Annotated in this window: 50 protein-coding genes and 3 tRNA genes (1 of these 53 running past the window's edge); 17 read left to right on the top strand and 36 right to left on the bottom strand. The window is 72.4% G+C overall.

Annotation, left to right across the window (positions count from 1 at the left end; all coding sequences use genetic code 11):
• Positions 1-747, bottom strand: partial view of a DeoR/GlpR family DNA-binding transcription regulator gene (locus tag MHO01S_RS11115; protein ID WP_061782311.1) — the 5' portion only. Its footprint begins 54 nt before the window's first position; 747 of the gene's 801 nt are visible here — the first part of the coding sequence; the start codon lies at positions 745-747; its stop codon lies beyond the left edge, outside the window.
• Positions 748-842: 95 nt separating this feature from the next.
• Between MHO01S_RS11115 and MHO01S_RS11110 the strand changes: the two genes are divergently transcribed.
• The 5 genes from MHO01S_RS11110 (at position 843) to MHO01S_RS11090 (ending at position 5,575) form a co-directional block, all read left to right on the top strand.
• Complete coding sequence (locus MHO01S_RS11110) at positions 843-1,490, top strand: bifunctional 4-hydroxy-2-oxoglutarate aldolase/2-dehydro-3-deoxy-phosphogluconate aldolase (RefSeq protein ID WP_060960385.1); 648 nt, start codon at positions 843-845, stop codon at positions 1,488-1,490.
• Between the two features lie 105 nt (positions 1,491-1,595).
• Positions 1,596-2,888: an MFS transporter gene (locus MHO01S_RS11105; protein WP_060960401.1), complete on the top strand. Its 1,293-nt coding sequence runs from the start codon at positions 1,596-1,598 to the stop codon at positions 2,886-2,888.
• 50 nt (positions 2,889-2,938) lie between these two features.
• A complete protein-coding gene (locus MHO01S_RS11100; RefSeq protein WP_060960384.1) occupies positions 2,939-3,517 on the top strand; it encodes a P-loop nucleotide/nucleoside kinase family protein in 579 nt (192 codons plus the stop codon).
• A gap of 28 nt (positions 3,518-3,545) precedes the next feature.
• A complete protein-coding gene (locus tag MHO01S_RS11095) occupies positions 3,546-4,751 on the top strand; it encodes a pyridoxal phosphate-dependent aminotransferase (protein WP_060960383.1) in 1,206 nt (401 codons plus the stop codon).
• Positions 4,752-4,804: 53 nt separating this feature from the next.
• Positions 4,805-5,575 (top strand): phosphatase PAP2 family protein, encoded by a 771-nt coding sequence (locus MHO01S_RS11090; RefSeq protein ID WP_060960382.1) that lies wholly within the window; start codon positions 4,805-4,807, stop codon positions 5,573-5,575.
• Here MHO01S_RS11090 and MHO01S_RS11085 read toward each other — a convergent pair.
• The 10 genes from MHO01S_RS11085 to MHO01S_RS11040 form a co-directional block, all read right to left on the bottom strand.
• Complete coding sequence (locus MHO01S_RS11085) at positions 5,572-6,708, bottom strand: UDP-N-acetylmuramate dehydrogenase (RefSeq protein WP_060960381.1); 1,137 nt, start codon at positions 6,706-6,708, stop codon at positions 5,572-5,574. The two genes, MHO01S_RS11090 and MHO01S_RS11085, sit on opposite strands and share 4 nt — an antisense overlap.
• On the bottom strand, positions 6,708-7,121 hold the full coding sequence (locus MHO01S_RS11080; RefSeq protein WP_060960380.1) for a MaoC/PaaZ C-terminal domain-containing protein: 414 nt from the start codon (positions 7,119-7,121) through the stop codon (positions 6,708-6,710). Before MHO01S_RS11080 ends, MHO01S_RS11085 begins: the two co-directional genes overlap by 1 nt.
• Positions 7,118-7,567: a MaoC family dehydratase N-terminal domain-containing protein gene (locus MHO01S_RS11075; protein ID WP_060960379.1), complete on the bottom strand. Its 450-nt coding sequence runs from the start codon at positions 7,565-7,567 to the stop codon at positions 7,118-7,120. The genes MHO01S_RS11080 and MHO01S_RS11075 overlap by 4 nt, the downstream gene beginning before the upstream one ends.
• A gap of 92 nt (positions 7,568-7,659) precedes the next feature.
• Complete coding sequence (locus MHO01S_RS11070; protein WP_082734225.1) at positions 7,660-8,469, bottom strand: sulfite exporter TauE/SafE family protein; 810 nt, start codon at positions 8,467-8,469, stop codon at positions 7,660-7,662.
• Positions 8,466-10,490: an ABC transporter ATP-binding protein gene (locus MHO01S_RS11065; protein WP_060960378.1), complete on the bottom strand. Its 2,025-nt coding sequence runs from the start codon at positions 10,488-10,490 to the stop codon at positions 8,466-8,468. Before MHO01S_RS11065 ends, MHO01S_RS11070 begins: the two co-directional genes overlap by 4 nt.
• Entirely contained in the window at positions 10,487-12,214 is a 1,728-nt protein-coding gene (locus MHO01S_RS11060) for an ABC transporter ATP-binding protein (protein WP_060960399.1), read from the bottom strand. The genes MHO01S_RS11065 and MHO01S_RS11060 overlap by 4 nt, the downstream gene beginning before the upstream one ends.
• Positions 12,215-12,367: 153 nt before the next feature.
• Positions 12,368-12,441, bottom strand: a tRNA-Met gene (locus MHO01S_RS11055).
• Positions 12,442-12,476: 35 nt separating this feature from the next.
• A tRNA-Thr gene (locus MHO01S_RS11050) sits at positions 12,477-12,548 on the bottom strand.
• A gap of 62 nt (positions 12,549-12,610) precedes the next feature.
• The gene (locus MHO01S_RS11045) at positions 12,611-13,909 is read right to left on the bottom strand and encodes a M23 family metallopeptidase (RefSeq protein ID WP_255266089.1); all 1,299 of its coding nucleotides are present in this window, start codon (positions 13,907-13,909) and stop codon (positions 12,611-12,613) included.
• A gap of 247 nt (positions 13,910-14,156) precedes the next feature.
• Entirely contained in the window at positions 14,157-14,972 is an 816-nt protein-coding gene (locus MHO01S_RS11040) for an inositol monophosphatase family protein (protein ID WP_061782309.1), read from the bottom strand.
• A 31-nt stretch (positions 14,973-15,003) separates the two neighbouring features.
• On the opposite strand from MHO01S_RS11040, the gene MHO01S_RS11035 reads away from it, so the two are divergent.
• Entirely contained in the window at positions 15,004-16,566 is a 1,563-nt protein-coding gene (locus tag MHO01S_RS11035; RefSeq protein WP_061782308.1) for a phytoene desaturase family protein, read from the top strand.
• A 36-nt stretch (positions 16,567-16,602) separates the two neighbouring features.
• On the opposite strand, the gene MHO01S_RS11030 is transcribed toward MHO01S_RS11035, so the two are convergent.
• From MHO01S_RS11030 to MHO01S_RS11020, 3 genes are all read right to left on the bottom strand, one after another.
• Positions 16,603-17,610, bottom strand: a complete 1,008-nt coding sequence (locus MHO01S_RS11030; protein WP_060960398.1) for a hypothetical protein — start codon at positions 17,608-17,610, stop codon at positions 16,603-16,605.
• 133 nt (positions 17,611-17,743) lie between these two features.
• Positions 17,744-17,825 (bottom strand) — tRNA-Tyr (locus MHO01S_RS11025).
• 99 nt (positions 17,826-17,924) lie between these two features.
• Positions 17,925-18,410, bottom strand: a complete 486-nt coding sequence (locus tag MHO01S_RS11020; protein ID WP_060960374.1) for an FBP domain-containing protein — start codon at positions 18,408-18,410, stop codon at positions 17,925-17,927.
• A gap of 82 nt (positions 18,411-18,492) precedes the next feature.
• Here MHO01S_RS11020 and MHO01S_RS11015 point away from each other — a divergent pair, with 82 nt between their 5' ends.
• On the top strand, positions 18,493-18,981 hold the full coding sequence (locus MHO01S_RS11015) for a YajQ family cyclic di-GMP-binding protein (protein ID WP_060960373.1): 489 nt from the start codon (positions 18,493-18,495) through the stop codon (positions 18,979-18,981).
• A 17-nt stretch (positions 18,982-18,998) separates the two neighbouring features.
• Here MHO01S_RS11015 and MHO01S_RS11010 read toward each other — a convergent pair whose 3' ends face one another.
• From MHO01S_RS11010 to MHO01S_RS10975, 8 genes are all read right to left on the bottom strand, one after another.
• Entirely contained in the window at positions 18,999-19,874 is an 876-nt protein-coding gene (locus MHO01S_RS11010) for a DUF1295 domain-containing protein (protein WP_060960372.1), read from the bottom strand.
• 58 nt (positions 19,875-19,932) lie between these two features.
• Positions 19,933-21,693 (bottom strand): AMP-dependent synthetase/ligase, encoded by a 1,761-nt coding sequence (locus MHO01S_RS11005; RefSeq protein WP_061782307.1) that lies wholly within the window; start codon positions 21,691-21,693, stop codon positions 19,933-19,935.
• A gap of 211 nt (positions 21,694-21,904) precedes the next feature.
• Complete coding sequence (locus MHO01S_RS11000; RefSeq protein ID WP_060960370.1) at positions 21,905-22,864, bottom strand: alpha/beta hydrolase; 960 nt, start codon at positions 22,862-22,864, stop codon at positions 21,905-21,907.
• A gap of 133 nt (positions 22,865-22,997) precedes the next feature.
• Positions 22,998-23,696 carry a type IV toxin-antitoxin system AbiEi family antitoxin domain-containing protein gene (locus MHO01S_RS10995; protein ID WP_060960369.1) on the bottom strand — a complete coding sequence of 233 codons (699 nt, stop codon included), beginning with the start codon at positions 23,694-23,696 and terminating at the stop codon, positions 22,998-23,000.
• Positions 23,697-23,892: 196 nt separating this feature from the next.
• On the bottom strand, positions 23,893-25,266 hold the full coding sequence (locus tag MHO01S_RS10990; RefSeq protein WP_060960368.1) for an FAD-dependent oxidoreductase: 1,374 nt from the start codon (positions 25,264-25,266) through the stop codon (positions 23,893-23,895).
• Positions 25,267-25,330: 64 nt separating this feature from the next.
• Positions 25,331-26,392 (bottom strand): polyprenyl synthetase family protein, encoded by a 1,062-nt coding sequence (locus MHO01S_RS10985; RefSeq protein ID WP_082734227.1) that lies wholly within the window; start codon positions 26,390-26,392, stop codon positions 25,331-25,333.
• A 44-nt stretch (positions 26,393-26,436) separates the two neighbouring features.
• The gene (locus MHO01S_RS10980; RefSeq protein ID WP_060960366.1) at positions 26,437-27,150 is read right to left on the bottom strand and encodes a demethylmenaquinone methyltransferase; all 714 of its coding nucleotides are present in this window, start codon (positions 27,148-27,150) and stop codon (positions 26,437-26,439) included.
• Positions 27,151-27,159: 9 nt separating this feature from the next.
• Positions 27,160-27,747 (bottom strand): DUF402 domain-containing protein, encoded by a 588-nt coding sequence (locus MHO01S_RS10975; protein ID WP_061782306.1) that lies wholly within the window; start codon positions 27,745-27,747, stop codon positions 27,160-27,162.
• Between the two features lie 67 nt (positions 27,748-27,814).
• On the opposite strand from MHO01S_RS10975, the gene MHO01S_RS10970 reads away from it, so the two are divergent.
• Positions 27,815-29,077 (top strand): isochorismate synthase, encoded by a 1,263-nt coding sequence (locus MHO01S_RS10970; protein WP_061782305.1) that lies wholly within the window; start codon positions 27,815-27,817, stop codon positions 29,075-29,077.
• 53 nt (positions 29,078-29,130) lie between these two features.
• On the opposite strand, the gene MHO01S_RS10965 is transcribed toward MHO01S_RS10970, so the two are convergent.
• From MHO01S_RS10965 to MHO01S_RS10955, 3 genes are read right to left on the bottom strand one after another with little or no spacing between them, the layout of a single operon-like run.
• Positions 29,131-29,994, bottom strand: coding sequence for a polyphosphate kinase 2 family protein (locus MHO01S_RS10965; RefSeq protein ID WP_060960363.1), 864 nt, complete (start codon positions 29,992-29,994; stop codon positions 29,131-29,133).
• 39 nt (positions 29,995-30,033) lie between these two features.
• The gene (gene menD / locus MHO01S_RS10960) at positions 30,034-31,839 is read right to left on the bottom strand and encodes a 2-succinyl-5-enolpyruvyl-6-hydroxy-3-cyclohexene-1-carboxylic-acid synthase (RefSeq protein WP_061782304.1); all 1,806 of its coding nucleotides are present in this window, start codon (positions 31,837-31,839) and stop codon (positions 30,034-30,036) included.
• A 1-nt stretch (position 31,840) separates the two neighbouring features.
• Entirely contained in the window at positions 31,841-32,254 is a 414-nt protein-coding gene (locus MHO01S_RS10955) for a PLD nuclease N-terminal domain-containing protein (protein ID WP_061782303.1), read from the bottom strand.
• Between the two features lie 84 nt (positions 32,255-32,338).
• Between MHO01S_RS10955 and MHO01S_RS10950 the strand changes: the two genes are divergently transcribed.
• Positions 32,339-32,617, top strand: a complete 279-nt coding sequence (locus MHO01S_RS10950) for a DUF4229 domain-containing protein (RefSeq protein ID WP_060960361.1) — start codon at positions 32,339-32,341, stop codon at positions 32,615-32,617.
• Positions 32,618-32,643: 26 nt separating this feature from the next.
• Here MHO01S_RS10950 and MHO01S_RS10945 read toward each other — a convergent pair whose 3' ends face one another.
• Genes MHO01S_RS10945 through MHO01S_RS10935 form a run of 3 tightly spaced genes read right to left on the bottom strand, consistent with a single transcriptional unit; the run spans position 32,644 to position 35,771 of the window.
• Complete coding sequence (locus MHO01S_RS10945; RefSeq protein WP_061782302.1) at positions 32,644-33,630, bottom strand: 1,4-dihydroxy-2-naphthoate polyprenyltransferase; 987 nt, start codon at positions 33,628-33,630, stop codon at positions 32,644-32,646.
• Positions 33,631-33,686: 56 nt separating this feature from the next.
• A complete protein-coding gene (locus tag MHO01S_RS10940) occupies positions 33,687-34,838 on the bottom strand; it encodes an AMP-binding protein (protein WP_061782301.1) in 1,152 nt (383 codons plus the stop codon).
• Positions 34,839-34,859: 21 nt separating this feature from the next.
• The gene (locus tag MHO01S_RS10935; RefSeq protein WP_061782300.1) at positions 34,860-35,771 is read right to left on the bottom strand and encodes a 1,4-dihydroxy-2-naphthoyl-CoA synthase; all 912 of its coding nucleotides are present in this window, start codon (positions 35,769-35,771) and stop codon (positions 34,860-34,862) included.
• Positions 35,772-35,862: 91 nt separating this feature from the next.
• Here MHO01S_RS10935 and MHO01S_RS10930 point away from each other — a divergent pair, with 91 nt between their 5' ends.
• The 5 genes from MHO01S_RS10930 to MHO01S_RS10910 all read left to right on the top strand — a co-directional run bounded on the left by MHO01S_RS10930 (position 35,863) and on the right by MHO01S_RS10910 (position 41,308).
• Positions 35,863-36,411, top strand: a complete 549-nt coding sequence (locus MHO01S_RS10930; protein WP_061782299.1) for a hypothetical protein — start codon at positions 35,863-35,865, stop codon at positions 36,409-36,411.
• Positions 36,412-36,439: 28 nt separating this feature from the next.
• On the top strand, positions 36,440-39,388 hold the full coding sequence (locus tag MHO01S_RS10925; protein WP_061782298.1) for an ATP-binding cassette domain-containing protein: 2,949 nt from the start codon (positions 36,440-36,442) through the stop codon (positions 39,386-39,388).
• A complete protein-coding gene (locus tag MHO01S_RS10920; protein WP_061782297.1) occupies positions 39,385-40,422 on the top strand; it encodes a GNAT family N-acetyltransferase in 1,038 nt (345 codons plus the stop codon). The genes MHO01S_RS10925 and MHO01S_RS10920 overlap by 4 nt, the downstream gene beginning before the upstream one ends.
• Positions 40,422-40,826: a VOC family protein gene (locus MHO01S_RS10915; protein ID WP_061782296.1), complete on the top strand. Its 405-nt coding sequence runs from the start codon at positions 40,422-40,424 to the stop codon at positions 40,824-40,826. The genes MHO01S_RS10920 and MHO01S_RS10915 overlap by 1 nt, the downstream gene beginning before the upstream one ends.
• A 77-nt stretch (positions 40,827-40,903) precedes the next feature.
• On the top strand, positions 40,904-41,308 hold the full coding sequence (locus MHO01S_RS10910) for a hypothetical protein (RefSeq protein WP_061782295.1): 405 nt from the start codon (positions 40,904-40,906) through the stop codon (positions 41,306-41,308).
• A 176-nt stretch (positions 41,309-41,484) separates the two neighbouring features.
• On the opposite strand, the gene MHO01S_RS10905 is transcribed toward MHO01S_RS10910, so the two are convergent.
• Positions 41,485-45,222, bottom strand: coding sequence for a methionine synthase (locus MHO01S_RS10905; protein WP_061782294.1), 3,738 nt, complete (start codon positions 45,220-45,222; stop codon positions 41,485-41,487).
• An 88-nt stretch (positions 45,223-45,310) separates the two neighbouring features.
• Here MHO01S_RS10905 and MHO01S_RS10900 point away from each other — a divergent pair, with 88 nt between their 5' ends.
• Positions 45,311-46,288, top strand: a complete 978-nt coding sequence (locus MHO01S_RS10900) for an o-succinylbenzoate synthase (protein WP_061782293.1) — start codon at positions 45,311-45,313, stop codon at positions 46,286-46,288.
• Positions 46,289-46,325: 37 nt separating this feature from the next.
• Here MHO01S_RS10900 and MHO01S_RS10895 read toward each other — a convergent pair whose 3' ends face one another.
• Entirely contained in the window at positions 46,326-46,994 is a 669-nt protein-coding gene (locus tag MHO01S_RS10895; RefSeq protein ID WP_060958878.1) for a TetR/AcrR family transcriptional regulator, read from the bottom strand.
• A 170-nt stretch (positions 46,995-47,164) separates the two neighbouring features.
• Between MHO01S_RS10895 and MHO01S_RS10890 the strand changes: the two genes are divergently transcribed.
• Complete coding sequence (locus MHO01S_RS10890; protein WP_061782292.1) at positions 47,165-50,038, top strand: MMPL family transporter; 2,874 nt, start codon at positions 47,165-47,167, stop codon at positions 50,036-50,038.
• Positions 50,035-52,008 carry a YhgE/Pip family protein gene (locus MHO01S_RS10885; RefSeq protein WP_061782291.1) on the top strand — a complete coding sequence of 658 codons (1,974 nt, stop codon included), beginning with the start codon at positions 50,035-50,037 and terminating at the stop codon, positions 52,006-52,008. Before MHO01S_RS10890 ends, MHO01S_RS10885 begins: the two co-directional genes overlap by 4 nt.
• 46 nt (positions 52,009-52,054) lie before the next feature.
• On the opposite strand, the gene ccsB is transcribed toward MHO01S_RS10885, so the two are convergent.
• Genes ccsB through MHO01S_RS10855 form a run of 6 tightly spaced genes read right to left on the bottom strand, consistent with a single transcriptional unit; the run spans position 52,055 to position 57,566 of the window.
• Positions 52,055-53,125, bottom strand: a complete 1,071-nt coding sequence (gene ccsB, locus MHO01S_RS10880; RefSeq protein WP_060961076.1) for a c-type cytochrome biogenesis protein CcsB — start codon at positions 53,123-53,125, stop codon at positions 52,055-52,057.
• A gap of 5 nt (positions 53,126-53,130) precedes the next feature.
• Entirely contained in the window at positions 53,131-54,885 is a 1,755-nt protein-coding gene (gene resB, locus MHO01S_RS10875; RefSeq protein ID WP_061782290.1) for a cytochrome c biogenesis protein ResB, read from the bottom strand.
• Positions 54,866-55,615: a cytochrome c biogenesis CcdA family protein gene (locus tag MHO01S_RS10870; protein ID WP_082808075.1), complete on the bottom strand. Its 750-nt coding sequence runs from the start codon at positions 55,613-55,615 to the stop codon at positions 54,866-54,868. The genes resB and MHO01S_RS10870 overlap by 20 nt, the downstream gene beginning before the upstream one ends.
• Positions 55,612-56,223, bottom strand: coding sequence for a TlpA family protein disulfide reductase (locus MHO01S_RS10865; RefSeq protein ID WP_060961074.1), 612 nt, complete (start codon positions 56,221-56,223; stop codon positions 55,612-55,614). The genes MHO01S_RS10870 and MHO01S_RS10865 overlap by 4 nt, the downstream gene beginning before the upstream one ends.
• Positions 56,220-56,849 carry a histidine phosphatase family protein gene (locus tag MHO01S_RS10860; RefSeq protein ID WP_060961073.1) on the bottom strand — a complete coding sequence of 210 codons (630 nt, stop codon included), beginning with the start codon at positions 56,847-56,849 and terminating at the stop codon, positions 56,220-56,222. Before MHO01S_RS10860 ends, MHO01S_RS10865 begins: the two co-directional genes overlap by 4 nt.
• Before the next feature lie 60 nt (positions 56,850-56,909).
• A complete protein-coding gene (locus tag MHO01S_RS10855) occupies positions 56,910-57,566 on the bottom strand; it encodes a DedA family protein (protein WP_060961072.1) in 657 nt (218 codons plus the stop codon).
• Positions 57,567-57,671 lie beyond the last annotated feature (105 nt).

The following is a 57,671-nucleotide window of genomic DNA, read 5'->3' as shown; positions in this document are numbered from 1 at the left end:
CGCGGCCGCCACCTCGTCGAGCTCGTCATCGGTGACGACGACGTCGAAGGCATCCAGCGGCGCGACCTTGAAGCGCTCGCTCGCACCGTACTTGGTGCTGTCCGCGACGAGCACGCACACCGAGGCGGCGTCGAGCACGGCGCGCTTGAGGGTGACCTTGTCCAGCTCCGGGGTCGTGACGCCGTGGGTCGTGTCCCACGCGCCCGTGCTGAGGAAGGCGACGTCGACGGCGAGCGCGCCGAGGGTCGCGGCGGCCAGCGGGCCCGTCGCGGATCCGCTGGCGGCGTCGACGGTGCCGCCGGTGTGGATGGTCTGGATCGAGGGGTAGTCGCGCAGCGTCGCGATGGCGAAGAAGTCGTTGGTGACGACGGTGACCCCGCTGCGCAGCGCCAGATGCGGCACGAGCGCCTCGCAGGTGGTCCCGGCATCCAGGAAGACGACGCTGTCGTCGACGACCAACGCGGCCGCCTCGCCCGCGATGGCCTTCTTGCGGGGAAGCTCGAGCACGGCGCGCGAGGTGCGCTCCCGGGGCGTCTCGGTGCCGGCGCGCTCCGTGAGGCGTACGCCGCCCTGCACCGACACGACGCGTCCCTCGGATTCGAGCACGACGATGTCGCGGCGCACCGTCATGTGCGAGACGCCGAGGAGCTCGGCGAGATGGCGGATGCTGAGGGCACCGGCGCCGCGCAGCAGCCGCAGCAGCTCGTGCTGACGCTGCTCGGGGATGAGGGGCGGATCGCTGGCCATGTCGTCTGATTCTAGGGCGGTCCCGCGACCGCCCGCGGCACGCGCACGTTCGAGATTGTTACTACATGTGAATTCTTGTGCTACCGTGTGCATCGATGTTACGCAAACATGAAGTCCTCCACGCCATCGCCGACACCGGCGCCCTGCTCATCATCCGCCTGGACTCGGCGGACGAGGCCCTCGCCGTCGCGCGGGCAGCCGTCGCCGGCGGCATCCGCGCACTCGAGGTGACGCTCTCCGTCCCGAGCGCCTTCGATGTCATCCGCACGCTGTCGCAGGAGTTCGCCGACGACGGCATCGCCGTGGGGGCGGGAACGGTCCTCGACGAGCAGGCGGCGTTCACGGCCATCACCGCCGGAGCCCGGCTGCTCGTGAGCCCCAACCTCAACCCGCAGATGATCCGCCTGGCCAACCGCTACCAGGTCGCCACGATCAGCGGCGCCTTCACGCCGACGGAGTTCGTCCAGACGATGGAGAGCGGCGCCGACATCGTCAAGCTGTTCCCCACCGAGATCGCCGGCCCCGACTACCTCCGCACGGTCCTGGCACCGCTGCCGCAGACCCCGGTGCTGCCGGCCGGCGGTGCGACGGTGCACAACGTCGGCGACTGGTTCGACGCCGGAGCCCTCGCCGTGGGCGTCGGCTCGGCCGTCACCAAGGCGGCGCGAGCCGACGGCGACTACCTGCGCGTGACCCGGGCCGCGACCGACTTCCTCGACGCGATCCGCGACGCGCGCCACTGACCCGTCCCCCGCGGGCCCTTCCCGCGCGGGCGACGCCGCCCGTCCCACCCTCCCCTTCCCGACCACGACAACCCCCGAACCGCCCACCACAAAGGAGTGCACACGATGACCGACACCCTCGCGGAGACACCGCTTCTGACCACGCAGGAGAAGAGGTCCGTCCGGATCCGCTGGTTCCTCGTCGGCTTCCTCATCCTGGGCGGTGTGGTGAACTACCTCGACCGCTCGACCCTGAGCGTCGCCAACACCACGATCGCCGGGGAGTTCGGACTCAACGCCTTCGAGATGGGCCTGCTCCTGTCGGCGTTCTCGTGGCCCTACGCGATCGCGAACCTGCCCGCGGGCTACCTGGTCGACAAGTTCGGGCCGAAGCGGATGTTCGCCTTCGCCGCGGGAGCCTGGTCGCTGGTGTCGATGGTCACCGCGGCCGCGAACTCCTTCGGCGTGCTCTACGCGCTGCGGGTCGCCCTCGGCATCACCGAGTCGCCGTTCTTCACCTCGGCCCTGAAGGTCAACGAGCGCTGGTTCAACAAGCGCGAACGCGCTCTGCCGGTCGCCCTCGTCAACACCGGCTCGCAGATCGCCAACGCCATCGCCCCGCCGCTGCTGACCTTCCTGCTGCTCACGATGAGCTGGCGCGGCATGTTCGTCATCGTCGGCGCCCTCGGGATCGTCGTCGCTCTGGTGTGGCTCCGCATCTACCGCGACCCCACGCTGAGCGAGCAGGCGCTGATCAAGGGCGCCCAGGCGCAGGAGGCGATCGCCTCGACCGCGCCGAAGGTGGGCTGGGGCCGGCTGCTCCAGCAGCGCAACACGTGGTTCATGGTGCTCGGCGCCTTCGGCATCTTCTACACCGTCTGGGTGTACCTGACGTGGCTGCCCAGCTACCTGCAGACGGCCCGCGGCTTCAGTCTGGCCCAGAGCGGCTGGCTCGCCTCCCTCCCCTTCCTCTGCGGCATCATCGGCGTCGTCTTCGGCGGCTGGCTCTCCAACCGCCTCGTCTCGCGCGGCGTCAACACGGTGCGCGCGCGCAAGATCCCCATCGTCGGCGGCGCGGTGCTCGCGGCCGCGGCGGTGCTGCCGGTGGCCTACGTGGACAACACGCCCCTCGCGATCACCCTGCTCTCGATCGGCTACTTCGCCTCGCAGGTGCCGATCGGCTGCCTGTGGACCCTGGCCTCCGATGTCGCACCCTCCAACCAGGTCGCCTCGCTCGGTGCGATCCAGAACTTCGGCGGGTTCGTCGGCGCCGCCGTGGCTCCCGTGGTGACCGGCGCGATCCTGACCGCGACGGGCGGCAACTACACGCTCGTCTTCCTCATCGGCGGGGTGCTGCTGCTGGTCGGGGCGCTGTCCTACGGTTTCTTCGTGAAGGACCGCTCCGGCCGCACCGCCTGAGCCCGCGGCGAGGGGCGGCGACGCCCCTCGCCACCGCCCTGGAGAGTCACATGACTTCGCATCTCTTCTTCGTGATCGGTCCCGCCGGCAGCGGGAAATCGACCGTCAGCACGCTCATCGCACGCCAGCTCGGTGCCGCCTACCTCGACAAGGACAGCGTCGCGACCCTGTTCACCGAGGCGCTCCTGGTGGCCCACGGCAGCGATCCCCACGAGCGCGACAACAACGCGTACTACCAGCAGGTCGTGATGGATCTGGAGTATCAGACCCTGCTGCGCCTCGCCGGCGACAACCTCCGGCTCGGGACGCCGGTGGTGCTCGACGCTCCGTTCGTGAGGTACTTCCCGCAGCCGGACTACCTCGAGCGCGCCGCGCTCGCCCACGACTGGCCCGCCGACACCCGCATCACCGTCGTGCACGTGAGCGTCGACGGCGCGCGGGTGCGCGATCGCGTCGCCGGTCGGGGCTACCAGCGCGACACCTGGAAGCTCGCCCACTGGGATGAGTTCTGGGCGAGCGCCCAGGCCGCCGAATGCCGGTGGCGCGGAGCCCACCACGCGCTCTACGACAACAGCGCGGACGGGCGCGACGACGACGCGATCCGCGCGGCCATCGCCGCCCTCGTCTGAGCGGTCGACGGACGACTACGCTTTCCCTGTGACCGAACGCGCTCCCCTGTCCCGCAAGCTGTCCGCCATCGCCGAGTCCGCGACCCTGAAGGTCGATGCGAAGGCGAAGGCGCTGCAGGCCGCCGGCCGCCCCGTGATCTCCTACGCGGCGGGCGAGCCCGACTTCGCGACGCCGGCGTTCATCGTGGATGCCGCGGCCCACGCCCTCCACGACCCCGCGAACTACCGCTACACGCCCGCGGCCGGCCTGCCGGTGCTGCGCGAGGCGATCGCCGCCAAGACCCTGCGCGACTCGGGGCTCGAGGTCGCCCCGTCCCAGGTCATCGTCACGAACGGCGGCAAGCAGGCCGTCTACCAGGCGTTCCAGGCCGTCGTGAACCCCGGTGACGAGGTGCTGCTGCCCGCGCCCTACTGGACGACCTACCCCGAGGCGATCGCGCTCGCCGACGGCATCCCCGTCGAGGTCTTCGCCGGCGCCGACCAGGACTACAAGGTGACCGTCGAGCAGCTCGAGGCCGCCCGCACCGACAAGACCACCGTGCTGGTCTTCGTCTCGCCGTCGAACCCGACCGGTTCCGTGTACACGCCCGAGGAGACGAAGGCGATCGGGGCATGGGCGCTGGAGCACGGCATCTGGGTCGTCAGCGACGAGATCTACCAGAACCTCGTCTACGAGGGCGCGCGCGCGGTGTCGATCGTGGAGGCCGTGCCGGAGCTTGCCGGACAGACGATCCTCGTCAACGGTGTGGCCAAGACCTACGCGATGACCGGGTGGCGCGTGGGCTGGATGGTGGGGCCGGCCGACGCCATCAAGCTCGCCGGCAACCTCCAGTCGCACCTCAGCTCGAACGTCAACAACATCGCGCAGCGTGCCGCGCTGGCCGCGCTGACCGGCCCGCAGACGGAGGCCGAGCAGATGCGCCAGGCGTTCGACCGCCGCCGCCGGCTCATCGTCGCGGAGCTCGCGAAGATCCCGGGCGTCACCGTGCCGAACCCGCTCGGCGCGTTCTACGTCTACCCCGACGTCACCGGGCTGCTCGGACGGGAATGGAACGGCACCCGCGTCGACACGTCGCTCGAGCTCGCCGACCTCATCCTCGAGCAGGCCGAGGTCGCCGTCGTGCCGGGCGAGGCGTTCGGCCCCTCCGGCTATCTGCGCCTGTCGTACGCGCTCGGCGACGACCAGCTGCTCGAGGGCGTCCAACGACTGCAGAAGCTCTTCGGCACGGAGTGAGCCCGAGCCGGCACTCAGAGACCTCAGAGACGAGCGGGGGACGATCGGGACTCATGCGTTCGTCGTCCCCTGTCTCCGTCTCGGCATCGCGCAGGTCGCGGCGACCGCTCAACGCCCTGCTCGCCCCCTCGGTGCACCCGGCGACCGCGCTCGTGGTGGGCCTGGCCACCGTCGTCTTCCTGATCAGCGCGGGGCTGGCGCTGCGCGCCGCCCCGATCGACGCCGACCTGTCGCGCACGCTCAACAGCTGGCACATCGCCGGGGCCGGGCAGGTGACCGCGCTGGTCTACGACCTGTTCTCACCCGTCCCCGCGATCGTGATCACGATCATCGCGACGGGACTGGTGTGGGCGGTGAGCGGGCGCATCGCCCTCGCGATCGCGTTCGCCGGAACGGTCGCCGTCACGTGGGTGCCCGCCGACATCATCAAGATCGCCGTCGCCCGCCCGCGTCCCGACGCGACCCTCCTGCCGCATCCCGTCGATCACATGCCCGTGGACCCGTCGTACCCGAGCGGTCACGTCGTCTTCGTCGCGGCCGTCGCGGTGACGGTGGTCGTCATGCTCAAGGGCTCGCGCTGGCGTCCCTTCGCGATCGTCGTCGGCGCCCTCGCGGTCGTCGTGATGGCCGCTTCGGTGTCGATCATCGGCGTGCACTACCCCACGGACGCCGTGGCCTCCGTGCTGTGGGTGCTGGGCGTCTTCCCCGCCGCCCGGCTGATCTGGGTGCGGACGATCATGCCGCTGGTGCCGTTCCTGCGCGACGCACCGCGACCGGCACCGGCGCCGGCGGTGTCCGGTCCGCAGCGACGCGGGGAGCCCTAGAGCTCCACGCCGACCAGGACGGGCTCCGGCTGCAGCAGCAGCCCGAACTCCGCCTGCACGCGGTGCTGGATGTAGCGGGCCAGCTCGGCGACTTCGCCCGCCGTCGCCCCGCCGCGGTTCGTGAGGGCCAGCGCGTGCTTGGTCGACAGGGCCGCGCGCGACCGCGGCAGGCGAAAGCCCTTCCCCAGCCCGGCGTGCTCGATGAGCCACGCCGCACTGACCTTCACGTCGGGCTGCACCGACACCGGCGGCGGCACGATGCCGTCGAACGCCGCGAGCGGGATCACCGTCACCGGGTCGACCTCCACGGCGAGAGGCCACCGGGGGCACTCGGGCGGGAGGGTGCGGGCGAAGGATGCCGACACGATCGCATTCTGGAAGAACGAGCCCGCGCTGTGGGTGTCGGGATCGGCGTCGTCGAGCACCATGCCCTTCGAGGCGCGCGTCGCGAGCACCGTCTCCCGGATCCACCGCAGCGACACCGCGGCGTCGGGCGCGAGGCGCAGCGCCTGCCGCAGCTGGCCGCCACGCACCGGGACCTCGCCGTGGCCGACATCGTGCAGCTCGAGAGTGATGGAGACGATCACGCCCGAACGGAGCGCGCCGCGGCCGTAGTGCTGTTTGAGCACCGAGGTGCGGAAGCCGAGTTCGAGATCGGCGGCGGAGACCACCTCGATCTCGCCGGTGGCCTCGTCCAGCAGCTCCACCTCGACGAGCGTCTCGACGATCTCCTGACCGTAGGCGCCGACGTTCTGGATGGGCGCGGCGCCGGCCGACCCGGGGATGCCGCTCATCGCCTCGATGCCGGCCAGTCCCGCCGCGACGGTGTACTCGACGAGATCGTCCCAGTCGTGACCGGCCTCCACGCGCAGCCGCACGCGGCCGTCGCCGGCGTCGGCCAGGCGTTCGATGCCGGAGGTGCGCACCAGCACGACGGTCCCCTCGAACGGCTCGTCGCCGGCGAGCAGGTTCGACCCTCCGCCGAGCACGAGCCACGGCTCCCCCGCGGCCCACACGTCCTGCAGCGCCGCGACGAGCTCGTCGCGGGTGCGGGCCTCGACCATCCGCTCCGGAATGCCCCCGACGCGCAGCGTGGTGAGCTGCGCGAGCGGAATGGGCGCGATCTCGCCCATCAGGGCTGCCGGCGCACGCGCACCTGCGCCTTGCCGAGCACGGTCGTGTCGGCGAAGGTCACGGTGAGATCGATGCGCGCGGTGTCGTCGTCGAGAGCACCGACCTTCGCGGTGACGACCAGGTCGGCGCCGGCGTCGGCATCCACCACGACGGGGCGCGTGAAACGCACGCCGTACTCGAGGATGCGCCCGGCGTCGCCGAGCCATTCGACGATGGTCTCGACGGCGAGGCCCATCGTGAGCATGCCGTGCGCGAGCACACCCGGCAGGCCCACCCGGGCGGCGACGTCGTCGCGGTAGTGGATGGGGTTGAGGTCTCCGGACGCACCGGCGTAGCGCACGAGAGACTCCCGCGTGAGGTGCACGGTGCGCTCGGCGACGACCACGCCGATCTCGAGGGGTGCGGATGTCATGCGACCTCGCCTCCGATCAGGAGAACGGACGTCGCGGTGACGACGTGGCTGCCGTCGACGTCGGTGATCTCGGCCTCGCTGGTGACCATCGCACCGGCGCCGAAGGGGCGGACGCCGGTGATGCTGAGCTGCGCGACCAGCTCGTCCCCGGCGACGATGGGACGCGAGTAACGGAAGCGCTGCTCCGCGTGCACCGTGCGCTCGAGCGCGATGCCGGAGTCCTCGACCGCGAGCAGCTGTTGCATCGTCAGGTCCTGGACGACCATGGCGAACGTCGGGGGCGCGACGACGTCGGCGTAGCCGAGCGCGCGCGCGGCTTCCGGCTCGTAGTGCTGCGGTGCCTCGGCGAAGACGGCGCGCGCGAACTCGCGCACCTTCTCACGGCCCACGAGATAGGACGCGGTCGGCGGGAACGCACGTCCCACCAGATCGGGGTTCACTGACACCCCTCGATCCTACCGAGGGGCTCCCGCCCTCATCCGTCCCTCACCGCCGCGATAAACACCCCGTAGCGGCCGTGCGGGACGGACGAACGCGCTCAGCGGGTGCGACGGGCCCGCACCGCGCGGATCGCCATCTGCACCGCGATGAAGGTGAGGAAGCAGGCGAAGAGGATGTTGGCGACCAACGGCGACAGCAGCGTCGCGATCCACGCGCCGAGCGCGGTCGTCGTACAGGCGGCGACGCCGACGAGGGCCGCGGCCACGAGGTCGACGTTGCGGCGCTTGACGTTGCCGATCGTCCCCGAGACGGCGGTGGGGATCATCATCAGCAGCGAGGTGCCCTTCGCGATCAGATCGCTGGTGCCGAACAGGAAGATCAGTGCGGGCACGACGATGACCCCGCCCCCGACACCCAGCAGCCCGGCCATCACGCCGGTGAACAGCCCGAGGACGGCCAGTCCGATGCCCGAGGCGACGGTGAGCTCGAGCACCGCGTCGCGGGACGGCACGACGATGAAGAGCATCACGATGACCACGGCGAGGAATCCGACGAAACCCCACCGGAGGGCGTTCTGCGGGATCCGGGCGAGCAGCCACGACCCGATCTGCGCGCCGACCACCGCTCCCGCGGCGAGGATCAGGGCCGGGATCCAGGCCACCGACCCGTGCACGGCGTAGGAGACGACGCCCACGGATGCCGTGGGAACGATCGCGGCGAGCGAGGTGCCGGCCGCGAGTCGCTGATCGAATCCGAGCAGCAGCACGAGCATCGGCACGATGACCGTGCCGCCGCCCACGCCGAACAGGCCGGAGAGCAGTCCCGCGGCGAGGCCCACGCCGACGCACGAGAGCACGAAGCGCAGGTCGCGGCGGCGCTGCGGCGCCGCCGGTACGGCCGCGCTCACGCGTCGGTTCCCGCGGTGCTCTGGTCGACGGTGGTCGCCGCCTGCTCGAACTGCGAGCGGTAGAGCCGCCAGTAGGCCCCCTCCGCGGCGATGAGCTGTTCGTGCGTACCCTGCTCGACGATGTCGCCGTGCTCCATCACGAGGATGAGGTCGGCGTCGCGGATCGTCGACAGACGGTGCGCGATCACGAAGGACGTGCGTCCTTCGCGCAGCGCCGACATCGCATGCTGCAGGAGCAGCTCGGTGCGCGTGTCGACGGAGCTCGTCGCCTCGTCGAGGATCAGCACGCTCGGCTCCGCCACGAACGCCCGCGCGATCGTGATCAGCTGCTTCTCCCCCGCCGAGACGTTCGCGGCGTCCTCGTCGAGCACGGTGTCGTAGCCGTCGGGCAGCGAGTGGACGAAGCGGTCGACCCGCGTCGCGACGGCCGCCTCGACGATCTCCAGATCGGATGCCGACTCGTTGCCGTAGCGGATGTTCTCGCGGATCGAGCCGGCGAACAGCCACGGGTCCTGCAGCACCATGCCGGTGCGGGAGCGGACGTCGTCGCGGGTGAGCGCGGAGATGTCCTGCCCGTCGAGGAGGATCCGACCGCCGTCGAGTTCGTAGAAGCGCATCAGGAGGTTGACCAGGGTGGTCTTCCCCGCGCCGGTCGGGCCGACGATCGCGACGGTCTGACCGGGTTCGACGCGGAACGACAGGTCGCGGATGAGCGGCTTGTCGGGGGTGTAGGAGAACGCGACGTTCTGGAACTCGATGACGCCGCGCCCGTCGCGCAGTTGCGGCGCGTCCTCGGCATCCGGTTCCTGCTCCTCCTGGTCGAGCAGCTCGAAGACGCGCTCGGCCGAGGCCGTGCCCGACTGGACCACAGCGGCCATGCCGCCGAGCTCCGACAGCGGCTGGGTGAACTGCTGCGAGTACTGGATGAAGGCCTGCACGTCGCCGAGCCGGAGCTGGCCGGAGGCCACCATCAGGCCACCGAGCACCGCGATGCCGACGTAGGAGAGGTTGCCGATGAACATCATCGCGGGCATCATCAGCCCGGACAGGAACTGCGCCTTGAACGCGGCCTGGTAGAGCTCCTCGTTCTCCTGCTCGAACTTCTCGCGCGAGTCCTGCTCGCGTCCGTAGACGCGCACCAGCGCGTGGCCGGAGAACGACTCCTCGACGCGGGCGTTGAGGCGTCCGACCTTGCGCCACTGGGTGGCGAACGCCTTCTGCGACTTCGGCCCGATGATGCCGAAGATCACGGCCATCAGGGGAAGGGCGACCAGGGCGACGATCGCGAGCTGCCAGGAGATGGAGAACATCATCACGAGCACACCGACGACCGTGAGCACGTTGGTGACGGCAGTCGAGAGCGACTGCTGCATCGTCTGGGTGATGTTGTCGATGTCGTTCGTGACGCGCGAGATGAGCTCGCCGCGCTGGACGCGGTCGAAGTACGACAGCGGCAGGCGGTTGATCTTGGCCTCGACCGACTCGCGCAGCCGCCACATCGTGCGCACCATGATGACGTTGATGACATAGCCCTGCAGCCAGGTCAGCACGGCGGAGACGACGTAAATGGCGAGGACCGCGACGAGCACCCACTTCAGGCGCTCGAAGTCGACACCCGTGCCGACCTGGAAGTCGTGCATCGCCGACACGATGTTGGCGATGTCGCCCTGTCCGGCCGCGCGCAGGGCGTCGACGACCTGGTCCTGGCTCGTGCCGGCCGGGAACTGGGCGGCCAGCGACGTCGAGACGACCCCTTCGAAGAGGATGTTGGTGGCCTCGCCGAGGACCTTGGGGGCGATGACCGCGAGCACGACGCCGACCGCCCCGAGGACGGAGACGAACGCGAACGCCCACTTGTAGGGGGCGAGCAGGCCGATCATCCGACCGAAGCTGCGACCGAAGTTCGCCGCCTTGCCGGGGGCGACCGAGTCCCACGACCCGGAGTTGAGCCGCGCCTGTTCGGCGAGCTCGAGTTCTTCGCGTTCCTCTTCGGAGAGGGCCGCCGTGTTCGGCGCGCTCATGCGTCCACCCCCAGCTGCGATTCGACGATCTCCCGGTAGGTGTCGTTGCCGGCGAGCAGTTCGTCGTGGGTTCCGATGCCGACCAGGCGCCCGTCGTCAAGGACCACGATGACGTCGGCATCCGCGATCGTGGAGATGCGCTGAGCGACCACGATCTTCGTCACGTCGGGCAGTTCGCGCCACAGCGCCTGCCGTAGTCGCGCGTCGGTGGTGACGTCGAGCGCCGAGAAGGAGTCGTCGAAGACGAGCACGTGCGGGCGATGCACGATCGCGCGGGCGATCGAGAGCCGCTGGCGCTGCCCACCCGACACGTTCGTGCCGCCCTGGGAGATGCGTGCCGTGAGTCCGCCCTCCATCTCGGAGACGAAGTCGCGCCCTTGGGCGATGTCGAGGGCGTCCCAGAGCTCGTCGTCGGTGGCATCCTCCCGCCCGAAGCGGAGGTTGCTGGCGACGGTGCCGGTGAACAGAAACGCACGCTGCGGAACGTAGCCGATGCCGCGCCACATCTCGTCGAGATCGGCCTCGCGGACATCGACGCCGCCGACGCGGACGGTGCCGTCGGTCACGTCGAACAGCCGCGGGATGAGCGAGACGAGCGTCGTCTTGCCGGAGCCGGTCGACCCGACGATCGCCACGGTCTGACCGGGCTCGGCCCGGAAGGAGATGTGCTCCAGCACGGGCGACTCGGCGCCGGGGTAGCTGAACGACACGTCGTCGAACTCCACGGCGCCCAGCTCGGGGAAGCGGTCGATCGGCTGGGCGGGACGGTGCAGCGCATCGATGGAGTCGAGCACCTCGCCGATGCGGTCGGCGGAGACGGCGGCGCGCGGGATCATGATCGTCATGAACGTCGCCATCAGCACGCCCATGAGGATCTGGCCGACGTACTGCATGAACGCGAACAGGGTGCCGATCTCGACGTGACCGGCATCCACCTGGATGCCGCCGAACCAGATCACGCCGACGACGGTGACGTTGAGCACGAGCATCGCGAGCGGGAACATGATCACGAAGAGCGATCCGACGCGGCGGCCGACGACCATGATGTCGGTGTTGGCCACGCGGAAGCGCGCCTCCTCGATGCGTTCGCGGACGAAGGCGCGCACGACCCGCACACCGGTCAGCTGCTCGCGCATCACCCGGTTGACGCCGTCGAGCTTGCCCTGGTACTCGCGGAACAGCGGGACCATGCGGCTGATGATGAAGCCCGCGATCACGAGCAGCGTCGGCACCGCGACGGCGATGAGCCAGCTCAGACCGACATCCTGCTGGACGGCCATGATGATGCCGCCGATCGCCAGCAGCGGCGCCGTGACGAGCATGGTCGCGCCCATCATCGCGAGCATCTGCACCTGCTGCACGTCATTGGTGTTGCGGGTGATGAGGGTGCCCGCGCCGAACGACGACACCTCGCGCTCGGAGAAGCCGCTCACCTTGTCGTAGACGTCGCGTCGGATGTCGCGGCCGGCGCTCATCGCCGCGCGCGCCGCGAAGAACGTCGCGATCACGGACGCGACGATCTGGCCCAGCGCGATGACGAGCATGAACGCGCCGCGGGACCAGATGTAGCCGGTGTCGCCCGCCGCGACGCCCTTGTCGATGATGTCGGCGTTCAGTCGCGGGAGGTAGAGGGACGCCATGGCCGAGGCGAACTGGAAGACGAGCACGCCCAGCAGCCACCACTTGTACGTCCAGAGGTAACGGACGAGGAGTTTTCCGAGCATGAGGCACTCCGTCTGCGGGGCGAGGTGGGAACGGTTCATGCTATCGCCGGGCGCCGACACGCACGCGTCCCGGATCCGCGCGGTAAGTGCGGGACAGCGTGACCCATAACGCAAAACAGCCCCGGAATTCCCGGGGCTGATCTGGGTTTTTTGTAGCGGGAGCGGGGCTTGAACCCGCGACCTCACGATTATGAGTCGTGCGCTCTCACCAACTGAGCTACCCCGCCGCGCCGCACCCACACGGCGAGATGTGGATGCTGCGAGCCCCGAGTCAGGATTGAACTGACGACCCCTTCCTTACCATGGAAGTGCTCTGCCACTGAGCTATCGGGGCGTGCCGCCCCTCGCGGGGCAACCAGAAAAGAATATCAGAGCCGAGGCGTCCGACAGAATCGGTCAACCGACGGTGTGACCGCCCTTGGTGTGCTCGGCCAGCCACGGCATCGGGTCGATGCGCGTCGTGCCGCCCAGGAGCACCTCGAGATGCAGGTGCGGCCCGGTCGCCTTACCGGTCTGGCCGACCCGGCCGATCACCTGACCGGCGGTGACCTTGTCGCCCTGCTTCACCTGCAGCGAGCCGTACTGCATGTGGCCGTAGCGGGTGGAGACGAGCTGACCGTCGATGATGTGATCGATGAGCACGGTCACGCCGTAGTCGCCGCCCGCCTCGGTCGCGATGCGCACGGTCCCGGCCGCCACGGCGTGGATCTCGGCCCCTTCGCCCGGCGTGAGGTCGACGCCGTTGTGCGGCGTGGCGAACTCCGACTCGTAGGCGAGCGATCCGAAGGCGGCCGAGATCGGCACACCGACGGGGAACGGGTACTGGATCGGCGACGTCGGGTCGTTGACCCACGTGTTGGCGAACAGGCGCACACCGGACTCGGCCGCGAGCTCCGCCATCGAGGTGACGTTGTAGCTCTCGGGACGATCGAGGGCGTTGGGCTGTTCGGCGCCCGAAGCGACGAACGCCTGGATCTGACTGCCCGATCCCGTCGTGAGCTTCTGGCTGGCCGTCACGGCGGTCGAGGTCGAGGTCGATGTGGTGGTGTCGGATGCCGAGGCGATCGCCGCGGCGGGAGTCGTCGTGCTGACCGCGAGCAGTCCCACGACGGCCATGACGCCCACGGAGAAGGATGCCGCCGCCATCCGCTTCACCACCGCCGTCGCACGGGGCCGACGCGGTGCGACGTGCGGGGCCGGCTCGGCAGCGGACACGGTGTCGTCCGTGGCGTCGACGACCGGGCGCTGGACGGGGGTCTCACCGGTGAACGAGAACAGTCGCGCGGCGAACTCGAACTCGTCGAGGTCGCAGGCATCGTCCGCGGGGGCCGTGAAGGCGGAGCCCGACGGAAGCTGCTCGGCGACGGGGATCGACTGCGCGGCGACCGGCTGGTCGTCGGCGGCGTCGACGTGGACGTCCACCTCGGCGGCGCCGTCGGCGGCGACCGACTCGAAGACGGCGCGGGCTGCGCGGCGCAGACGCCGACGCGACGCCTCGTCGGGCTGCGCGCCCACGACGGTCTCGGCCACGATCGCCGCGGCGACATCCGCCACGACGGCCTCGGCGAGCGAGGGCTCGTCGGTCAGCTCGTCGACGGGGGGCCCGGCGAGCGCGGATTCGGGCGAGACCACGTCGGGAGCGGAGGCCGCGGCCGCCTCGGCAGCCCGGCGCCGGTACTCCGCGCGGGTCAGCACACCCGACCCGTTCGGCGTCGCCGCCGCTTCGGGTCGTCGGCTTGCGCGCCGTGACGGCGCGGCGTCAGCCGTGGGGGTGTCGAGGGTCACATCACAGGCTCTCGTCAGGCCGCACGGAAGGGGGAGCTCCGGGCGGCGACGTACTACGGGCTTCGGATCACTCTGCCGTTCGGGCCGGCAAAGATAACGATCGGGTAAACACTACATGCTGCACGCTGGGAATGCCATGGACGCGCGGTGGACGTTCCTATCCGTTTCCGCCCACGCCGTCGACCTCGTCGAGCAGGTCGCGCATCCGCTCGAACAGGCCGGGCCCGGCGGCGATCGTCATGTCGGCACCGGGTGCTCCGCCGGGCCGACCGCCGACGAGGCCACCGGCTTCGGTGACGAGCAGGGCGCCCGCCGCGTGATCCCACGGCTTCAATCCGCGCTCGAAGTAGCCGTCGAGTCGCCCGGCCGCGACGTACGCGAGATCGAGCGACGCGGCTCCGGCCCGGCGAAGATCGCGCGCGAGCACCATCAGGCGCCGCACGCGCGCCAGGTCGCCGTCGTGGGTCGCCGGGTCGTATCCGAAGCCGGTGGCCAGGAGGGCCCCGGCATCCGTCACCGTCGACACGGCCAGCCGCTGCTCGCCGAGCCAGGCTCCCCCGCCGCGCACCGCATGGAACAGCTCGTCCACGACGGGGCTGTAGACCGCGGCGGCCTGCGCCTCCCACCGGCCCGGGCGGGGCTCACCGGTCACCGCCGCGATGCTGACGGCGTAGTGAGGGATGCCGTAGGCATAGTTGACGGTGCCGTCGATCGGGTCGACGATCCAGGTCACCCCGCTGGTGCCGGGCTGCGCGTCGGACTCCTCTCCGACGAAACCGTCATCGGGTCGCTCCGCGCAGAGCCGGTCGCGGATGAGCTGCTCGACCTCACGGTCGGCCTCGGTGACGATGTCGGCGAGCGTGGACTTCGTCGCCGCCACGGCGACGCCCTCGGAGCGCCGTCGCCGTGCGAGCGCACCCGCCTCCCGAGCGATCTCGACAGCGATCACGTGCAAGCGCTCGGCATCCACCATGCCTCCACCGTACGCGCACTACCGTGGGCTCATGAGCGCGCTCTACGACGTCGTGATCGTGGGCGGGGGCCACAACGCCCTCACCGCCGCCGCCTATCTCGCCCGCGCGCGCAAGCGCGTCGTCGTGCTGGAACGACAGCACGGATGGGGCGGGGCGGCGGTGTCCGAACACCCCTGGCCAGGAGTGGACGCGCGGCTTTCGCGCTACTCCTACCTCGTGAGCCTCCTGCCGCGGACGATCGTCGACGACCTCGACCTCCCGCTGGATCTGCGCCGGCGCCGCTACAGCTCGTACACACCCGGCCCCGGCGATCCGACTCGCGGTCTCCTCGTCGACAACGCGGATGCCGCGGCCACCACCGCGAGCTTCATCCGCACGACCGGCGACGTGCGGGAGGCGGAGCGCTTCTCGGAGCTCTCCGATCGCCTGCTCCCGCTCGCCGCCGCGGTGTTCCCGACCGTGACCTCACCGCTCCGGCGCGAATCCGAGCTGCGCGCGCTGCTGCCCGACGCGGGCATCTGGGGTGCCGTGACCCGACGCCCGCTCGGCGATCTCCTGCGCGAGAGCCTGCACACCGACATCGCGCGCGGCGTGGCACTGACCGACGGTCTCATCGGCACGTTCTCGTGGGCCGACGACCCCTCGCTGCGCCAGAACCGGTGCTTCCTCTATCACGTGATCGGCGGCGGCACCGGAGACTGGGACGTTCCGGTCGGCGGCATGGGGAGCGTCAGCGCGGCGCTCGAGCACGCGGCGCGGGCGGCCGGCGCCGAGCTGCGCGCCGAGGCGGAGGTGGTCGCGATCGATCCCGACGGGACCGTCACGCTCGCCTCCGGCGAGACCTTCTCCGGGCGGCTCGTGCTCAGCGGGGTCGGGCCCGCGGTGCTCGCCGATCTCCTCGGCGATCCGCGCACAGACGAGGCCGATCCGCCCGAGGGGGCTCAGCTGAAGGTGAACCTCCTCCTGTCGCGCCTGCCACGCCTGCGCGACGACGAGGTGGCCCCCGAGGCGGCGTTCGCGGGCACGTTCCACGTCAACGAGACGATGAGCCAGCTCGACGACGCCTACGCGACGGCCGCGACCGGCGGCATCCCCGACCCCCTCCCGGCCGAGATCTACTGCCACTCCCTCACCGACCCGTCGATCCTCGGCCCCCGGCTGCAGGCGTCGGGGGCGCAGACGCTCACCCTCTTCGGTCTGCAGCTGCCACACCGGCTGAGCGCGGGCGCCGATCCCGACGACTACCGCGCGAGGCTCATGGATGCCGCTCAGCGCACGCTCGACGCGGTGCTGGCCGAACCGATCGCGGACTGCATCTACACCGCCCCCGACGGCACGCCGTGCATCGAGGCGCGCACGACCGTCGACCTCGAACGGTCGCTGCGGATGACGGGCGGTGACATCTTCCACGGCCCGCTCGCGTGGCCCTGGGCGGCGGACGATGAGCCTCTGGACTCGCCCGCGCAGCGCTGGGGCGTCGCGTCCTCCCACGATCGCGTGCTGCTGTGCGGATCGGGAGCGCGCCGCGGGGGCGCCGTCAGCGGCATCGGCGGCCACAACGCCGCGATGGCCGCTCTCGAGATCCTGGGATGAAGCTCGCCGGCGGCGCGGCGCGCCGCCGGCCGACCGTCAGCTGTGCTGCTGCGGAGGAAGCGGGGGCGGCGGCGGGAAGCCCTCGTACCCCTGAGTCGACGGGCTCTCGACGGAGGGCGATGCGGAGGCCTGCGGCTGGTGCGCCGCGGGGGCGGCGGGCGCCGCGGCATCCGAGAACCAGACGCGCGCACCCGGCGACGGCTGCCCCGTGTAATAGGCGTTCCAGTCGGGAGACCCGTCGGGGAACACCGGCAGCGGGGTCAGACCGTCGGCGTGCGTCGGCCACGGCGCGGGCGACGGCGCCGTGGGGGTGAACTCCGCGGCGGGAGCGGCCGGAGCGGCCGGCTGCGGCGCGGGGGCAGCGCCGTAGGGGGCAGCGCCGTAGGGGGCAGCGCCGTAGGGCGCGGGAGCGGGCACCGACGGGCGGGGACGCTTGGGGGCGAACAGTGCGTTCATGAGCGGGATGAGCGCGGTGCCGACCGCGGCGAGGATCGCCAGCGCGACGACCACACGCCAGTACAGCGGGCGGTACGTCACGTACTCGTCGGTCATGAGAGGCAGCACCAGCATGACCATCAGGATCGCCACCAGGCCGATCGTGACGTAGGCGACGATCGACGTGAACGTGGTCTGGTGACGCAGGAATGCGTTGAGGTACAGGCGCGTGTGCAGCAGTGCGCCCTGGATGATGAGGGCGATGAGGATGAAGCGGAACACACGCTCGGCGCCGGAGCCGAAGTAGCCGGTGGTCGGCATCCAGATGAGCACCGCCCCGACCAGGAGGATCAGCACCCAGGAGATCATGCTCGTCAGCGCCAGCCACGTCGGGCGGCGCGGGGCCAGGTTCGACTCGCCGATCGCCACGCCGGCGAAGCCCGCGAGCAGGAGGATCGTCAGGAACGCCTTGCCGACGATGCCGTTCGAGTCGCCGATCAGCACCCACACGACACAGACGAGCGCCGCGGCGATGAGCGCCCCGATCGCCACCCAGATCGTCGCCCGCAGGATCTTCGTGGAGTGCGGTGAGCTCGTCGGCTCGGTCATGTCGTTCCCTTCGTCGGGCATCCATCCGTTCCCCCATCCTGACACGGGGTGCGCCGGCCGTGCAGGTATGCGGGCGAGCGGCGCGCTACCCGGGAACGCGAAAGGCCCCGCCGAAACGGGGCCTTCCTGTGGGTGGCGAGTGAGGGATTCGAACCCCCGAAGTCGAAGACGGCTGATTTACAGTCAGATCCCTTTGGCCGCTTGGGTAACTCGCCAAGTGCGCACCCGCCCGGCTTTTGCAGTCGACCGGAGGCGCGATCAACCATCTTACCCGGCCGGGCGCCTTCCGAAAAACCGGAGGGCGCATCGCCGCGTCAGACGGGTGCGACGACGCGATCGACGAAGGCCTCCACGCGGTGACGCGTGCCGTCGATCCGCCGGTCCACGCTCGCGCGCACCTCGCTCGGCGCGAGCGGCGCGGCCAGCCGGACGTTCTCGTGGCAGCCGAGATCGGCGCAGATATAGGTGCCGACGCTGTCGCCGCGGGCCCCGGCATCCCCCGCCCGTCGCGCCGTGAACAGGGCGACCTGATTGCCGGGCTGCATCGTGTGGCAGAGGTTGCACATCGCGGCGCGCGGCCGCGCTCCGGATGCCGCGCGCAGCACGATCCCGGTGGGCACACCGTCGCGCTCAACGACCAGGTACCCGCGGCCGCGGAAGTCGGGGTCGGACCAGGCGAGGAAGTCCAGGTGGTCCCAGTCGGCGAGCACGAGCGAGAGCGGCACGCCCATCCGATCGACCTCGTCGGGTGTCGCGTTGACGAGCGCGGCGCGCACCTGATCCTCCGTGAGCGGCTGCATCCGTCCAGTCTACGAACGCGTCCGCGCCCGCGGGGGCGGGCATCCGGGGTCTGCTCGCGCGGGCGCGGCTAGACTGCCACGCATGGCTGACAGCTCTTTCGACATCGTCTCCAAGATCGATCGCCAGGAGGCGGACAACGCGCTCAACCAGGCCCGCAAGGAGGTCGAGCAGCGCTACGACTTCAAGGGGACCGACGCCTCCATCGACTGGAGCGGCGAGGCGATCCTCATCAAGGCCAACAGCGAGGAGCGCGCGAAGGCCGTGCTCGACGTGTTCCAGACGAAGCTGATCAAGCGGGGCATCTCGCTCAAGTCGCTCGACTCGGGCGAGCCGCAGGCATCCGGCAAGGAGTACCGCATCACCTCCACGCTCAAGGAGGGCATCTCCTCGGAGGACGCGAAGAAGATCAGCAAGATGATCCGCGACGAGGGACCCAAGTCGGTCAAGGCGCAGATCCAGGGCGACGAGTTGCGCGTGCAGTCCAAGTCGCGCGACGACCTGCAGGAGGTGCAGCGGATGCTGAAGGCCGCCGACCTCGACGTCGACCTCCAGTTCACCAACTACAGGTAAGGGCGCCGGCCGCGCGCTCAGCCGCGGCCGAGACCCGGCACCAGCACGGGCGTGCGCCGCTTGTACTCCCGGTAGGCGGGCTCGTCGCCCCAGCGGGCGTCGGCGCGCTTCTCGAGCAGAGGGATGCCGCTCACGCGGGTCAGCAGCAGCACGACGAACACCGGCGAGACGAGGGTGACCCACTGCCACCCGGTCGCGGCGGGCAGCGCGACGACGGCGACACCCACCCACACGAGGATCTCGCCGAAGTAGTTGGGATGCCGCGACCACGACCACACGCCCACGTCGATGAACCGGCCCGTGTTGGCGGGATCGCGCCGGAACGCGGCCTTCTGCCCGTCCGCGACGATCTCGATCACGAGACCGGCGAGCCAGACGACCGCGCCGACGACGATCCAGACGTCGAAACCCCGGCTCTCTCGCGCGGTGATGCCCACCCACGCCGCCGAGGACGTGACCGCGACCCAGAGACCCTGCATGATCCACACCCGCAGGAACGCCAGCGGGTTCACCTTGATGTCGTCGAAACGCCCGTCCGAGCCCTGGGCGTGCACCCGGACGAACAGGAACACCGACAGCCGTACGCCCCAGATCACGATCATGGCGACCAGCACCCAGGCCCGCGCATCGGCGGGTGCGACCGCGATCAGCAGGCCCACCGCGACGAGCGCGAAGGTCAGGCCGCCGGTCAGGTCGAAGAACTTCTCCGTGCGCAGCAGCACGGCCGGGAGGTACGCGATCAGCTGGATCGCGAAGGCCGCGGCGACGGCGAGGGCGAACAGGGGGATGCCGCCGAGCGACTGTCCGGCGGTGCTGCCGGCGACGGCGAGCGCGGCGCCGAGACCGAGGGCGACGAGGATCGTGACGAGGATGGCTCCGGGGCGCTGTGACATGGGGTCTCTCCGGGTGGGACGGGTCGGGCGGGTGGGACGGGGAACGGGGGCGGAGCGGTCAGCTATAGAGGGCGTCGATCGTGCGCGACTCGCGGTTCAGCAGCTCGCGCCGACGGATCTTGAGGGTGGGCGTGACGATCTCGCGGTCCTCGGCATCCGCGAACACGAGCGCGAAGCGGCGCACCTGCTCGCTGCGCGAGACCAGCGCATTCGCATCGTCGACGGCGCGCTGCACGGCCGCCCGCAGATCGGGGTCGTCGAGGGCGACGCTGCGGCCGTCATGGGCCGAGGTCACGGCGTCCTGATCGAGCACGATCAGCGCGGTCAGGTAGGGCCGACCCTCCCCCACGGTGACCGCGGACGAGATGAGCGGGTGCTCCTCGATCGCCGCCTCCCAGCGCGCGGGCGCGACGGTCTTGCCGCCGGAGGTGGTCACGACATCCTTCACCCGGCCCTGCAGCACCAGCCGGCCGCGCTCGTCGAGCGTGCCGAGATCGCCGGTGCGGAAGAAGCCGTCCACGAACGCCTCACGGTCATCGTCCGGGTTGCGGTAGCCGGAGAACACGCCGACGCCCTTGGCGAGCACTTCGCCGTCGTCGGAGATGCGCACGGTCGAGCCGGGCAGCGGCACGCCCACCGTCCCGGAGCGGATGCGCCCCGGGAGGTTGCCGGTGAGCGGCGCCGTCGTCTCGGTCAGGCCGTAGCCCTCGATGACGGGGATGCCCATCCCCCGGAACAGCAGCGACAGCCGCGACGGCAGGGTGGCGCCTCCGGAGAGGACGTAGCGGATCCGCCCGCCCATGAGCGCGCGGATACGACGGTAGAACAGCGCGTCGAACAGGCGCCGACGCAGCGACAGGCTCCACGAGGATGCCGGGACCTCGCCGTCGTCGATCCGCTCCTCCCGGCGCGCGGCCTGCACGGCGGTCCGCGCCGCCGCGGACCACACGCCGCCCAGACGCTTCTCGGCGGCCTTGGCACCGGCGGCCGCGGCGATCTTCTCCAGGATGCGCGGGACCACGACCAGGAAGGTCGGGCGCAGGACCGACAGCGACGCGACGACCTCCGACGGCTCGGAGAGGTGGGCGATGCGCATGCCGCTCGCCAGGCAGATCAGCTGCAGCCCGCGGGCGAGCACGTGCGCCAGCGGAAGGAAGATCACGGTGCTGCCGTCGGCACGCACGATGTCGGAGTAGGCGGCCGCGATGTTGAGCACCTGCCCCAGGAAGTTCTCGTGGGTGAGCACGACGCCCTTCGGCGTGCCGCTGGTGCCGGAGGTGTAGACGATCGTCGCGGGCGATCCGGGTCCGGCCTGCGTCCGGGCCCGCTCCAGCGCGTCGTCGCCGACGCCGGCCCCGCTCGCGATGAGCGCGGGCAGACCGTCGGCCAGCGAGATCACCGTCGCGAGGCCGGCCTGCTCCAGCGCGGCGCGGGAACGCGCGTCTCCGCAGAAGGCGACGCGCACCTGCGCGTCGTCGACGATCGCCGCCACCTGGCTCGGCGCCGAGGAGTCGTAGACGGGCACGACGACGCCGCCCGCGAACCAGACCGCGAGGTCGGCGACCGCCCACTCGTACCGGGTCGGAGCCATGATCGCCACGGCATCCCCCGCCTGGAGCCCTCCGGCGAGCAGCCCCTTGGCCACGGCGCGCACCTCGTCGGCGAAGGCGGCGGTGCGGACACCGCGCCAGCTCGCGCCGGCGCTGCGCACGTCGAACGCGACGTGGTCGGGTGCCTCCGCGACGCGGCGGACGAGGAGGTCGGTGACGTTGCGGTAGGCGGTCAGGTCGGCCAGTGGCGCGGTCGTCGCTTCTCTCACGGGCAGAGCTCTCCTTCGGATGGGGCGTGGCTACCTGGTGTTCGGAGCCGAGGCCCGATCGGATGGGATATCCGCAGCGACATCCTCGCACGCCGCGGAAACAGCCCCGGAGGGGTTGCATTACGGTCGACGTATGTGTAGCTGAGCGGGCGCGTTCGGTCGGCCCGCCGTCACACCCACGCCCTCACCGGCGCCCTCGCCGACGGCCTGATCAGGAGATCGCGCCGGACAGGAGCCAGCGCCGGAGCGCGGCGTACGCGGCATCCCTCGGGCCGGGGGCCGACAGGAACACGTCGTGGATCGCGCCGTCGATGCGCGCGACCGTCACCAGCGGACCCAACCGCGTCGCGGCGCGGGCGATGTCGTCGACGACGAGCACACTGTCGGTCGAGGTCATCTGCGCGCTCCACAGCACGGGCGAGGTCGACCCGGTCGAGAGCATCGTGAGCACGGGCGCGTCGATCGTCACGCCCGCGGCGACCGTGGCGTGGCCACGCATGACCGCGGCCAGCCAGCCCGGATGGGTCGGGAACCCGCGTTCGGGCCGCCACCCCTCAGGGCTGTCGGGCAGGGTGCCGAGCTCGCGCTGCGCGCGGGTGTAGAAGCCGAGGTCGACGACCGGGTGCGCCCCGAGCGGGTCGAAGCGCGCGCGCATCTCGATGAGCGGGGCGATCGCCTGACGCCCGATCGTGCCGGTCTGCAGTTCGAGCCACGGACTGTTGAGCACGACGGCGCTCGCGACGCCCGGATGCCGCGCCGCCCACAGGCTGAGCGTCAGCCCGCCCGTGGAATGCCCCAGGAGCACGAGCCGTCGCCGGCTCGCGCCGTCGTGTCCCATCGCGGCCAGCGCCGCCGCGATGTCGCCGTCGTAGTCCTCGAGGGCGGCGACGTAGCCGGGGGTCTGGCCGGGGCGCAGGCTGCGCCCGTAGCCGTGCAGGTCGAGCGCGTAGAACCGGGCGCCGAGGCCAGTCCACAGCCGGGCCAGCCCGGTCTGGAAGAAGTAGTCCGACCACCCGTGCACGTACAGCACGTCGACGCCGTTCAGGGCGCGCAGCCACGGCATCCGTGGGAGGGAGCGCACGAGGGTGGCAGGACCGGCGTCCGCCTCGAGCTCGAGCGTGAGCTGTTCGAAGCCCGGCCCGAGGATGTCTGCGCCCCACCCGCCCGCCATGCCGCCAGCCTATCGGCGGGACCCGTGCGCGGCACGGATGCCGGCCTCGCCGGCGCGAGCGGAGGAGATTTCTCCTCGGGAGGACGGATGCCGCGAAGACGACCTCCAGACGCGAAATCTCCTCCCGAGCGGTTCATCGTGCACGGTGGAGCCGTTGCGGCCCGACATGATGGCCGCCGTCGATCTGCAGGACGAGCCGCTCACCGATGAGCAGATCGACGCGGTGGCCGGCGATCCAGATCTGGCGCCGCAGCGGCAGACGCATCCACCGCAGCCGGGGCACGACGAAGGTCTCGAGCCCCGAGTCGGACCAGACCTCCGCCGCGGCGAGCACGCGGCGCGCACAGGCCGGAAGACGAAGCCGCGCGAGCGCCGCGGCATCCATCTCCGCATTCCGCAGCGCCGACTCCCACACCGCCAACGCGACCTCGAACGGCTGGCACGCGGCGACAGCAGCGAGCACGTTCTCGGGGGCATCGACCAGGGCATCCGGATGCCGCGGAACCACCGGCCGCGCCCAGTGCACGACCGCGGTGGCCGTCGGCGCCCTCCCCGCGTGCGCGTGAGCGGCGACGTGGACCCGCGTGTCGTCGTCGCGCACCCACCACCCGCGCCGGCGCGCCTGCGTCACGCACGAGATCACCACGCCCGACCGTGCCGCCGCGATCAGGTGCGGGTCGGCATCCGGTACGGCCAGCCAGCCGCGGGCCACGCGCACCAGCTCCCGCCGCGCCACCGCACGGTCGAGCGCACCGCGCCCGTATCCGGCTCGCCCGATCCGGTCGCTGCGGACCACGCCCCCGCGCTCTCGGGCCCACGTCGCGGCGTCCATGTGCGACATCGTGACCCGCGGCGCATCCGGCGACCCCGCACGCCGCGGCATCCGTGTACAACCTGTCGCTTTCGCCCCGCTGGGGAGGAGCCGAAGCAGGCCGACCCGTGCGCGCCAACGGAGGAGATTTCCGTTCCGGAGGATGGATGCCGCGAAAACGACCTCCCGACGCGAAATGTCCTCCCGAACCGACGGCTTACTCGCCGCGGGAGACCCGGACCATCTCGTCGCGGTCGACGACCTTGATGCGGGCGCGGTCCTGGGCCGCCCCGAGGGCGACCTCGTGCTCGTCCAGGCGGTGCCAGCCGTCGAGATCCGTCCACGCGACCCCGCGCGACTCCAGCAGCGCCGGGATCGCCTCGGCGGAGGGATCGGCCGGCTGCCACCACGACGCCTGGTCGTTGATGAGGTGGCTGATCGTCTCCATCGCGTCGGACTTGGTGTGGCCGATCAGTCCCACCGGACCGCGCTTGATCCAGCCCGTGGCGTACACACCGGGGACACGCTCGTTGGAGTCCTTGTGCAGCACCTGGCCCTCGTGGTTGGGGATCACGCCGTGCTTCTTGTCGAACGGGACGCCGGGAAGCGGGGAGCCGAAGTACCCGACGGCACGGTAGAGCTGCTGGATCGGCACCTCGCGCAGCTCGCCGGTGCCGACCACCCCGCCCTCCGCATCGGGACGGGTGCGCTCGTAGACGAGGGCCGCGACGCGACCGGTGTCGTCGGTCTTGACCTCGACCGGCTTGGCCCAGAAGTGCAGGTGCAGCCGGCGCGACGCCTCACCACCGGCGTTATTCACGCCCGGGCGCTGACGCCACGACTGCAGCACGCGGTCGATGACCATGACCTGCTTGTTGCTCGCGACCGCGGCGCGCGAGGCCTCGTCGTAGTCGAAGTCCTCGTCGTAGACGACCATGTCGACATCGCGCAGCTCACCGAGCTCGCGCAGCTCGAGCGGCGTGAACTTCACCTGCGCCGGGCCGCGGCGGCCGAACACGTGCACGTCGGTGACCTGCGACGCCTCGAGCCCGGCGTGCACGTTCGCGGGGATCTCGGTGACCAGGAGGTCCTCGGCGTGCTTGGCGAGCACGCGCGCGACGTCGAGCGCGACGTTGCCGTTGCCGATGACGGCGACGGATGCCGCATCCAGCGGCCATTCGCGCGGGAAGTCGGGGTGGCCGTCGTACCAGCTGACGAAGTCGGCCGCGCCGAACGAGCCGACGGCGTCGATGCCCGGGATGTCGAGCTCGGCGTCCTTGATCGCGCCGGTCGCGAAGATGACGGCGTTGTAGTGCTGCTTGAGGTCGTCGAGGGTGATGTCCTCGCCGAAGCGGACGTTGCCGAAGATGCGGATGTCGCCGCGGTCGAGCACGTCGCGCAGGGCCGTGATGATGCCCTTGATGCGGGGGTGGTCGGGCGCCACGCCGTAGCGGACGAGCCCGTACGGGGCCGGGAGGTGGTCGAACAGGTCGATCGAGACGTCGAACTTGCGCTCCGCCTTCAGCAGGATGTCCGCCGCGTAGATGCCGGCAGGACCCGCGCCGACGATGGCCAGCCTCAGCTTGGTCATGGGTGTTTCCTTCGTGTTCTTGCGGTCGTTGAGCCCGGGCCGGCCGGCCCGCGCCGACACGCGGTCAGCTGGAGCGGTCGACGATGACGTGGGCGAGTTTGACGAGCGCGTCGCGGACGGGGCCGGCCGGGAGCGGGTCGATCGCCTCGATCGCGGCATCCGCCCATTCGTACGCCTTCGCCCGGGTCGCCTCCGTGACCGCGTGGGTGCGCAGCTGCTCCATCGCCTCGTCGAGGATCGCCGGATCGGCGCCGTCGGCGATGCGGGCCACGCCGTCGTCGATCGTCGCCTTCAGCGCGCGCGACGCCGGGTCGGAGGCGCGTCCGAGCAGCAGATACGGCATCGTCGGAACGCCGGCGCGCAGGTCGGTGCCGGGGACCTTGCCGGTCTGTGCGGGATCGTCGGAGAGGTCGATGACGTCGTCGAGCAGCTGGAAGGCGACGCCCACCTTCTCGCCGTACTCCAGCGCGGGCCGGCGGTACTCGGACGGAGCATCCGAGAACAGGATGCCGGCCTGAGCGGATGCGGCGATCAGCGAGCCCGTCTTGTCGGCCAGCACCTGGAGGTAGAAGTCGACCGGATCCTCGCCCGCCTGCGCGCCGACGGTCTCGTGCATCTGACCGAGCACGAGACGCTCGAACGTGTCGGCCTGCAGGCGGATCGCCCGCTCGCCGATCTGCGCCATCAGCTGGCTGGCGCGCGAGAACATGAGGTCGCCGGTGAGGATCGCGACGTTGTTGCCCCACACCGCGTGGGCGCTGGGGACGCCGCGGCGCACGTCCGCGCCGTCCATGACGTCGTCGTGGTAGAGCGAGCCCAGATGCGTCATCTCGAGCGCGGTCGCACCGGTCACGACCTGCTCGGTCGTGCCCTCGCCGAGCTGCGCGGTCAGCAGCGTCAGCATGGGCCGCACCCGCTTGCCGCCCGCCTCGTAGAGGTAGCGGGTGGTGGCGTCGGCGAGCGCATCGCTCACGCGCAGTTCGCGGGCGAGGGTGTCCTCGACACGGTCGAGGCCGTCTTCGACGACCGCGAGGAGCTTGCGCATCCGGGGACCGGCGAGCACGCGCTCGGTCAGGCCGAGATTGGCCGTCAGTCGCGCGCCGGCAGCGGAAGGGCTCGGAGTCACCATCCCAGCCTACCCGCGGCCGTCAGGTCCCGCCCGCCGCGGGCTCAGACCAGCGGCTTCACCGCGCGGTGCAGAGCCACGATGCCGAAGGTGAGATCGCGGTGCGCGACGCGGGTCCACCCGGCATCCCGGATCCACGACGACAGGGTCACCTGGTCGGGCCAGTCCTTGATCGACTCGTTGAGGTAGTCGTACGCGTCGGCGTTGGAGCTCACCGTCCGGGCCACGGTCGGGAGGATCCGGTCGTTGTAGAAGCGGTACAGGCCCGCGAAGGCCGCGTTCTGCGGGTGCGAGAACTCGCAGACGACGAGCCTGCCCCCGGGCGCGGTCACGCGCAGCATCTCTGCGAGCGCCTTCTTGGGGTCGTTGACGTTGCGCAACCCGAACGAGATCGTCACGACGTCGAACTCGTCGTCGGCGAAGGGCAGTGCCATCGCGTCGGCCTCGACGAACGTGACGTTCGGGACGTGGCCGTGCCGGCGACGACCCTCGGCGATCATGCCGGGAGAGAAGTCCCCGGCCACGACCTCGGCGCCGCTGCGGGCGATCGCCACGGAACTGGCGCCCGTCCCCGCAGCCAGATCGAGGATGCGCTGGCCCGGGCGGGGCGCGATGGCGCGCGTCGTGGCGATGCGCCAGAGGCGGTCGTTGCCGAGGCTGAGGACCGTGTTCGTGCGGTCGTACCCCGCCGCGACCTCGTCGAACATGCCGCTCACGCGGGACGGATCCTTGCCCAGGTCGGCGCGGTGCTCACTCACCCTTCGATCCTAGGCGCGGGTCCCGGCCCACGGTGCGCCCCCGCCGGGCGCGACCGCGTCGAGCACCGCCAGCCAGCGCGCGGCGGTGGCGCCGTCGTACGGCGCCCGCTCCGCGCGGACGTCGGCCTCGAGCGCGACCGCGACGTCCTCCAGGCGGTCGACGATCTCCCGCGGGTATCCATAGCGGACGCGGTGCTCGTCCCACTCGTCGCGGTCGTCGATCCAGATGCCCCGGCCGTCGCGGGCGCGCACGACGTCGAGGTCCATGTCGATGCCCGTCGGCGTCGGGATGCCGTCGGCGTCGGTGGCGGCATCCCATCGCAGATCCCAGGCGATGTCGATGTAGATCGCGATGCGCGGATGGGTCGCGTTGAGGGTCGCCGCATACTCGCCGCCGGGCGGGACGAGCGTCACGTTGTCGCCGAGGCCGACCGTGTCGACGCCGGGGCGCGCGCTGCGCCAGCCGTCACGCTGGCCGACCCAGTCGCCGTGCTCGTCGCTGCCGAGGAACACGCACTCGTGCTCCCAATGCGGGCCGCCGTCCCACTTGCGCCAGCGGAAGACGAGCGGGGCGCCGGGCGCGGGGCGAGCGGTCATGGTCGCGAGCCTAACCGGCCGCCACCGACCCGCGGACGGCGCGGACGCGGCGGATTAGGCTGAACGGGTGAGTTCCGCGCCGTCCCGTCCGCCCCGTCTGCGCATCGTGACCCGCGAGATCGCCCCCATCGACGACCCGCTCGAGTACGCCGACCCGGCCGATCCGCTGGTGTGGACCCGGCGCGGCTCGTGGCTGGTCGGTGTCGGCTCCGCCCTGACGCTCACGGCCTCGGCGACGGATGCCGCGACCCTCGCCGACCGCTGGCGCGAGGTCGCGGCGGCGGCGGTGGTCGACGACCACGTCCGGGCGCCGGGAACGGGGCTGATCGCCTTCGGCGCACTCCCCTTCGACACGCAGTCCGCCTCGTCGGCCGTCCTCACCGTGCCGCTGCTGACCGTGGGCTCGCGCGACGGGCGCACGTGGGCGTCGTGGGTGCTGCCCGAGGAGGGCGCCCCCGAACCCGACGAGCCGCGCGCCATCGGCTACGGACCGCACTGGTCGGCCGCGGTCGGCCCCGGCGCGCTCACCCCCGAGGGCTACCAGGACGCGGTGCGCGCGGGCCTCGCGGCGATCGCCTCGGGCGAGGTCAGCAAAGTCGTCCTCGCCCGCGAGCTGGCGGGCACGGTGCCGGCCGACGCCGACCTGCGCCGGCTGGTGCGCTCCCTCGCCTCGGCCTACCCCGACACCTGGGTCTACGCGGTCGACGGTCTCATCGGAGCCAGCCCCGAGACGCTCGTGACGGTCTCCGGGGGCCAGGTCACCGCGCGCGTGCTCGCCGGCACGGTGGCGCGCGGTTCGGGTCCGGATGCCGATCGCGAGGCGGCTCTGCGGCTCGCCACCAGCGCGAAGGATCTGGCGGAGCATCAGTACGCCGTCCGCAGCCTCGTCGACGCGCTCACCCCGCACACGAGCGCGCTGGCCGCCGCCGAACAGCCCTTCACCCTCGCCCTGCCCAACGTCTGGCACCTCGCCACCGACGTCGAGGCGACCACCTCGCCCGAGACGTCGGCGCTCGATCTGCTGGGCGTGCTGCATCCCACGGCGGCCGTCGCCGGAACACCGACGGCCGCGGCGCTCGCGGCCATCCGCCGCATCGAGCCGTTCGACCGCGGGCGGTACGCGGGCCCGGTCGGGTGGGTCGACGCCCACGGCGACGGGGAGTGGGCCATCGCGCTGCGCGGGGCGCAGTTCGACCTCGCGGCGACGGATGCCGGCGGCATCCCGTTCCGCGCCCACGCGGGCGCGGGGATCGTCGCGGGCAGCGACCCCGAGGCCGAGATGCTGGAGACCCGCGTGAAGTTCCGGCCGATCGTCGACGCGCTGGCGTAGGGCGTCTCGACTCTGCGCTGCGCGCCGCAACTCAACGACCGGGCGCCGCGGGCTCAGGTCGCGGCGAGGCGGACCTTCTCGGCCTCCACGTCGAAGTCCGCCGCGGGCCACTGCGGATCGACGTCCTCGAGGGCGTCGAGCAGGAGCGCCTGGACGGCGAGGCGCGCGTACCACTTGCGGTTCGCGGGCACGACGTGCCACGGGGCGTTCGGCGTGGACGTCCGCTCGAAGACCGTCTGGTAGGCCGCCATGTACTCGTCCCAGCGCTGCCGCTCGTCGACGTCGCCGGGGTTGTACTTCCAGTGCTTGTCGGGACGGTCCAGCCGTTCCCGCAACCGCTCCTTCTGCTCGTCGGCGGAGATGTGCAGCATCACCTTCACGAGGCGGATGCCGCGGTCGGTGAGGCCCTTCTCGAAGTCGACGATCGCCCCGTAGCGGCGCTCGATCTCCTCGGCCGGGGCCAGCGCGCGCACCCGCCCGATGAGGACGTCCTCGTAGTGGGAGCGGTCGAAGACGCCGATGAGGCCCGGCGCCGGCACGCGCTTGTCGATGCGCCACAGGAAGTCGTGCGCGAGCTCCTCCGGCGTGGGCTTCTTGAAGGCGGCGAGCGCGATGCCCTGCGGGTCCACCGAGCCGACGACGTGGCGGACGATGCCGCCCTTGCCGGCGGAGTCCATCGCCTGGAGCACGAGGAGCACGGCGGGGGCGTCCTCCTGGATGCGGCTCTGCGCGTACAGGCGCTCCTGCAGCTCGTCCAGCTCGTCGGCGCCCGCCTCGAGGTCCGACCGGCCGCTGCTCTTGCCCTCCTCGTACCCCGGCGTCGAGGACGGGTCGAGGTCGGCGAGGCGGAATCCGGGGTCGGCGCGGAGGATGTCGGCGGGGTCGGCGCTCCAGTGCTTCTGGCTTCTCGCGGTCATCACCACATCATGGCGCGACCCCGGGGTTTCGGCCAGGGCTCAGCGATCGAGCGCGACCTCGACGATCTGACGGCCGGCCACGCGGGCGGTGAGCGCCTGATCCAGCTCGGTCCGCGTCGCGGCGCGGACGTAGTCCCAGCCGTAGGCCGCGGCGAGCGCGGCGACGTCGACGTCCTGCGGCGTGTAGAGCACCCGCTCCATCGCGGACGGCGCAGCCACCGACGCGACCTCGAGACCGTCGAAGATCGTCCCGCCCCCGTCGTTGCCGACGACCACCTGGAGGCGCGGGGCCTCCTCACCGACCGGCAGCAGCAGCGCGCCCACGTCGTGGAGGAAGGCGAGGTCTCCCGTCAGCACCCGGGTCACCCCGACCGCCGCGGTCGCCTGACTCGCGAGGGCGATGCCGGTCCCGGTGGCGATCGTGCCGTCGATGCCCGCCAGTCCGCGGTTGGCGTGGACCGGGACCTTCTTGCCGCCGAGCACCTCGTCGGCGACCCGCACCAGCCGCGACGACGCGAACAGCAGCCGGTCGTGCGGCCAGGTGGCCCGCCAGACGGCGTCGACCAGCGCGACCCGGTCGATCGGCCTGCGCGCGATCGCCAGTTCCGACGCGATCGCCCCCAGCCGTTCGGCGGGAACGGCCGACGACAGGGCCTCGGCGTCGGGCGCCGGCGGCGCGAGATCGACGGATGCCGCGCGCGACGCCCGCATCCACGCGCCGAACCAATCGCGGTCGACGTCGCCCACGGCGGCGACGACCGCATCGACCGCGATCGACGACCCGTTGAGATTGAGGGGCTCCCCCGGGCCGCGCACCGCGAGCACCTCGACATCGTCGCGCGAGAGCACCGCGACGACCTCGCGACTGAGCGTCGGATGCCCGAACACGACGGCGCGTTCGATGCGACCGCCGAGCTCCGGGTCGCGGAGCAGCAGGCGGTAGCCGTGCACGAGGTTGCGGCCGAACCGCGCCCCGCTGACGATCTCGGCGACGAGCGGCCACCCGCCGGCGTGCGCCAGCGCCTCGGCGCCGGTCCCGGCATCCGCGCCGGCGATCACCACCGTGCGCGGTCCGCGCACGAGCACGTGCGGGTCGCCGTCGGGATCGGTCGGCAGGTTCGACTCGCCGATGCCGCCGCCGCCCTGGTACAGCGCGCCCGACGGCTCGATCTGGACCGGATCCTCCGCGGCGACGTCGGGCCCGACGGGCGCGGTGTCCAGCTCGAGCTCCGGCGTGCCGAGCCACGGCGGCAGGCCGCCGGCCAGCGGGTCGCGCAGCGGCAGGTTGAGGTGCACGGGCCCGGCCTGACGGGTGCCCGCGCCGAGCGCCGCGGCGACCGCGTCCTCCGCCACCCGCCGCAGCATGGCGGACTGCTCCCCGGTGCCGTCGGCATCCACCTCGTCCGGCACCGGCAGATCCTCCTCCAGCCGCATGTTCGGAGCGAACATGCCGGGCTGGCGGGTGGTCTGGTTGGCGCCGACGCCGCGCAGCTCGGGCGGACGGTCGGCCGTCAGCAGGATCAGCGGGACACCGGCATGGTGCGCCTCCAGCGCGGCGGGAAGGAGATTGGCGACCGCGGTGCCGGAGGTGCACACGACGACCGCGGGCATGCCCGACTCGCGCCCGACGCCGAGCGCCGTGAAGCCGGCGACCCGTTCGTCGATGCGCACGTGCACGCGCACGGCGCCGCGGCTCTCCAGCTCGGCCGCGACGAGGGCCAGCGCCTGCGAGCGCGATCCCGGGCTGACGACCACGTGCCCCACGCCGAGCTCGACGAGGCGCCCGAGGAGCGCCGCGGCGGCATCCGTCGCCGGCGCGCGACCGGCGAGAGGGCTCTCGTCCATGTCAGGCGGCGCTGCCGCGACGGTTCTCGTCGGGGTCGTCGTCCGGGGCGGTCGCGGGCTCGTCGCCGGCGCCGCGCCGGCGGTCGGGCTCCGGGCCCTCGGAGTCGAGGGCGGCCAGCTCCGCCTCCAGGCGGCGGATGCGCTCGTCCTGGTCGGCGATCGAGATCGCGCCCAGGCTGCCGAGGAAGTCGGGGTTGTCGTCGGGGGCGCGGAAGGTGCTCGCCCGCTGGGGACGGCCGCGACCGACCACGAACCACATCACGCCGCCGATGATGGGCAGCAGCACCACGAGCAGGATCCAGACCGGCTTGCTGACGCCGCGATGGCGCGTCGGCGGCTGCAGGGCGCAGTCGACGATGCTGTACACCCAGAAGGCGATCAGCAACAGCGCCAGAGGCAGCAGAATGCGCACCACCCCTCCATCCTAGGCGCGCGCCGGCATCCTCGGCGGGCGCGGGCACGGGTATGGGCGCACGGACGACGCGCGTAGGCTGGAGGCATGCGTGTCCGTTCGGCCCTCGTCTACAGCGTGCTGCGTCTCCTGGTGTTCGTGGTGCCGTTCGGGATCATGATGCTGTTCCCGGTCATGCGCGAGTACTACTGGCTGTCGGCGATCTTCGCCGCCCTCATCGGCCTGAGCCTGTCGGTGCTGTTCCTGCGCCGTCCGCTCGACGATCTGACCGCGGGCCTCGCCGAGCGTCGCGCGCGCCGCACCGCGACCGACGAAGACGTCGAGGATGCCGCGGCCGACCGGGCCGCCGCCGCTCCGACGGAGTGAGCGCGGGCGCCGGGTGACCGGTGCCGTCAGCCCGTGAACGCCCAGAACAGCAGCGCCGCGACGGCCAGCGACGTCAGCGACGTCAGCCCGAGCGCCACGACCAGCTCCCGCGGCGCGCGATAGGTCCAGACGATCAGGACGGCGCAGGCCGCGGGGATGAGCGCGAGCAGCGCCAGCCAGGCGAGCGGGTAGAAGACCGCCAGGAACGCCACGATCGCGAAGGCGCCGACCACCAGCACCGTGAACAGGATCTGCGTCGCCCGGCGCCCGATACGCACCGTGAGCGTGCGCTTTCCGGCGAGGCGGTCCTGATCGATGTCGCGGAGGTTGTTGGCCAGGAGCACGGCGCAGGCGAGGAGCCCGGCGATCACGCCGCCGAACCAGCTCTCCTGCGGCACGGTGCCGACCTGGACGAAGGTGGTGCCGACCGTGGCCACCAGGCCGAAGAAGACGAAGACGAACAGCTCGCCGAGACCGGCGTACCCGTAGGGACGCTTGCCGCCGGTGTAGAACCAGGCCGCCACCAGGCACGCGGCACCGATCAGCGCCATCCACCAGTACCCCGTGCGCACGATGAGGGCGATACCGGCGGCCGCCGCGATGCCGAAAAAGACGAGGGCGACGATCAGGACGGTGCGCGGCTGCGCCTTGCGCGACGCGGTGAGCCGCGCCGGCCCGACGCGGTGGTCGTCGGTGCCACGGATGCCGTCGCTGTAGTCGTTCGCGTAGTTGACGCCGATCTGGATCGACACCGCGACGACGAGGCAGCACAGCGCGACCACCCAGCGCAGCGGCATCCCGCCGAGCAGCGCCGCGCCGGTGCCGATGAGCACGGGCGAGACGGCGAGGGGCAGGGTGCGCAGGCGCGCCGCGCCGATCCAGTCGCGCGCGGTGGCGCGCGCGACGTGCGCGGGGTCGCCGGAGAGCTGCGCCCTCTGCGGATTGCCGCGCGGTGTGTGCGCCGCGGAGCGCCGTCCCGAACGGGCCTTCTTCTTACGGGTGCTGCCTGCCACGCGAGAATCCTATGCCCGCGGACGCATGAGTCCCCTGTGATGCCGACGCGGCGCGCTCACGCGCCGGCGTCCGCCGCGAGCCGGCGGAGGGCGGCGCGATCGGGCTTGCCGCTCGGCAGCAGCGGGATGGCGGCGACGGGCACGACCGCCCGGGGGCGCGCGGGCGCACCGATCTCGGCCTCGACGGCGGCGCGGATGCCGCGGAGGGCGTCATCGGCATCCCCCGCGCCGGCCGGGACGACCACGACCGACGCCTCGCCCCACCTCTCGTCGGGTACCGGGACCACGACGGCGTCGACGAGCCCGGGAAGGGTCCGCACCACCCGTTCGACGCGGTCGAGCGCCACGTTGATCCCGCCCGAGATGATGACGTTGTCGCGGCGACCGGTGATCGCGAGGCGTCCGTCGAACGCGCCGGCGTCACCGGTGCGGTACCAGCGGGTGCCCGCCGCGTCGCGGAAGAAGGCGGCGTCGGTGCGCGCGGCATCGCCCAGGTAGCCGTCGGCGAGGGTGGGACCCGACAGGAGCACCTCGCCGTCGTCGATGCGGACGCCGACGCCGTCGAGCGGCACGCCGTCGTAGACGCAGCCGCCCGCGGTCTCGCTCGATCCGTAGGTGCGCACGATGCGGACGCCGGCGTCGGCGGCGCGCGCGGCGAGCGCGGGGGCGAGCGCCTGCCCGCCCACCAGCACCGCCGAGAACCCGGCGAGTGCGCGGCGGGCGGCCGGATCGGGGGCGTCGAGGAGGGTCTGCAGCTGCGCCGGGACGAGGGACGTGTACGTCGGCACCGGCCGCCCCCCGTGGCTCGATGCCATGGAGGATGCGGCGGCGACGAACCCCGCCGTGCGGAACGGCCCCGACAGGAGCGCGGGCTCACGTCCGGCGACGAGCGCGCGCACGAGCACCTGGACCCCGGCGATGTAGCCCGGCGGCAGCGCGAGCAGCCACGCCCCCTCGCCGATGCGCGCGCTCGTCGCGAGCGCCGAGGCCGTCAGCGCGGAACGGCTGAGCGCGACCGCCTTGGGGTACCCCGACGACCCGGATGTCGTGACGACCACCGCGGTGCCGGCCGGGACCTCCGCGGGCAGCGCATCTCCGGAACCGGACGGCGCGCCGAGGGCGATCGCGGGGCCCGCCCCCAGCACCGCGCCCCGCAGTCCGCGCAGCACCGCGCGCGCATCGGCGGCATCCACCCGCTCCAGCTTCACCGTCGCCTCCGCGCCGTCGCGTCAGTAGTGGTACGGATAGGGCGACCAGTCGGGGTCGCGCTTCTGCAGGAAGGCGTCGCGACCCTCCACGGCCTCATCGGTGCCGTACGCGAGGCGCGTGGCCTCGCCCGCGAACACCTGCTGGCCCACCATGCCGTCGTCGATCGCGTTGAACGCGAACTTCAGCATGCGGATCGCGGTGGGCGACTTGCCGAGGATCGTCCGCGCCATCGCGATCGCCTCGCGCTCGAGCTCCGCGTGCGGGACCACGCGGTTCACGGCGCCCATCTCGTAGGCGCGCTGCGCCGAGTACTCCTCCGCGAGGAAGAACACCTCGCGCGCGAGCTTCTGACCGACCTGACGCGCCATGTAGGCAGACCCGTACCCCGCATCGAACGAGCCCACGTCGGCATCCGTCTGCTTGAACCGGCCGTGCTCGGCGCTCGCGATCGACAGGTCGCAGACGATGTGCAGCGAGTGCCCGCCGCCGGCGGCCCACCCGGGGATCACGGCGATGACGACCTTCGGCATGAAACGGATGAGCCGCTGCACCTCGAGGATGTGCAGCCGGCCGGCGCGGGCCGGGTCGGGGGCGGTCGCGTCGTCGGCCGCGTAGGTGTAGCCGTGCCGGCCGCGGATGCGCTGGTCGCCGCCGGAGCAGAACGCCCAGCCGCCGTCCTTGGGGCTCGGCCCGTTGCCCGTCAGCAGCACGACACCGATGCGCGGGTCCTGTCGCGCGACGTCGAGGGCCCGGTACAGCTCGTCGACCGTGTGCGGCCGGAAGGCGTTGCGCACCTCGGGCCGATCGAACGCGATGCGCGCGATGCGGCCGTCGCCGGAGACGTGCGCCGTGATGTCGGTGTAGTCGGCCGCGCCGGGCGCGAGCGTCCACGCGGTCGGATCGAACAGCTCGGAGACGAAGGTGTCGGTCACCCGGCCAGCCTACGCGCGGGCATCGCCATGGCGTCGTGAGGGTGTCGTCATATGGCCGGGACGGGTGGGCGACTCCCCCTACGCTGGGACGGTGACGTCGACCCCCCGCATCCTCGCCCTGTTCGCCGCCGGAGCCCTCGCGCTCGGCCTGTCGGCCTGCGCCTCGACGGGCGGCGGTGCGGCGTCGCCGACCGCGACCGACGCGACCGCGTCGCCGATCACCGCCGGCGCGTGCGAAGGGACCGAGGGCGTCACGCTCGTCGTCGACTCCTCCGCCCTGGCGGGCGGCACCTCCGACACGCGGTGCTACACGACCACCGCCGAGGTCGCCGTCGCCGACATCGTCGCCGCGGCCGGGCTCGAGATCGAGGGCACGAAGGAGTACGGCGACCAGGTGATCTGCCGCGTCGACGGGCTGCCCTCGGCATCCGAGCCGGTCGGCTCCACCCAGGACCCGGCGTATGTCGAGAAGTGCGAGTCGATGCCCGCCGCGTTCGCGTACTGGGCACTGTGGACCAAGCCCGCCGGCGGCGCGTGGGACTACGCCCAGGAGGGCGTGTCGACGCTGACGGCTCAGCCGGGTGAGAGCGTCGAGCTGCTCTTCAGCCTGGACGGGGCGCCCGCGGCTCCCGCGGCCTGAGCGGCGCCGACGCGCGTAATCTCGGCGCGTGAGCTTCCGCCCCGGCCCCCTGCGTGCCGCCGCCGCCCTGGCGGTGGGCTTCGTCGCGGTGCGCGTGGGGTACCGGGTGCTCTTCCACGGCGCCGACGGCGCCGGGCCGGTGGTGCTGCCGCTGCCGCTGTGGCGCCTCGCGCCGCCGCTCGCCCACGTCGAGGTGCTCGGCCCCGCGACGGCGGGAGGGCTCTGGGATGCCGCGGTCAGCGCCCTGCCGATCGCGCTGACGATCCTCGCGTTCGGACTGCTCAGCGCCGTGCTCGACCTGCCGCGCCTGCTCGCCCGCGGCGCCCGGCGCGGCCCCTTCCAGGGCCTCGCCCGGGCGCTGTCGATCGGCTGGGCGACGCTGCCGTCGCTCGCCGACGCGGTGCGCTCGGCACGGCGGGCGGCGCGGCTGCGCGGCGAACGGGTCGGCGTCGCGGGCTCGGCCCGACTGCTCGCGCCGGTGCTCGAGGCGACGCTGGAGCGTGCGAGCGCCGTCGCCGCGGCCCTCGAACTGCGCGGCTACGCCGGACGGGGGCTCGAGGGCGACTGCGCGCACCCCGTGGCCGGGCAGGACGTCGCGCTCGGGTTCGGCGTCGGCGATCCGGTCGTCGTGGCGGACGCGGTGGGGCGCGGCATCCGCCCGAGCGCCCTCACCGTGCTCACGGGAGCGACCGGGTCGGGCAAGACGACCCTGCTGCGGGCGCTGAGCGGCCTGCACAGCCATGTCGACGGCGGGTGGATCCGCGGCGGGCTGCGCGTCGCCGGACACGAGCGCAGCGCCACCGCGCCCCGGGATCTGTCGCGCGTCGTCGGCGTCGTGCTGCAGAGCCCGCGCGCCGCCTTCGCGACGACGCGCGTGCGGGACGAGATCGGCCTCGCCCTGGAGCTGCGGGGCGTGGCCCCCGTCGTCGTGGACGAGCGCGTCCGCGAGGTGGCGGTGCGGGTCGGGATCGTGGACCTGCTCGACCGCGAGCTGGGGGCACTGTCGGCGGGGCAGGCGACGCTCGTCGCGATCGCCGCCGCGATCATCGAGCAGCCGGTCCTCCTGCTCGTCGACGAGCCGCTCGCCGACCTCGACCGCACCACCCGCGCCCGCATCGTGGCGCTCCTGGGCGCGCTCGCCCACGAGGCCGGCGTCTGCGTGGTCGTCGCCGAGCACCGCGGCGACGAGTTCGGCGCGGTCGCCGACGCGTGGCTGCGCATCGACGCGGGTGGTTCCCGCGGGCGGCCCGGGGTGCTCGCGACCGCGGGTGCGGGGCTGGCGGGTTCGGGGCTCGCGCTCGCAGGTCGTCCCCGACCGCCGCGGACGGCGCCCGACGCGGCGACCCCCCGGACTCCCGCCACGGAACCGGTGCTGTCGACCCGCGTCACCGTGCGGTACGCGGACCGCGTCGCCGTCGACGACGCACCGATCGCGCTCCACGCCGGCGAGATCGTGGCGCTCGTCGGCCCCAACGGCGCCGGCAAATCGAGCCTGCTCGTCGCCCTCGCCACCGGCGCGCACGCCCGCGAGGTGCGACTGGTCCCCGATGACTCCGACGCACTGTTCGTGCGCGACACCGTCGCCGCCGAGTGTCGGCGCACCGACCGGCGGGCGCGCTTGCCGGCCGGCACGACCGCCCACCGTTTCGCCGGGCTCCTCGGTCGCGGCAGCGACGACGAGGGCGGCGTGCAGGCGGCGCGAGAGCTGTGGCACCGGCATCCGCGTGACCTGTCCGCCGGTCAGCGGCGCTGCCTCGCTCTCGCGATCCAGACGGCGACCCGCGCCCCCGTCCTGCTCGTGGACGAGCCGACCCGCGGCCTCGACCCCGACGCGCGCCGCCTGGTCGACGCCGCCCTCGCGCGGCTCGCGGATGCCGGGACCGCCGTCCTCATCGCGACCCACGATCCGTCGGCCATCGCCCGCGCCGACCGCGTGCTGCCCCTGGCGGCCGGGCGGCTCGCCGCCTCGCCCGCCGCCCCGCCCGCCCGCACCGAGCCCGCCCTCGCCGACCCCGCCCGCGCCGAACTCCTCCAATCCGCGACCGCCGACCCCGTCTCGGGGCCCCCGCCCGGCCCCGCGCCGCAACCCGGAGGAGTCCGGGACACGCCCCCCACCCGCACCCCACGGCGAGCCGCAGCCCGGACCCCGCAGCCCCGGCCCCAACCCCGACCGCGGCGCGGCCTCACCGCGGCCCTGATCGCGGCGAACCTCCTCGCGGCGGCCGCGTTCCTGTGGCCCCTCGTGGCGACGGCGGTGCCGGCGCAGGCGCAGGCCGCCGCGCCGGTCATCGCGATGGCGCTCGCCCCTCTCGCGATCATCGTCGCCCTCGCGAGCCTCGACACGACGGTGCGGTCGGCGCACACCCTCGCGCTGTTGGCCGTGCTCGCGGCGATCGGGGGGGCCGTGCGCATCGCGAGCACCGGGGTGGGCGGCGTCGAGGCGCTGTTCGTGCTCCTGATCCTGGCCGGGCGGGCGTACGGGGCGCGCTTCGGACTGCTGCTGGGCGCGGCATCCCTCGCCCTGTCGGCGGTGCTGTGGGGCGGGGTCGGGCCGTGGCTGCCGTTCCAGATGTTCGCCTGCGGCTGGGTCGCGGCGGGCGCGGGGCTGCTGCCGCGGCGCGTGCGCGGCGGCGCCGAGGTCGCGATGCTCGCGGCGTACGGCGTCGTGTCGGCGTATGTGTTCGGGCTGATCATGAACATGTGGTTCTGGCCGTTCGCCGTCGGCGCCGGGACGAGCATCTCCTACAGCCCGGGCGCGCCCCTCACCGAGAACCTCGGGAACTTCCTCGTCTACTCGCTGGTGACCTCGACCCTCAGCTGGGACACGCTGCGCGCCGTCACCACGGTCATCGGGATCGGACTCATCGGGCGTGCGCTGCTGCGCTCGCTGCGGCGCGCGAAGCCCGTCGCCGGGGCTCCCGGGCCGCCGTCGCCCCCTCCGAGACCCCGCGGAGCGCTCGCTACAGTCGAATCATGACCACGACGGTGCGGCCCCTGACCCCGGACGAGATCGGCTCGGAGGCGTTCCTCCCCCTCCTCTGGGAGGCGGCCGGGGTGGATGCCGACGCGCTCCTGTGGATCCGCGACGCCGAACTGCCCCGGCTCACCGTCGTCGGCGTCGTGGCCGGCGGCATCCTCGGCTTCGCCGCCTTCGGCCCCGACCCCGCCCGCGGCCGCACGGAGCTGCACTACATCGCCGTCGCGCACGAGGCGCGGGGCACCGGTCTCGGGTCCCGGCTCGTGGATGCCGCGCGTCGCGCCGACCCGACCCTCCCGCTGTTCGCGAGCACCGATGACGACGCGGTCGAGTTCTACCGTCGCCTCGGCTTCGCGGTCTCCGATGCGCCGCGCGACCCGCGGTGGCCGACCCGGCAGCGCTACGACTGCACGATCCCGCCGCTCGGCGACCCGCTCGAGCTGACCCTCGCCGTCTACCGCGACCACGCCCTGCGCTACGCGCAGCGCACGTCGGCCACGCCGTCGCCGCTCGTCGCGGAGCTGGCGGCACTGCTGCCGGCGGGCTCCTCCGTGCTCGAGCTCGGTTCGGGCCCGGGCCGCGACGCCGATGCACTGGAGGCGGCGGGCTTCGCCGTCGACCGCACGGATGCCGCGGCATCCTTCATCGCACTGCAGCACGCGGCGGGCCATCGCGCACGCCTGCTCGACGTGCGCGACGCCGACTTCGGCGGCCCGTACGACGCCGTGTTCGCCAGCGCCGTGCTGCTGCACGTGCCGCGGGCGCGGCTGCGGGGCGTGCTGCGGCGAGCGCGCGCCGCGACCCGGCCGGGCGGGGTCATGATCGCCTCGTTCAAGAAGGGCGAGGGCGAGCACTGGTCGGCGCACAAGCTCGACGCGCCGCGATACTTCGTGCTGTGGCGCGAGGATCCGCTGGCCGAGGCCTTCGCCGCCACGGGCTGGACCGACGTCGTCGTCCGCGACGCGACGGCCCCGGATGCCGCGGCCACCGACCCGTGGATCACGGTGACGGCTCGCAACCCGGAGGCCGGGTGATGCTGGTCGTCGGCTCCGTCGTGATCCGCGTCGACGACCTCGCGCGGGAGACGGCCTTCTGGACCGCGGCCCTCGACTACGTGGTGCGCGAGCCCGCCGGCGACGACTTCGCGCTGCTGCATCCGCGGCACGGGGCCGGGGTGAGCGTGTCGCTGGATGCCGTCGCGGCGCCGCGCGTCCTGCCCCCGCGGATCCACCTCGACCTCTACGCGCAAGACCAGGACGCCGAGGTGACGCGCCTGGAGCGTCTGGGCGCGCGCCGCGTCGTCTGGGACCGGCAGCCGGCCGATGCGGACTACGTGATCATGGAGGATCCCGAGGGCAACCGGTTCTGCGTCGTCGACGCGGCGGAGTGGTCGGGATGGGCGGGGGCGGCATCCGCGGTGGCATCCGCTGCGGAGTGAGACCCGCCGGCGGCGCGGCCGTGGGAGAATGGGGCACGGCCGTCGTCCACCCGAGGATGCCGCCGGAAGGGCATGTCGTGCAGATCAGGAACTCCTCGGACTGGCGAGATGCCCTGCCGTTCGAAATCGCCGTCGCCGCCGAGCAGGCCGTGCCGGGCGACGCGACCCGGTGCTCGGGCTGCGGACCGACCAGCGAGCCGTGGCCGCGCGAAGCGCTGTGGGTGATGAAGCACCGGCATCCGAACAATCCGGCCGGATTCGTGCGGTTCTACTGCGCCGACCACAAGCCCGCGGCCAAGCTCGCCGCCGCGCCCGCGCCGACCACGCGCGAGCGTGCCCGCGCCGCCCGCGTCGCCTCGGGCACGCCGCGCACCGTCGCCGCCCCCACCATCCCCGAGCGCCCCGCGGTGATGTGCCCGGACTGTTTCGTGCAGGTGCCCGCGACCGGCATCTGCGGCATGTGCGGCGCTCCCGTCGCCTGACCCTCACCCGCGGGCCGCATCCGAGCTGCAAGGTCGTAGCCGCGACGCGCCGCCACCCCGCGCCCGGCGACGGCGTGTCGCCCGGCATCCCTTGCAGTTCGGCCCCGGCGCCGAGACACCCGGAACCCGCACCCGCCCCACCCGCACCCGCCCCACCCGCGGATGCCGCGACCGGCTCAGACCGAGAAGTACTTCGCCTCGGGGTGGTGGAACACGAACGCGTCGGTCGACTGCTCGGGATGCAGCTGCAGCTCCTCGCTCAGCTCGACGCCCATGCGCTCCGGACGCAGCAGCTCGACGACCTTGCGGCGGTCCTCCATGTCGGGGCAGGCCGGGTAGCCGAGCGAGAACCGCGCGCCGCGGTATTCGAGCTTGAACAGTCCCGCGGTGTCGGCGGGGTCTTCCCCGGCGAAGCCGAGCTCGGCGCGGATGCGCGCGTGCCAGAACTCGGCGAGCGCCTCGGTGAGCTGCATGACCAGCCCGTTCAGCTCGTAGTAGTCGCGGTAGCGGTCCTCGGCGAACATCTTCGCGGTGACGGCGTCGATGGCCGCCCCCGCCGTGACCAGCTGCACGGGCAGCACATCGACCTGCCCCGACGCGCGGGAGCGCACGAAGTCGGCGAGGTTCAGGTGGCGGTCGCGCCGCTGCCGCGGGAAGTGGAAGCGCAGCCGGTCGCTGCCGAGGGCGCCGCCCGATCCGCCGTCCGGCGCCAGCAGCCCGGCCGGCCCGAGCAGACCGGTCGGGTCGTCGCCGTGGTGCAGCACGACGAGGTCATCGCCCTCGGAGACGACCGGGAAGTACCCGTAGGCCACCGACGCGTCGAGCATGCGCTCGGCGAGGATGCGGTCGAGCCAGTACCGCAGCCGCGGACGACCCTCCGTGTCGACCAGCTGCTGGTACGACAGCCCGTCCTCCCCGCGCCCGGGCTTGAGCCCCCACTGCCCCATGAACGTCGCGCGTTCGTCGAGGAAGGCCGCGTAGTCGGCGAGCGCGATGCCGCGGACGATGCGCGTGCCCCAGAACGGCGGCGCGGGCACGGGGTTGTCGGATGCCACGTCCGACCGGGCCGGCATGGCCTCGGGCTCGGTGAGGGTCAGGCGCGACCCCGCGGCGTGGATGCGCTTCTTCAGCGGCGGCAGGCCGACGGCATCCGGAGCCTCGCCGCGCGCGATCCGCACGAGCGGCTCCATGAGCGCGAGCCCCTCGAACGCGTCCTTGGCGTAGCGGACCTCGCCGTCGAAGAGCTCCGCGAGATCCTGTTCGACGTACGCGCGGGTCAGCGCCGCACCGCCGAGGATCACCGGCCACCGCGTGCCGAGCCCTCGCGCCGAGAGCTCCTGCAGGTTCTCCTTCATCACCACCGTCGACTTGACGAGCAGGCCGCTCATGCCGATGACGTCGGCGCCGTGCTCCTCGGCGGCGGCGATGATGTCGGCGATCGGCTGCTTGATGCCGAGGTTGATCACCGTGTAGCCGTTGTTGGTGAGGATGATGTCGACGAGGTTCTTGCCGATGTCGTGCACGTCGCCGCGCACCGTCGCGAGCACGATCGTTCCCTTGCCGGCCTCGTCGGTCTTCTCCATGTGCGGCTCGAGCAGCGCAACCGCGGTCTTCATGACCTCGGCGGACTGCAGCACGAACGGCAGCTGCATCTGGCCCGACCCGAACCGCTCGCCGACGACCTTCATGCCCTCCAGCAGGTGGTCGTTGATGATCTGCAGCGGGCTGAGCGGCGCGGCATCCGCATCGCCGGCGCGCGCCAGGTCGAGGTCGGCCTCGAGACCCTTCAGCTCGCCGTCGATGATCCGGCGCTCCAGCCGCTCGCCCACAGGAAGCGCGGCCAGCTCGGCGGCGCGCTGGTCGCGCAGCGCCGCCGTGTCGACCCCGGCGAACAGGTCGAGCATCGTCGCCAGCGGGTCGTAGGTGAGGGTGCCGTCGGCATCCCATTCGCGCCGGTCCCAGACGAGGTCGAGCGCGACCTTCCGCTGCTCGTCGGGGAGGGATGCCAGGGGCACGATCTTCGCGGCGTCGATGATGCCGCTCGTCAGCCCCGCCTGCGTCGCCTCGTGCAGGAACACGGAGTTGAGCACCGACCGGGCGGCCGGGTTGAGCCCGAACGAGACGTTGGAGACGCCGAGCGTCGTGTTGATGCCCGGGTATTTCGCGACCAGCCCGCGGATCGCCTCGATGGTCTCGATCGCGTCGCGGCGGGTCTCCTCCTGGCCCGTCGCGATCGGGAAGGTGAGGCAGTCGACGATGATGTCCTCGACCCGCATGCCCCACGCCCCGACGAGCTCGTCGACGAGCCGCGACGCGATGCGCAGCTTGTCCTCGGCGGTGCGCGCCTGACCCTGCTCGTCGATCGTGAGGGCGATGACGGCGGTGCCGTGCTCCTTGACGAGCGGCATGATGCGCCCGAAGCGGGATGCCGCGCCGTCGCCGTCCTCGTAGTTGACGGAGTTCACGACGGGACGGCCGCCGATCAGCTCCAGCCCCGCCTGGATGACGGCCGGCTCGGTCGAGTCGATCACGAGAGGAAGAGTGGATGCCGAGGCGAACCGCGACACCACCTCGCGGATGTCGTCGACGCCGTCGCGGCCGACGTAGTCGACGCACACGTCGAGCAGGTGCGCGCCGACGCGGATCTGCCCGCGGGCGATCTCGACGCAGTCGTCCCACCGGCCCTCCAGCATCGCCTCGCGGAACGCCTTCGACCCGTTCGCGTTGGTGCGCTCCCCGATCGCGAGGTAGCTGGCATCCTGCCGGAACGGCACGTGCTGATACAGCGAGGCGACCCCCGGCTCGCGGTCGACCGCGAGGGGCGCCGCGCCGACAAGCGTGGTGCGCGAGCGCGAGGCCAGCGAGGTGTACTCCGTCGCCGCGTCCCCCGGCAGCCCGTCGACGATCCGACGGGAGGTCACCGAGAGGGACCCCACCCGCTCCACCACCGCGGCGAGATGCTCGGGCGTCGTGCCGCAGCATCCGCCGATGAGACCCAGGCCGAACTCGCGCACGAACTGCTCGTGCGCCGTGGCGAGCTCCGCGGGCGTCAGCGGGTAGTGCGCACCATCGGCGGTCAGCACCGGCAGCCCCGCGTTGGGCATGCAGGCGATCGTCACGGAGGAGTGCTTCGACAGGTGGCGCAGGTGCTCGCTCATCTCGGCCGGACCGGTCGCGCAGTTCAGGCCGATGGCGTCGACGCCCAGCGGCTCCAGCGCCGTGAGCGCCGCCCCGATCTCCGAGCCCATCAGCATGGTGCCGGTCGTCTCGACGGTGACCTCGACGAAGATCGGCAGCCGGATGCCGCGGGCCACGATCGCCTGCTTGCAGCCGTTGATCGCGGCCTTGGTCTGCAGCAGGTCCTGGCTCGTCTCGACCAGGAACGCATCCGCGCCGCCGTCGATGAGCCCCTCGGCCTGAAGGGCGAACGTCTCCTTCAGATGCGCATAGGTGGTGTGGCCGAGGCTCGGCAGCTTCGTGCCGGGCCCCATCGAGCCGAGCACCCAGCGCATCCGCTCGTCGACCGCTTCCGCCGCCTCCGCGCGCTCGCGGGCGATCCGCGCCCCGGCGGCCGCGAGCTCCGTGATGCGGTCGTCGATGCCGTAATCCGACAGGTTCGACCAGTTCGCCCCGAACGTGTTCGTCTCCACGGCGTCCACGCCGACCGCGAAGTAGGCGTCGTGGATGTCGGCGACCACGTCGGGTCGCGTCACGTTCAGGATCTCGTTGCAGCCCTCGAGGCCGGCGAAGTCGGTGTCGATCCGCAGGTCATGACGCTGCAGCATCGTGCCCATCGCCCCGTCGGCGATGACGACCCGCTCGGCGAGGGCGTCCAGCAGCGCCTGCGCCCGGGCGGGGCGCGGCACACCGTCGATGTCGAGCGCGAAGCGGGCGGCGGCGAGGGAGGCGGTCACCGCCCGATTCTACGGGCGTCGCCGCCGCAGACGGCGGGCCGCGACGCAGGGTCCCCGCGGCGGCGGCCTCCCGAGGCAGGATGGAGCCATGACCGTCCCCGCACTCGGCGAGCTGCTCGCCACGGCGCACGTGGTATCGCTGCCCCTCGTCACCCGCTTCCGCGGCGTCGACCACCGCGAGGCGGTGCTGATGGAGGGCCCCGAGGGCTGGACCGAGTTCTCGCCGTTTCTCGAGTACGACGACGCGGAGGCCGCCGTCTGGCTCGCCGCGGCGATCGACTTCGGATGGCGCCGCCAGCCCGATCCGCGGCGCGACACCGTCCGCGTCAACGCCACCGTCCCCGCCGTCCGGGCCGACGAGGTGGCCGGGGTGCTGGCCCGCTTCGACGGGTGCCGCACCGCGAAGGTTAAGGTCGCCGAGCGCGGCCAGACGCTCGTCGACGACGTCGCGCGGGTGCGTGCCGTGCGCGCCGCGATGGGCCCGGAGGGGCGGGTGCGCCTCGACGCCAACGGCGGGTGGAACGTCGACGAGGCCGAGCATGCGGTGCACGCGCTCGCCGAGTTCGACCTCGAATACCTGGAACAGCCCTGCACCGGGGTGGAGGAGCTCGCCCAGCTGCGTGCGCGCATCGCCGACTGGGACATCCCGATCGCCGCCGACGAGTCGGTGCGCAAGGCGTCCGACCCGGTCGCCGTCGCGCGCGCCGGCGCGGCCGACCTGCTCGTCGTGAAGGCGCAGCCCCTCGGCGGGGTCGCCGCGGCGCTGGCGATCGTCGAGGAGGCGGGCCTTCCGGCGGTCGTCTCGAGCGCTCTCGACACGAGCATCGGCCTGTCGATGGGCACGACCCTCGCCGCGGCCCTGCCCGATCTGCCCTACGACTGCGGCCTCGGCACGGCCTCGCTGCTCGCGGCGGATGTCACGGCGCGGCCGCTGCGTCCCTCCGGCGGGATGCTGCCCGTGGGGCGGGTCGTCCCGGATGCCGCCGCGCTCGCCCGGCACGCGGCGACGCCCGATCGGCGCGCGTGGTGGCTCGACCGCCTGGAGCGGTGCGCCGCGCTGCTGTGACCGCGGCGGATCGCGTCGGGGGTCGACCCCGCGGCGGTCAGCGGTCGGCGTAGCGGAAGGCCCGCTCCCCACCGGCGGCGACCAGCGCCGGGATCAGGGCGTCGAGGCGTCCGCGCAGCGCAGCGGTGACCCCGTCGTCCTCGATGCCCTGCAGCATCGCCGTCGTGCAGGTCTCGTTCGCGACGTCGAGGAGGATGCGCGCCGCCTCCGCCACCGACAGACGCAGGGTCAGCCCGTAGGTCGCGATGATGTGCTCGAGGAAGCCTTCGATGCGGTCGAGCATGCGCCGCTGCAGGGTGAGGAAGGCCTCGGCGAGTCGCGGGTCGCGAAGCGCCTGCACGCGGATCTCCGTCATGAGCTGCGGATCCATGCCCTCGCCGAACGGCGCTCCCAGCTGGCCCACGAGCTCGGAGACGTCGACGGGACCGTCGGGCGAGAGGCGGTGGACCCGGCTGGCGACCGCGTCGAGCTTCGCGTCGGACAGGCGGGTCACGAGCGCGAGGAAGAGCTCGTCCTTCGACTCGAAGTTCGAGTAGAACGCCCCGCGGGTGAACCCCGCGCGCTCGCAGATCGCCTCGACCGACGCGGCATCCATGCCCACCTCGGCGAACACGTCGTGCGCCGCGTCGAGAAGGCGCGCCCGGGTCTGCTCGCGGCGCTGGCTGGGCGGGCGACTGCCGTCGGCGCGTTCGGCGATGTCCGTCACGGTGCCCTCCCTTCGTCGGCGGGATGCGGCGCTCGGCGCCGGTCCTCAGTTTCACATCGAGTGCTCAGGATTGCGAGAACCCCGGCTCTTAGGATACATCTGTGTATCGGATACAGCGGTGTATCGAATCCCTGTCCGCCCCCACCCCGATCGTCTGAACCGGAGCACCTGTGTCCACTCTGCTTTACTCGCTGGGCCGCTGGTCCTACCGCCACTCGTGGCGGGTCCTCGTGTCGTGGCTCCTGCTGCTGGGCGTGGTGGGCGGCGCGGTCGGCGTCGGCGTCGCGACCGGCGCCGTGAAGGGCTTCGACAACTCCTTCTCGATCCCCGGCACCGAGGGTCAGGAGGGCCTCGAGCTGCTCAACCGCACGTTCCCCCAGGCGAGCGGGACGAGCGCGCAGTACATCGTCGTCGCGGCTGCGGGCGACCGCGTCGACGAGAAGCCGTACTCCGACGAGATCGCCTCGGCGGTCTCCGAGCTCGGCTCGCTCGACGGTGTGCTCGCCGTGACCGACCCGTTCAGCGAGAACGTCGACGGCATGGTCAGCGGCGACGGTCAGGCCGCCCTCATCCGCCTGCAGTTCCAGGGCACCGCGACCGACGTGCCGGCCGCGACGAAGACCACGCTCGAAGACCTGTCCACCTCGCTCGACGCCGCCCTGCCGGCCGGTTCGACCGTGGTGGTCGGCGGCGACCTGTTCTCCACTTCGCTGCCCGCCCTGTCGATCATCGAGGCCATCGGCGTGCTCATCGCCCTGTTCGTGCTGATCGTCACCTTCCGCTCGCTCGCCGTCGCCTGGTTCCCGCTGGTGAGCGCCCTCATCGGCGTCGGCCTGTCGGTCGTGCTGATCTTCGCCTCCACGGCGTTCGCGACCGTGTCCTCGACGACGCCGATGCTCGCCATCATGCTGGGGCTCGCGGTCGGCATCGACTACGCGCTGTTCATCGTGGCGCGACATCAGGATCAGGTGCGCGCCGGTGTCGACCCCGAGGAGTCCGCGGCCCGCGCGACGGGGACGGCCGGCTCGGCGGTCATGTTCGCGGGCATCACGGTGCTCATCGCGCTGGTCGGCCTCGGCTTCGCCGGCATCCCCTTCCTCACGACGATGGGCCTGGCCGCCGCGGGCGCCGTGGCGGTGGCCGTCGTCGTCGCGATCACCCTCACCCCGGCGCTGCTGGGCTTCGCGAAGGGCCGCGTCGTGGGCTGGAGCCGCGTCCTGGGTCGCGGCATCCGCGTCGGTCGCCGTCGCCGCCCGGCGCGCGCGCAGGCGGATGCCGCCGGTGCGGCGCCCGTCACGAAGACGAACCCGTGGGTCGCCCTCGTGACGCGCCATCCCGTCGTCAGCACGCTCGCGGTGATCCTGACGCTCGGCGTCATCGCGATCCCGGCCTCCAGCCTGCAGCTCGCGCTGCCCAACGCCGGCATGCAGCCGACGTCCAGCGAGGCCCGCCAGGCGTACGACCTGACGGCGGAGCATTTCGGCCCCGGTGCGAACGGGCCGCTGATCCTCACCGGCACCATCGTCACCTCGACCGACCCGCTCACGCTCATGGCCGATCTCAAGGCGGATGTCGAGAAGATCCCCGGCGTCGAGCGCGTGGCCCTCTCGACCCCCAATGAGACGGCGGACACGGGGCTGGTGCAGATCGTCCCGACCACCGCCCCCGACGCGCCGCAGACCGCCGAGCTCGTCCGCGAGCTGCGCGCCCACCACGACGAGTGGCTCCAGAAGTACGGCATCGACCTGAAGGTGACCGGTTTCACGGCGATCGCGATCGACATCTCCGATCGCCTCGGCGCCGCACTGCTGCCGTTCGGCCTGTTCGTCGTGGGCCTGTCGTTCGTGCTCCTGATGATCGTGTTCCGCTCGATCTGGGTGCCGCTGAAGGCGACGCTGGGCTACCTGCTGTCGATCCTCGCGGCGTTCGGCGCCGTCGCGGCGGTGTTCGAGTGGGGCTGGCTCGCCGACGCCCTGCACGTGACGCGCACCGGGCCGGTGATCAGCTTCATGCCGATCATCCTCATGGGTGTGCTGTTCGGCCTCGCGATGGACTACGAGGTCTTCCTCGTCTCGCGCATGCGCGAGGACTTCGTCCACGCGCGCCGCGACCGCGGCGGGCGCGCCGACCGGGCCATGGCGGTCGACGCCGTGCGCAGCGGCTTCACGGCCTCGGCGCGCGTCGTCACCGCGGCGGCCGTCATCATGTTCGCGGTCTTCGCGGCGTTCATCCCCGAGGGCGACACCTCGATCAAACCGATCGCGTTGGGACTGGCCGTCGGCATCGCCGTCGACGCCTTCCTCGTGCGGATGACGCTCGGCCCGGCCATCATGACGCTCCTCGGCGACAAGGCCTGGTGGATGCCGCGATGGCTCGACCGTGTGCTCCCGCACTTCGACATCGAGGGCGAGGCCGTCGAGCGCGAGCTCGCGCTCACCGCATGGCCGGAGCCCGGCTACGACGGCGCGCTGGCCGCCGACGACCTGACCGTCCGCGTCGACGGCGGGGCCGGTGTCGGCGAGGTCATGCTCTTCCGCGCGTCGACGATCCGTCTCGAGCAGGGCGGCACCCTGCTGGCGACGGCGGCCGACCCGCGCGCCGGACGCGCCTTCGTCCTCGCCGTCGCCGGCCGCGTCGACCCGAGCGAGGGGCGCCTGCGCGTCGCTGGGCACCTCCTGCCCGGCCGCGGGGCGTGGGTGCGCGCCCACGTGGGCGTCGCCCTCCTCGACGGCGCCGCCGCTCCGCTCACGGAGCTGCGGCGAGCGCTCGCGGGCGGGACGACCATCGTCGCCATCGACGGCCTGGACACGCTCACGGGCGCCGACCGCGATCAGGCCGCCGCCCTGCTGCGCGACGCCCAGGAGCGCGCCGCCGCGCGCATCTCCCGCGGCGGCGCACACGCCCGCCCGCTCACCCTCATCGCGTCGGCACGTCGCGAGGGCCCCGCCCTCGACGTGCTCGCCGACGCTCATCGCCAGAGCGTGACCGCCCTGGCCCTCACCACCGGTACCGCCGACTCTCCCACGCAGGTGATCTCCGCATGACTCTCCCCCTCGAACGCGCTCGTTCCCGCCGCCCCGTGACCTGGCTCACGGTGCTCGGCGTCCTCCTGCTGCCCGTGCTGATCGGCGGTATCCTCCTCACGGCGCTCTACAACCCGACCGAGCGCCTCGGCAACGTCCGCGCGGCGATCGTGAACAACGACGAGCCCGTCACGATCAACGGCCAGACCGCACCGCTCGGGCGGCAGCTGACCGCCGGCCTCGTAGAGGGCTCGTCGGACGTGCCGAGCAACCTCGACTGGGTGATCTCGAACACCGACGACGCCGCCTCCGGTCTCGCCGACGGCACCTACGACGCCGTGATCACGATCCCGCAGAACTTCTCGGCGGCCGCGACCTCGACCGCGCCCGGCAAGACGCCGGAGAAGGCGACCATCCAGGTGCAGACCGCCCCCGACGGCCGCGTCGTCGACGGCGCCATCACGGCGACGATCACCCAGACCGCGGCATCCGTGTTCGGCAGCGCCGTCTCGCAGCAGTACCTCACCAACGTGCTCATGGGCTTCACGACGCTTCACGACCAGCTCGGTGAGGCCGCCGACGGCGCCGACCAGCTCGCCAGCGGCGCCCAGCAGGCGGCGACGGGCGCCGCGCAGCTCCCGGACGGGGCGACGGCACTCGCCTCCGGAGCGGGCCAGCTCGGCTCGGGCGCGAGCGACCTGTCGAGCGGGCTGGCGACGCTCGCGACCGGTGCGCGCGACTCGTCCGCGGGAGCGGGACAGCTCGCCGGCGGGCTGAACCAGCTGTCGGCGCAGGTCACCTCGACGCAGCCGAACACGCTCGGCGGCACGGTGTCGACGACGGCGCAGTACGCGTCGGCGGCGGCGGCCTCGACGCAGAGCCTGGCGACGCAGTACCAGAAGCTCCTCGCCGACAACAACTGCGTTCCGCCCGCGACGCCGACGACGCCCGAACAGGGTGCGGTCTGCGTCGCTCTGGGATCGATGGCCGACGGCGTGAAGGCGTCCGCCACGAACGCCGGGTACGCCGCGGGATACGCGAACGGTCTGAAGGACCAGGCGCTGCCCGAGACGGCCGCGGGAATCGCCCAGCTGACCGGTGGAGCCCAGGGGCTGCAGTCCGGTCTCGGCCAGCTCGCCGACGGCATCGACCAGGCGGCCACCGGCGCGACCGGGCTGTCGACGGGTGCCTCCCAGCTGGCGGACGGGGCCACGCAGCTCGCCGACGGCGCGACCCAGCTCAGCACCGGCGTGACCCAGCTCGCCTCGGGCTCCAGCTCGCTGGCGCAGGGCCTGGACTCGGCCGTCTCGCAGATCCCGACGTACTCGCAGCAGCAGGCCGACGCCACCGCCGAGGTGGTGGCGAACCCCGTGAGCGCCGACGGCATCGGCACGAACCTCTTCGGCGCGTCGGCGATCCCGCTGCTGGCGATGCTCGCGCTCTGGTTCGGCGGTCTGGGCTCGTTCATCGCGCTCCAGGCGGTGCCGCGCCACGCGCTGAGCTCGCGCCGCCCGTCGGTGCTGCTGGCGTTGCGCAGCCTCGCTCCGGCCGCCGCCATCGGCGCGGCACAGGGCCTGCTGGTCGCGGGTGTCGCCCAGATCGCGGCGAACTACGACGCGGGCACCTGGTTCGCCTTCGCGGGTCTCGCCGTCGTCGCCGGCATCTCGTTCGCCGCCGTCAACCAGGCGCTGGTCGCGGTGTTCGGAGGCGCCGGCCGGTGGATCTCGACGCTCGTGGGCGTGCTCGCGGTGGCGACCGGGATCGTGTCGACGATCCCGGGCATCCTCGCCTCGATCGCCGGCGTCATGCCCACCTCGCCCGCCTACACCGCGCTGCTCGCGGCGACCACGTCGGCCGGCGGAGCGGCGGCCGGGCTGACGGCCATGATCGCGTGGGCGGTGCTGGCGTTCATCGCGAGCACCATCGCCGTAACGCGGCGCCGCACGGCGAGCGCCCGCGCGCTGCTCGCGGCATCCCCCGCCCTGGCCTGACCGCTGCGGACGGCCCGCGCGGCAGCGGGACGCCGCCGACCGCGGGTCAGTTCAGGCCGCTGTAGACGTGCAGGCCCTTGAAGAACATGTTGACGATCGTGAAGTTGAACATGACCGCCGCGAAGCCGATGATCGACAGCCAGGCCGAGCGCGTGCCCCGCCACCCGCGGGTCGCGCGCGCGTGGATGTAGCCCGCGTAGAGCACCCAGATGACGAACGTCCAGACTTCCTTCGTGTCGAAGCCCCAGTAGCGACCCCACGCGTCGTTGGCCCAGATGGAGCCGGCGATGAGGGTGAAGGTCCAGAAGATGAAGCCGATGATCGTGAAGCGGTACGCGAGCGATTCGAGCACGTCGGCCGACGGCAACGTCCGCAGGAAGCGCGGACCGCGGCGGCGCGTCGTGCTCTCCTCTCCCGCGGCGGCGATGGCGGCGATGGCGAGGCGCTCGCGGCGGGCCTGCATGAGCTGCAGCACCGAGAGGGCGAACGCGAGGGCGAACAGGGCCGTCGACAGCGACGCGACGAAGACGTGGATGACGAGCCACACGCTCTTCAGCGGATCGGACAGCGGCACGACCGCGGTGTAGAACCAGAGGACCGTGCCGCCCAGCAGCACGACGACGAGGCCGGTGATGAAGGTGCCGAGGAAGCGCAGGTCGTACTTGAACAGCACGACCAGGTAGACGGCCATGATCAGCATCGTCCCGGTGAGCGCGAACTCGTACATGTTCGACCAGGGCACCCGGCTGGCGGCGATGCCCCGCAGCACGTCGCCGGCGACGTGGAACAGGAAGCCGAGCACCGTCAGCGACGTGCCGATGCGCGCCCACAGGTAGCGCGTGCGGCGGGCGAGCGGCGCCTCCAGCTCCGCCTTGGCCGCCTGCTGCTGCGCCCGCATCTCGTCGAGCGGGCTCGCGAGCGACGTGGCTGCCGTGGCCGACACCGCCGCGGCGGCACCGACGAGCACCCGCTCCCGGGCGGCATCCTTCTGCTGGATGGCGAGGTCGGACCGGCGCCCGAGGTCGATCGCGTAGGCGATGAACGCGAGCGCGTAGATCGCGACCGCGGTCCACACCAGGAGCCGGGAGATTTCGTCGAGGGAGAGGCCGTCGGGCATGACGATCAGTCTACGTCGGCGGTCTGCGCAGCGGTCCGGTCGGATGCCGCGGCGCCGGCGGTTCCCGCGGCATCCATGGCGGCACCGTGCTCGCGCACGAGGTCGGCGACGGCCGCCGCGATCGCGGGGTCCTCGCCGCGCGCGAGGCCGGCGTACTCCAGGTGCACGACGTCGCCGTCGGCGGTCGCCTTCACCCACATGCGCCGACGCGGGACGAACAGCGCGGCGAGCAGCCCGGCGAGGGCGACGATCGCGAAGCCCAGCACCCACGGCGCACCGACGTCGCGGTGGATGGAGAGGGAGACGTAGCGCTTCACCTGCTCGGCGGCCCCGCTGGCCTTGGCGTCCTCGAACGTGATCGTGCCCAGACCGTCGGGCAGGTCCACCGTCTGCCCCGGCGCGAGCTCGAGGGAGGGGACGTCGATGCTGCGGCCCGTGAGCTGCGTCATGCCGCTGACGTCCAGTGCGTAGACGTTGCGCGGGGTGCCGTCGTCGATGCCGAGGTCGCCCGTGTAGACGTCGAGGGTCAGCACCGGATTGGCTAGGGCCGGGTACCAGGATGTCAATGCACCGGAGTGCAGCTTGGCCGCGGTGGGATAGAAGAAGCCGACCAGGCCCACCTGCTGCGCGAGCCCATCGGGCACCTTCACGACACCCAGCGAGGTCATGGTGGCGCCCTGCGGCAGGAACTCGACGTCTTCGCGCAGCACGACATCGCCCGCGGGGTTTCGCACCGTGATGGTCGGCGCGTAGCCGTTGCCCATGAGGTACACGCGGTCGCCCGCCATGTCGACCGGATGGTTGACGCGCACGGTCTGCTGCTGCGCATCGTGCCCCGGCTCGCGCGTGGTCAGGTTCGCCGCGAAGTCGCCCGCCTGCCCCTGCCCGGCCTCGCCGACCGGGACGTACGTGACATCGAAGCTGTCGAGGGTCAGCGAGTAGGGCGGGAGCGCGTTCGTGTCGACGAAGCGTCCGGGGTTGAAGGAGGTGTAGCCCAGGCCCAGGGAGTTGACGAAGCTGTCGCCCTCGACGATCACGGTCTGGCCCGTGTAGGTGAGACCGCCGCCGACGCCCACGGAGATCAGCACGCCGACGAGCGCGGCGTGGAAGACGAGGTTGCCGGTCTCGCGGGCGTAGCCGCGCTCCGCCGAGACGGATGCCGTGGCGGGACGCTTGCCCGTCGCGGGCGTGTCGTACCGCTCGACGCGGTACCCCGCTTTGCGCAGCTGCGCCTGCGCGAGCTCGACGGCGGCCTCGGCGTAGGCCGCGGCGTCCGCGCCCGCGGGCACGACACGGTCGATCTCCGCGTGGTCGTCGAGGCGCGAGAGCCGTACCGGCGTGCGGGGCGGACGCGCGCGCAGCGCGTTGAAGTGGTGCTTGGTACGCGGGATGACGCACCCGATCAGCGAGATGAACAGCAGGATGTAGATCGCCGAGAACCACACCGACGAGTAGACGTCGAACAGCTGCAGCGTGTCGAGGACGGGGAACAGGTCGGGATTGTCCGTCTTGTACTGCAGCACGCCGTTGGGGTCGGCGGAGCGCTGCGGCACGATCGAGCCGGGGATCGCCGCGATCGCGAGCAGCAGCAGCAGCACGAGCGCGGTGCGCATGCTGGTGAGCTGGCGCCACCCCCAGCGCAGCCAGCCGACCACGCCCAGCCGCGGCTGGGCGATCCCGGTGGCGGGCGCCTCGGCATCCGCGTGGTCGTCCGGACGCAGCGGATCGCTGCCCGCGCGCTCAGAGCGGGAGTTCGACACCGCCGATCACCCCCGTCAACTGCGACATCGCCGCGGTCCAGAGCCCGGTCACCATCAGCAGACCGAGCACGATCAGAAGCAGGCCGCCGATGACGTTGACCGTGCGGATGTGGCGGCGCAGGAACGCGACCGACCGCGTGGCCCAGCCGAACCCGACGGCCAGCAGCAGGAACGGGATGCCGAGGCCCAGCGAGTACGCGACGGCCAGCAGAACGGCCCGCAGCGGATCGGCCTGCGTCAGCGAGATCGAGAGGATCGCGGCGTAGGTGGGGCCGATGCAGGGCGCCCAGCCGATGCCCATCGCGACCCCCAGCAGCGGCGCACCGGCGAGGCCGAGGCCGCTGCGCACCTGCGGCTTGAGCGTCCGCTGGGCGAAGCCGAACAGCCCGAGGAACACGAGCCCCATGACGATGACGACCACGCCGAGGATGCGCGTCAGCAGCTCTCCGTACTGGATGAAGAAGCGGCCGGCGGTGCCCGCCAGCACACCCATCGCGACGAAGACGACGGTGAAGCCCGCGATGAACAGGAGCACGCCGATCAGCAGCCGTCCGCGGCCGGCGCGCACCGTGCGCCCGCGCGCCGCGGCGGCGCCGGACGCCCCGCCGAGGAAGCCGAGGTAGCCGGGGACGAGCGGCAGCACGCAGGGCGAGAGGAAGGAGACGAGACCGGCGAGCATGGCGATCGGGATCGCGAGCCACAGCGCCCCGCTGAAGACGACCTCGGTCACGAGGTCTCCGACAACGCGTCGTTGACGATCGTCTTGAGGATCGACTCGCTCTCGACGCGACCGACGAAGCGCGCCGCGACGCGGCCCTGCTTGTCGAGCACCAGCGTGATGGGCACCGACTGCAGCGGCGTCCACGAGGCGAAGGCGAGCTTGAGGTCGGCGTCGTCCTTCGCGAGCAGCGACGGGTAGCTGATGCCGTACGTCTGCTCGAACGCGGTCGCCGCCTCCGGCCCGTCGTAGATGTTGACGCCCAGGAAGGCCGCGCCGGCAGGCTCGACCGACTGGAAGGTGTTCTCGAGGGTGGGCGCCTCGGCCCGGCACGGACCGCAGCCGGCGTACCAGAAGTTCAGCACGAGGACCCTGCCCGCGTAGTCGGCGCTGGTGACCGTGGAGCCGTCGACGGCCGTCCCGGTGAACGCGACGGCGGACGTGCGGTCCTCCGGCGCGATCTCCTGCACGCTGCCGTCGCCGGAGATGTACCCCTTGCCGTCGCCCTGCTTGTACTGGTTGGCCAGGTCGTCGTTGGCTCCGCTGCACCCCGCCAGACCGACGGCGAGCGCCAGGGCCACCAGGGATGCCGCGAGCTTCGCGGTCGTCGAGCGCCTCATACCGCCCCCACGTCCACGGCGCGCGATGTCGACGCCGGCTCGGCGTAGGCCACCTCGCGCCAGCCTGCGCCGTCGCGCTCGAAGCTCGTCACGCTGGACAGCGCACAGCGGCGCTTGCGCGGATCGTGACGGAGCGCCTCGCCGGCCACCGCGAGGTGCGTCACCCAGATCGGCAGCTGGTGCGACACGATGACGACATCGCCGCCGTCGGCGTCGTTCCACGCCTCCGTCATCGCGGCATCCATGCGGGCGACGACCTCGGCGTAGGGCTCACCCCAGCTGGGCACGGCGGGGCGGGCGAGGTGACGCCAGTTGAGCGGGTTCAGCACGGCGCGCTTCATGCGCTTGCCCTCGAAGACGTTGGTCGGCTCGATGACGCGCTCGTCGATGATCGGATCGAGGTCGAACAGCTCCGCGATCGGCTCGGCGGACTCGCGCGTGCGCTGCAGCGGCGAGGCGTACAGCGCCGTGACGGGACGACCGAGAGCGGACAGGTGCGCGGCGGCGCTGCGCGCCATCTCGCGCCCGTCGGCGCTCAACCGGAAGTTCGGGAGGCGACCGTACAGCACGCGGCCCGGGTTGTGGACCTCGCCATGGCGCACGAGGTGGAGGCGATCGGCGGGCACACCTTCAGTCTACGCGGGCCTCATCTGTGGCCGGGCTGGGAACGGAGCCCGCGGCGGCGCTCAGGCGGGATCGCGATCCGCGGTCCGTCCGCGCAGCTGGCGCACGCGGTTCACCGTGAACCAGACGAGGGCCGCGGCGGCGACGCCGATGACGGCGTACTGCAGCACCCCGGCGTACTCCTCGACGACGTGCCACTGGTCGCCCAGGAGATAGCCGGACAGCACGAACACGGCGTTCCAGAGGAACGACCCGGCGAGGGTCAGCAGTCCGAAGCGCCACAGCGGCATCCGTGTCACGCCCGCGGGGATCGAGATGAGGCTCCGGAAGATCGGGAGCATGCGCCCGAAGAACACCGCCTTGCCGCCGTGGCGCTCGAACCACGCGACCGTGCGGTCGACGTCGTCGACCTTCAGCAACGGCATCCGTCGTACGAGCGCACGCAGCCGGGCGATACCGAGCCACGCGCCGAGGCCGTAGAGCGCGAAGGCGCCCGCGACCGAGCCGGCGGTCGTCCACAGCAGCGCCTCGACGAGCGTGAACGATCCGCGTGCCGCGGCCAGTCCCGCCATCGGGAGGATGACCTCGCTCGGCAGCGGCGGGAAGAGGTTCTCGAGCGCGATCGCGATGCCCGCGCCGGGGGCCCCGATGAGGTTCATGAGGCCGACGACCGCATCGACGAGCGCGGTGAGCCACGAGCCGTCGGATGCCATCGCCATGGCGTCGACGGTACCCACCGCAGGTGACCGGAACCTGGGCGGATGCCGGGTGCGGCGCGTTTCGACTCGGCGCTGCGCGCCTCGCTCAACGACCGGGCCCGCCCC

This window comes from Microbacterium hominis NBRC 15708 (assembly GCF_001592125.1).
GTDB classification, from domain to species: domain Bacteria; phylum Actinomycetota; class Actinomycetes; order Actinomycetales; family Microbacteriaceae; genus Microbacterium; species Microbacterium hominis.
The sequence above is the reverse complement of the archived record's forward strand: the minus strand, read 5'-3'. Positions and strand labels throughout refer to the sequence as shown.

Coding starts and splice junctions, on each gene's coding strand:
- MHO01S_RS11085 (WP_060960381.1), bottom strand. CDS start 6,708: ATGGGCGAGATCGCGCCCATTCCGCTCGCGCAGCTCACCACGCTGCGC.
- MHO01S_RS10995 (WP_060960369.1), bottom strand. CDS start 23,696: ATGGACGCCGCGACGTGGGCCCGAGAGCGCGGGGGCGTGGTCCGCAGC.
- MHO01S_RS11060 (WP_060960399.1), bottom strand. CDS start 12,214: ATGCTCGGAAAACTCCTCGTCCGTTACCTCTGGACGTACAAGTGGTGG.
- MHO01S_RS10915 (WP_061782296.1), top strand. CDS start 40,422: ATGCTGGTCGTCGGCTCCGTCGTGATCCGCGTCGACGACCTCGCGCGG.
- MHO01S_RS10950 (WP_060960361.1), top strand. CDS start 32,339: ATGCGTGTCCGTTCGGCCCTCGTCTACAGCGTGCTGCGTCTCCTGGTG.
- MHO01S_RS11040 (WP_061782309.1), bottom strand. CDS start 14,972: ATGGTGGATGCCGAGCGCTTGCACGTGATCGCTGTCGAGATCGCTCGG.
- MHO01S_RS11090 (WP_060960382.1), top strand. CDS start 4,805: ATGCGTTCGTCGTCCCCTGTCTCCGTCTCGGCATCGCGCAGGTCGCGG.
- MHO01S_RS11030 (WP_060960398.1), bottom strand. CDS start 17,610: ATGACCGAGCCGACGAGCTCACCGCACTCCACGAAGATCCTGCGGGCG.
- MHO01S_RS11110 (WP_060960385.1), top strand. CDS start 843: ATGTTACGCAAACATGAAGTCCTCCACGCCATCGCCGACACCGGCGCC.
- MHO01S_RS10975 (WP_061782306.1), bottom strand. CDS start 27,747: ATGACCGCTCGCCCCGCGCCCGGCGCCCCGCTCGTCTTCCGCTGGCGC.
- MHO01S_RS10900 (WP_061782293.1), top strand. CDS start 45,311: ATGACCGTCCCCGCACTCGGCGAGCTGCTCGCCACGGCGCACGTGGTA.
- MHO01S_RS11010 (WP_060960372.1), bottom strand. CDS start 19,874: ATGTCACAGCGCCCCGGAGCCATCCTCGTCACGATCCTCGTCGCCCTC.
- MHO01S_RS11100 (WP_060960384.1), top strand. CDS start 2,939: ATGACTTCGCATCTCTTCTTCGTGATCGGTCCCGCCGGCAGCGGGAAA.
- MHO01S_RS11020 (WP_060960374.1), bottom strand. CDS start 18,410: ATGCAGCCGCTCACGGAGGATCAGGTGCGCGCCGCGCTCGTCAACGCG.
- MHO01S_RS10990 (WP_060960368.1), bottom strand. CDS start 25,266: ATGACCAAGCTGAGGCTGGCCATCGTCGGCGCGGGTCCTGCCGGCATC.
- MHO01S_RS10965 (WP_060960363.1), bottom strand. CDS start 29,994: ATGACCGCGAGAAGCCAGAAGCACTGGAGCGCCGACCCCGCCGACATC.
- MHO01S_RS11080 (WP_060960380.1), bottom strand. CDS start 7,121: ATGACATCCGCACCCCTCGAGATCGGCGTGGTCGTCGCCGAGCGCACC.
- MHO01S_RS11105 (WP_060960401.1), top strand. CDS start 1,596: ATGACCGACACCCTCGCGGAGACACCGCTTCTGACCACGCAGGAGAAG.
- menD (WP_061782304.1), bottom strand. CDS start 31,839: ATGGACGAGAGCCCTCTCGCCGGTCGCGCGCCGGCGACGGATGCCGCC.
- MHO01S_RS11065 (WP_060960378.1), bottom strand. CDS start 10,490: ATGAGCGCGCCGAACACGGCGGCCCTCTCCGAAGAGGAACGCGAAGAA.
- MHO01S_RS10920 (WP_061782297.1), top strand. CDS start 39,385: ATGACCACGACGGTGCGGCCCCTGACCCCGGACGAGATCGGCTCGGAG.
- MHO01S_RS10885 (WP_061782291.1), top strand. CDS start 50,035: ATGACTCTCCCCCTCGAACGCGCTCGTTCCCGCCGCCCCGTGACCTGG.
- ccsB (WP_060961076.1), bottom strand. CDS start 53,125: ATGCCCGACGGCCTCTCCCTCGACGAAATCTCCCGGCTCCTGGTGTGG.
- MHO01S_RS10865 (WP_060961074.1), bottom strand. CDS start 56,223: ATGAGGCGCTCGACGACCGCGAAGCTCGCGGCATCCCTGGTGGCCCTG.
- MHO01S_RS11035 (WP_061782308.1), top strand. CDS start 15,004: ATGAGCGCGCTCTACGACGTCGTGATCGTGGGCGGGGGCCACAACGCC.
- MHO01S_RS11015 (WP_060960373.1), top strand. CDS start 18,493: ATGGCTGACAGCTCTTTCGACATCGTCTCCAAGATCGATCGCCAGGAG.
- MHO01S_RS10855 (WP_060961072.1), bottom strand. CDS start 57,566: ATGGCGATGGCATCCGACGGCTCGTGGCTCACCGCGCTCGTCGATGCG.
- MHO01S_RS11000 (WP_060960370.1), bottom strand. CDS start 22,864: ATGGCGGGCGGGTGGGGCGCAGACATCCTCGGGCCGGGCTTCGAACAG.